The following is a 57671-nucleotide window of genomic DNA, read 5'->3' on the forward strand; positions in this document are numbered from 1 at the left end:
TTCTGCACTGGCCTTATATAAAACGCTACAAAATCCAGAAATTGAAATTGCCAGTTTACTGACCAGTGTGAACCAAGAACATCAGCGTATTTCAATGCATGGCGTCCGAGTAGAATTATTGAAACAACAAGCCGAAAGCATTGGATTGCCTCTTGAAATTATGCAAATTCCTGAAATGCCAACCATGGAGGTGTACGAAAATGTGATGCGGGAAACATTGGCAAAACTAAAAAACCAAGGTGTTACACATTCGATTTTTGGTGATATTTTTCTGGAAGATTTACGTAAATACCGAGAGGAAAAATTAGCCGAAATAGGTTTTGAAGGTATTTTTCCGCTTTGGAAAATCCCAACACATGATTTAATTCAAGAATTTATCAATTTAGGTTTTAAAACAATTGTGGTTTGCGTCAATGAACGCTTTTTAGATAAAAGCTTCGTTGGTCGCGTGATTGATCAAAATTTCATCAATGAATTACCTGAAAATGTAGATGTTTGCGGAGAAAACGGAGAATTTCACACCTTCACTTTTGACGGTCCCATTTTCTCGAAACCTATCAATTTCGAAATTGGCGAAGTTGTTTATAGAAAATACGAAAAACCAGAAAAGGAAGATCCATCTGATACTGCTTGTGACACGAGCGCTTCTGATGCATTTGATTTTGGTTTTTGGTATTGTGATCTGGTTGAAAAATAATCTATTTAATGGCTAATAAATTCAGTACTTTAGGATAGGCTTCATTTTTATAATTAAGGTTTTAAAAAAAAAGTACCAAAAATTTTTCAACTCCTGAGATCTCTTTCGCAAAAATGCTTCATAATCCTAAATTTAACCGCATCAAAATGTTCAATAAGCACTTATTAATTTACTTTTTTAACTAAAAGCGTAAAATAATATTTGACATCGTTTACACAGATATTATTGAGATGATTCTTTTTGTAAAAAGTTACGTCAAATTATAAATATTTTATTTCTAAAATTAAAAATAGATTCTGAAACATCCTTGTTTTGACTCTAAAAAAATACCGCTAATTCGCAAATTTCAAATGGATGATAACATTTGAAAATTAGCGAATTAGCGGTTATACTAGATTTTAAAGTCTTATTATCTTTCCTCGTAAAGTTTCAGTAATTGCGTCACAGTATTCCAATTGCGGATTGTTGCAATAACGTTTAGTTTTTTCTCGATGTATTTTTGATCGAATCGGGTTTTTCCGGCGCCAACAGCATATTTAATAAAAATTCTGCTGCCGTCAATACTGGCTTCATCTGGTTTGAACTGACTTATTCTCAAATCATTCATACTGCTACTTTGTAACGTAGTCGAAATAAAAGCCACATATAACTTCTTAGTATCAATATCTTTTTCCTTCAAGAAAGGATTGTTCTTGAAACATGCTTCTAAATCTGCAGAGCTAATGACTACAACCGGAACTTCATGACCAAAAGCCTTGAAAATTTCCTGTTTTATTTTGAATCCAACAGCAGCTGAACTTTCTTCTTCTGTATCTACAAAAACATTTCCCGATTGAATATACGTTTGTACATTTTGAAAACCAATGGCTTCCAAAGTTGTTTTTAGCGCCTCCATTTTTATCATACTATGACCTGAAACATTGATGCCACGGAGTAATGCGAGATGAGTTGTCATTTTTTAAGCTTTTTTATTTTTGCGAAGGTATTGTGTTTGGAGGGAATTTTTTTTATTTAATTAAATCAGAAATTTTGTCTATTAATCAAAAAAAAACTGAAACTAAAAAACGTTGGATAGATGACCTTATTTTTTATACTTATTTTTCTTTTCATTCGCTCGCAATAAATCTAAAGTATGCTTTAAGGAATATATACTTTTCCAATCATGGTGTCCTGTAATTATAAACTTCGGTTTATTAAATTTAGTTTGAACCCGTTTAATCGTATTTGGCCATTCTGTAACATTTGCTTCCCCTACATATTCTAAATCTTTAGCATCAATGCTTTTTACTAAACAACCACCATAAAGAATTTTCTGTTTCTCAAACCAAATTACAATGTTATCTTTTGTATGTCCTTCTCCAGCATAATAGGTTTCAAATTTAAAGTCTCCCACATTAAAGACGGTATCTTTTTCAATCAAAAATTCGGATCTTGGTCTTTCATATTCTATCGAAATTTCATCCGTTTGCTTAGTTGTGTAAGTTTTTATTCCAAGTTGTTTATAAAAGTCAAGTCCTGAAGTTCTATCTTCATGGGAATGCGTAGCAACTGCTAAAATTATCTTTTTATGATGTTTTGCTTCAATCGTGTCTAGTAGCGACTGAAAAGGAAATGTATCCCATGGAGAATCAAAAAGGATAACACCTTCAGGAGTCACGACATACATGGCATTAGCATCTTGCTTTTTGGTTCCAAACATTTTATACGTAGTGTACACGTAAAAATCACCTGTGATTTGTGTTATTTTTAATTCATTGTTTACTGTTTGTCCAAAAGAAATATTAGAAGAAAATAATAAAAATAAGGTCAATACAAGTGATAAAACAGGTTTCATATTTGATTTTTTTAATTTAATTATTTAAACAGAGAAAATTACATCATATAATTAAATATGTTGCAACAATTCCTCAAATATAACAATTTTCCTATGCTATTTCCAAACATTCTCATTTCCAAATTTCCAAACAAAAAACTATCTTCGCTCCATCAAATTAAAAATCCGTATTGATCTGCGTTTTTGCTTTTGCAAATCCGTTTTATCCGTGTCCAAAAAAAACTAAATGCAAAACCTCCTACTCACTCCCATCGAATACTTGAAAGGTGTTGGTTCCAATCGGGGCGAATTGCTTCGTAAGGAATTGGGAATTTATAAGTACGTGGATTTGGTTAATTTTTTTCCAAATAGATACATAGACAGAACGCGCTATTACAAGATTAACGAACTGCAAAATAATAGTGCCGAAGTTCAAATTATCGGTAAAATCATCAACATCAAAACTGTAGAATTTGGCAAAAACCAAAAACGATTGGTAGCGACTTTTGTAGATGATACAGGACAAATGGAACTCGTTTGGTTTCAAGGTCACAAATGGATTCGGGAGAGTTTAAAGCTCAATGAAATGTGTGTTATTTTTGGGAAATGCACCTCTTTTGGAAATGCGTTCAACATGGCGCATCCCGAAATTGAATTGATGACAGAGCATGAACAAAGTCTGCGTTCAGCGATGCAACCCGTGTATCCTTCGACAGAAACTTTGACTAATCGCGGAATTTCAAACCGGGTGATTAATAAACTGATGCAGCAATTGTTTCTGGAAACACAAGCGTTATTCACGGAAACTTTACCGGATTATTTGATTAACGAATTGAAGCTGATTCCTAAAAAAGCGGCTTTATTCAACATTCATTTTCCAAAAAGTGCTGATGTTTTAGCAAAAGCCAAATTCCGATTAATATTCGAAGAATTGTTCTTTATCCAATTGCAATTAATCACGAAGAATCTCATCCGAAAACATAAAATAAAAGGACATCCGTTTACAACTGTAGGCGAAAACTTCAATGATTTTTATCAGCATCATTTGCCTTTTCAACTGACAAATGCTCAAAAAAGAGTGATAAAGGAAATCCGAACCGATATGGGAAGCAACGCCCAAATGAACCGATTGCTGCAAGGCGATGTAGGTTCCGGAAAAACAATTGTGGCTTTTATGAGCATGCTTTTGGCGCTTGATAATGGCTTCCAAGCCTGCTTGATGGCACCAACAGAAATCCTCGCCAATCAGCATTTTATCGGTTTATCCGAATTGGCCGAAACTTTAAATATAAATATCCGAATCCTAACAGGTTCCACCAAAATAGCTCAACGCCGAATTATCCATGAAGAACTGGAAAACGGAACGTTACATATCCTCATCGGAACGCATGCTTTACTAGAAGATAAAGTAAAATTCAAGAATTTAGGACTGGCTGTAATTGATGAGCAACATCGTTTTGGCGTAGAGCAACGCTCTAAATTATGGAAGAAAAATGTGATTCCGCCACACGTTCTGGTAATGACCGCCACGCCTATTCCCCGCACTTTGGCGATGAGTTTGTATGGCGATTTAGACATTTCAGTAATTGATGAACTGCCTCCGGGACGAAAACCGATTCAGACCGTACATCGTTTTGACAGCAACCGTTTGAAGGTTTGGAAATTCCTTCGGGACGAAATCGCTTTGGGTCGCCAAATCTATATTGTGTATCCGCTCATCCAGGAATCGGAGAAAATGGATTTCAAGGATTTAATGGACGGTTACGAAAGTGTTTCCAGAGATTTCCCATTGCCACAGTATTCGATTTCAATTTTGCACGGAAAGATGAAACCAGCGGAAAAGGATGCAGAAATGAAACGCTTTTCAGAAGGGAAAACTAATATTATGGTCGCAACAACTGTAATTGAAGTTGGCGTGAATGTTCCTAATGCCAGCGTGATGATTATTGAAAGTGCGGAACGTTTTGGATTGTCGCAACTCCATCAGCTTCGAGGTCGCGTGGGGCGTGGTGCGGAGCAAAGTTATTGCATCCTGATGACAAGTCACAAATTGAGTTCTGACAGTAAAACCCGAATGGAAACGATGGTGCAAACAAACGATGGTTTCGAAATTGCGGAAGTCGACTTGAAGCTTCGTGGTCCGGGTGATTTGATGGGAACACAACAAAGCGGCGTACTGAATCTTCAAATTGCCGATTTAGTTCGAGACAGAGATACTTTAGCTTTAGCCAGAAATTATGCTTTAAAACTTCTTAAAGAAGATGCAGGGATGCAAAAACCGGAGCATACCGCTTTGAGAGCCGTTTTTATCGAAATGACAAAAAAGAAAAACATCTGGAATTATATTAGCTAACCTAAATTCTTATTTTGAGAATAATGTTCAACTTTTGTTTTTGATTAAAACTAAAACGGTGAGAAGTTGATATTTTATCTTTCTAACGTAATTTTTGATCGTATGTACTTTTTAATTTAGTTTCGTTAAATACTATTTTTTCTATTATCAATTAAACCATTTCCGTTTTTTGTAGTCCTACAATCTAATGAGTTTCCGAAAACATTTTTTTTAATGCTATATTTCTAAAATATTTATAATTCAGAAACGTATTTTTTACGGACAAGACATTTGTATGTACAAACGTTAAATAAAAATTAACACCTCAATTAATTCATTTCTAAAACCTAAATTTGTCTTTAACTAAAAAACTGAGACCTAATCTTACTTAATAACTATGAAAATTAAATACCTAGTTTATGCCTTGCTAACAATTGGAATCATTGGATTTATTGGTTACCGAATAAAAGAAAACAAAAGTAAAAGTGGCGATTCAAAAGATCAATCAGGAAACATCAAATCAATGAATGTCAGTGGAATTATTGTAGAGCCACAAACGTTTGATAATAATTTATCGCTATCTGGTTCTATTGAAGCCAATGAACAGGTTGAAATCCGGAGTGAAGTTTCAGGAATTGTTGAACGAATTTATTTTGAGGAAGGAAGTAGCGTTAGCAAAGGTCAAGTACTTTTTAAAGTGAATGATTTAGAGTTAAGAGCCCAATTGAGACAAGCATCTACTCGAGAAGGATTAGCTTCAGAAAATGCTAGAAGAGCACAATTATTACTTCAAAAAGAAGCCATTAGCCAGGAAGAATATGATTTAGCCCGAGCGGATCTAAAATCAGCAGAAGCCCAAACTCAGTTGATTCAAGTTCAAATTGCCAAAACATCTGTACGAGCGCCCTTCTCAGGAAAAATTGGTTTGCGTTCTATTTCTCCGGGGATTTATATTACACCTTCCATGTTGATTGCAAATCTTGTGAACACCAGCAAGCTAAAAATAACTTTTTCGATTCCTGAAAAATATGCTACACAAATTAAGAAAAACACCTCTTTACACTTTACAGTAGCCGGATCTAATAAAAAATATAGCGCTATGATTTATGCTATTGAGCCAAGAGTGTCTGTAGCTACCAGAACCATACAAGTACGAGCATTAGCAGAAAACAAAGACGGTAACTTATTACCGGGACTTTTTGCCGATGTAGAAATGCCTTTGGATATTATCAAAGATGCGATCTTAGTCCCAACAGAAGCGATCATTCCGGTTCAAAACGGTAAAAAAGTTTTTATTTCCAGTGGAGGGAAAGCAAAGCAAGTGATGGTCGAAACCGCCACCAGAACGGATGCTTCCATCTTAGTACTTTCAGGACTTAAGGCGGGTGATACGTTATTGACCAGTGGTATTATGTCCTTAAAAAATGATGTTCCTGTAAAAGTAACTGTCGCTAAAAATAATATTTAAGGTCAATACCCTTAAAATTAAATCCCTTTGTTTATTGGGATTAAAAACTAAATTAAAACAATGAGTTTATCAACTTTAAGTATTAAAAGACCTGTATTAACTATAGTAATGAACCTTTCCATTGTGTTATTTGGAATAATTGGATATAGTTTTTTGGGAGTCCGGGAATTTCCTTCTATTGATCCTGCGCAAATTTCGATTCGAACCAATTATGCCGGAGCAAATGCGGATATTATTGAGTCACAAATTACCGAGCCTATAGAAAAAGCAATCAATTCTATTGAAGGAATTAGAAATATTACTTCGTCGAGTACCCAAGGAAACAGCAGCATAACCATTGAATTTAATTTAGGTAAGGATCTTGAAGCTGCCGCCAATGATGTTCGGGATAAAGTATCTCAGGCAGTACGAAATTTGCCAGAAGACATTGATTCCCCTCCTGTTGTCTCTAAAGCAGATGCCGATAGTCGGGCCATTATTTCGATGACAGTTCAAAGTGATTCCAGAAATTCCCTAGAATTAAGTGATTATGCTGAAAATGTTATTGCCCAAAGATTAGAAACAATCCCTGGAGTCAGTGGAGTTCAAATTTGGGGACAACAGAGATTTGCCATGCGTTTATGGATTGATCCTGTCAAATTAGCCGCTTACGGATGTTCCGTAGCCGAAGTTAGAGATGCCTTAAATCAACAAAATGTAGAACTCCCTTCTGGAAAAATAACGGGCAATAATACGGAATTAACAGTAAAAACAGTTGGAAATTTATCTACAGCCGAAGAGTTCAATAATATTATCATTCGTTCCGAAGGAGCAAAAACGGTTCTTTTTAGTGATATAGGTACAGCGGTTTTAGGACCTGAAAATCTGGAAACAAAAATGACGCAATCCGGTTTACCGTTAGTGGGTGTAGCTATAGTTCCGCTTCCTGGTGCAAATTATTTAGATATTTCTAAAGAATTCTACAAAGAATATGATAAATTAAAAAAGGATTTACCCAAAGATATTAAATTAAACATTGTTATTGACAGCACTATTTTTGTAAAAAAATCCGTTATTGAAGTGGCTGAAACCTTGTTAATTTCTATCATTTTGGTAATTCTGATCATTTATTTATTCTTTAGAGATTGGGCTATTGCCATTAGACCCTTAATTGACATACCGGTTTCGCTAATTGCTACGTTCTTCATCATGTATCTTTTTGGTTTCTCGATAAATGTGCTGACTTTATTAGCTATTGTTCTTGCTACAGGGCTGGTCGTTGATGATGGAATTGTTGTCACGGAAAATATTTTTAAGAAGGTCGAAGAAGGGATGTCTCCAATTGAGGCAGCTATAAAAGGCTCTAATGAGATCTTTTTTGCTGTAATCTCGATTTCAATTACTTTAGCAGCCGTATTTTTACCGGTAATTTTTCTGGAAGGATTTGTTGGGCGGCTATTTCGGGAGTTTGGCGTCGTCATAGGAGCCGCAGTATTAATTTCGGCTTTTGTCTCATTAACATTAACACCTATGTTAAATGCCTATTTGATGAAAGGCGGGGAACAAAAAAAATCAAAATTCTATATTTATTCGGAACCATTTTACCAAAGATTGAATAGTGGTTATGCCAGTGCATTAAGTACTTTTATGAAACGAAAATGGATCAGTTTTCCCATTCTTATAGCTTGTTTTGGATTAATATATGTATTTTTTAATTTATTGCAAAAAGAAACTGCACCTTACGATGACCGTAGTGCTCTTGTTATGAGAATGACAACTCCTGAGGGTTCGTCCTACGAATACACGGACCGCTTTATGCAAGAATTATCACAATTAGTAGATGATTCTATTCCGGAAAAAAAGGTTGCTTTAGTAATTACATCACCGGGTTGGGGTTCCTCCTCTGTAAATAGTGGAATGATTCGAATGGCACTCTCAGAAACAGGGGAACGAGAAAAATCTCAAAAGGAAATTGCAGAAAAATTAAACCGATTAACAAAAAAATATCCCGAAATTAAGACTTCAGTTATTGAGGAACCTACTATTGCAGTAAACAGACGTGGAGGTCTACCGATTGAATACATTATTCAGGCACCTAATTTTAAACAATTAGAAAAAAAGATTCCTGAATTTATGGATGAGGCTGCCAAAAACCCTACGTTTTCGGTTACCGATGTAAACCTAAAATTTAACAAACCCGAAATCAATGTTACTATTGATCGGGAAAAAGCGAAAAGTTTAGGTATATCTGTTATGGATATTGCACAAACCTTACAACTTTCTTTGAGCGGACAGCGTTTTGGTTATTTTATGCGCAATGGAAAACAATATCAGGTCATTGGACAATTTGAACAAGAAGATCGATCCAAACCTTTGGATTTAACTTCTATGTATGTAAAAAATAGTAGTGGAGAATTAATCCAAATGGATAATGTTGTTAGTATTCAAGAACAGAGCAATCCGCCACAATTGTACCACAATAACCGATACATGTCAGCCACTGTAACTGCCGGATTAGCACCGGGAAAAAGTATCAGTGATGGAATTGATGCCATGAATGAAATTAAAGCGAAAGTACTTGACGACACTTTTACCACTGATTTAGGGGGCGAATCCAGGGATTATGTAGAGAGTAGTTCTAATACCTCTTTTGCTTTTGGATTGGCTTTACTGTTAATATTTTTGATTCTGGCAGCACAATTTGAGAGTTTTATCGATCCTTTAATTATTATTTTGACAGTTCCAATGGCTGTTGCAGGTGCTTTATTCTCCCTTTGGTTGTTTGATCAGACGTGGAATATTTTCAGCCAAATTGGAACGGTAATGCTTATTGGATTAGTCACGAAGAATGGGATTTTGATAGTTGAGTTTGCCAATAAACTGAGAGAAGAAGGAAAACCAAAACTGGAGGCTATTTTAGAAGCTTCTGAATCCAGACTTCGTCCTATTTTAATGACTAGTTTAGCTATTTCATTGGGAGCTTTGCCTATTGCGCTATCTTTAGGAGAAGCATCTACCAGTAGAATTGGAATGGGAGTTGTCATTGTTGGCGGAACAATTTTCTCTTTAATTCTAACTTTATTTGTAATCCCTGCCATGTACTTAATGTGGTCTAAAGCTCGAAAACATTATCCTGAATTTGATCATATTGAAGAATATGAAAAAGAAGTTCGATAATTTGAACGGAGCTACAAATGACAAGGATTTATCTGTGACAAAAAAAACAATTATGACAAACACTAAAATACTCTTTCGCAGTTTAATTTTAATTTTCTTTTGTATTTTAAATACCCAAGCACAAGAAGTGCTAACATTGGAAAGTGCCATAAAGATAGCATTGGAAAACAATTACGAAATAAAAATTGCAGCCAATAATTTAAAAATAGAAAAAACAAACGTAGCGGTTGGAAATGCAGGAATGCTACCCACCGTAACAGCTTCTGTAGTGGATAATAACAGCGTTCAAAATAGTTCCCAAACCAGGCAAGACGGAGCAGAAACGAAATTAGACAATGCTAAAAATAACAGTTTGAGTTATGGTGTAGGTCTGAACTGGACCATTTTTGACGGATTCCGAATGTTTGCCCGAATGAACCAGCTCAAAGAGTTACAAAAACTTGGGGAAGCCCAATTAAAGCTGACCTTAATTACTAAAATTAGTGACGTAAATGCTGCTTATTATGATTTAGTGCAGCAACAACAACAATTGGCCGCTCTGGATACGACAATTGTTATTTCAAATCAGCGATTAATTTTGGCACAAAACCGATTTACAATCGGAAAAGCATCTAAATTAGAGGTTTTGAATGCTCAGGTAGATTTAAATACTGACCAAGTCGCACTTTTAAGACAAAAAGAACTCTATGCTAACAGCAAAATCCTGCTGAATCAAATTATGGCCAGAGATCTTAAAATTAATTTTAAAGTAATCGATGTACTTGCAGTAGACCGACTGTTATTTCTTCCGGAACTTACTGTGCTGGCCGAAAAGCAAAATCCACAATTAGAAGCTCAGATCATCAATAAAAGAGTAGCTGAATTGCAATTGAAGCAAATCAAAGCAGGACGTTATCCTACAATCAGAGTTAATACGGCCTATAACTTTTCAGAAAGTCAATCCAGTCTTGGTTTCGTCACACAATCGCAATCCAGAGGTTTTAATTATGGCTTTACAGCAACATTAAACCTGTTTGATGGCTTTTCTCAAAATAGAAATGAAAAAATAGCGAAAATTCAAATTGAAAATTCCAAAATATCAATTCAGCAACAAAATTTGATCCTAAATGCTCAATTGGCAACCTCCTATCAAACCTATTTGACCAATTTAGAATTGATAACATTAGAAGAAAAAAATCAAGCAATAGCCCAACAGAATTTGACTATAACTTTAGATAAATTTCGCATTGGAACCATTACCACTCTAGAATTCAGAACCGCACAATTGAATTATGTTAATGCAAAGGTTCGCTATAGTAACGCCCAATTTCAAGGCAAATTATCTGAAATTGCACTTCGAGAATTGGCGGGAAATCTTATTTTTTAATTTGACAATAATTCACAATTTTGTTCTTTTTTCCATGGCTCAATTTTCAAATTTTAAGGACAAAACGAATGGTAGTTTACAGTAAAAATTTTGATTCCTTATTTAGAACCAGAAAGTTCATTTTAGTTTATTTTTGCAAATAAAAAATCTGAATGACTTCGTATAACCCTAAAGATTGGATTAGTTTTATTTTCCATTTAAGCAAAGCCGATACTTTTCGGAAATTGATACCAATGATGCTACTTATTGGTGTTTATTCCGGTATAATAGGGTATTTGGAAATTGAATATTGGCATTTGCCGGATAACAGTCCCGTAAAAAACATTTCAATAATGCACGGAATGTTGGGTTTTGTAATTTCATTATTATTAGCCTACCGAACCAATACAGCTTATGATCGCTGGTGGGAAGGAAGAAAATTATGGGGATCATTGGTAAATAACAGTCGTAATTTATCTATTAAATTGTCTGCAATGTTGCAGGACGAAAAAGATCGTAATTACTTTCGCAAAATAATTCCCGGGTATGCCTCAATTTTACACAAACATTTAAACGACCGTGACACCAGCCTGCAACTTTTTGACGATTTGGATTTAGACATTGATCATCAGAAACACAAGCCTAATCAGGTCGCAAAAATGATGTTTCAAAAAATCAATGATTTGTATGTTTCTAAAAAAATAACAGGCGACCAACTCTTGATTTTAAATACTGAAGTTCATTCGTTTACAGATATTTGTGGTGCTTGTGAACGTATAAAAAACACTCCTATCCCCTATTCATACAGTGCTTTTATCAAAAAATTTATTTTTATTTATGTACTGACTTTGCCTTTTGGATACGTGTTCAGTTTGGGATATTATGTAATTCCGGTTGTGGTATTTATCTTTTATGTTTTAGCAAGTTTAGAGCTGATTGCCGAAGAAATTGAAGATCCTTTTGGCATGGATGCCAATGATCTGCCCACTAAAAAAATGGCGGAAAACATAAAAAAACACGTCGAAGAATTAATTTAAATATTCCATAAATAGCACTAAAATTTAAGTTATTTACTTTAAATTTAGACTTTTCCTTTTTTAAAGTTTAAATTTATGAATAGTAATGGTACCTTCATCAACCCACCGCATTTATCAAACGAGAAATCGTTAAAAACATTAGTGGAGAACCGAACGGTTTACTCTTTGAACCATTGCGAACTAAATCTTTTTGAAACTTATGAATCATCGGCATTAGTTCCTCTAAAATTTAATGATTTTGTAGTGACTAGCATGCTCAGAGGTAAAAAAGTAATGCATCTTTTTGATGATCCGAGCTTTGTGTACTTACCAGGAGAAACAGTAGTGATTCCCTCAAATGTAGAAATGAAAATTGATTTCCCGGAGGCTACAAGAAAAAATCCAACACAGTGTTTGGTTTTGGCCATAGAGCAAACTAAGATTATAGATACCTTACAGTTTTTGAACGAACGGTATCCTAAAGACGGAAACGACCAATTTTGGCAATTAAACTACCAAAATTATTTTTTCTACAACAATGTAGAACTGGCAGCTACCATTAATAAATTAATCAAAGAATGCATGAGTATTTAATTGGTGCAACAAACTTTCCCCCAATATAATTATCATATTTTGCCTTAAATTCTGGTCTTTGTGCCACGTTATCCATATTGTTATCTGTTTATATTTTATCAAAAATAGTTACCTATTTCTCTTTAGAATAGCACAATTCATTCAAGTAATAGCATTAAATTTAAATATGTGTTTTTTTAACCTAATTTTATTGTTTAATTCACATATAATTATATTTAAGATTCCTTTATCTGTATTTTTGGTACATAGTCAATCCATATAAATGAGTTGTAAAAAACCAAAAAAATTGTTTCTTACTCCAAACTGCAATCCTTATATTTGCAGTCTCATTAAAATTAAAAGATGAAAATATCTTACAACTGGTTAAAACAATTTATTAAAATAGACTGGAAATCCGAGGAAACTGCAGCATTACTAACTGATTTAGGGTTAGAAGTAGAAATTGTTGATAAATATCAATCCGTAAAAGGCGGATTAGAAGGCATTGTTGTAGGACACGTGCTTACGTGCATCCAACATCCGGATGCTGACCGATTAAAAATTACCACAGTCGATTTAGGAAATGGCGTTCCTGTACAGATTGTATGTGGTGCCACTAATGTTGCTGCAGGACAAAAAGTGCCGGTTGCTACTATTGGAACCACATTATATGACGCCTCGGGAATTGCTTTTATAATAAAAAAAGGAAAAATTCGCGGACAGGAAAGTCACGGAATGATTTGTGCAGAAGATGAACTAGGACTAGGCGATAGCCATGACGGAATTATGATACTGGACGATGCTTTAGCAGCAGGAACTCCAGCAGCAACCGTTTTTAAAATTGAAAATGACGAAGTTTTCGAAATTGGATTGACACCCAATCGTGCTGATGCCATGAGCCATTTGGGAACTGCTCGGGATTTGAGAGCAGGAATGCTGCAAAGCGGTGTCAATGTAGAACTGATCACCCCTTCGGTAAGTAATTTTAGAGTAGATAAAAGAACCTTAAAAATTGATATTGATGTCAAAGAGTCTAAACTGGCTCCTAGATATTGTGGTGTAACCATTTCTGGTATAGAGGTAAAACCATCACCAGCTTGGTTGCAAAACCGATTGAAAGCTATTGGAATCAATCCTAAAAATAATATTGTAGATGTAACCAATTATGTTTTACATGAGCTGGGTCAACCACTTCATGCCTTTGATACTGCAAAAATTAATGGAAAGATACTCGTACAAACACTTCCTGCCGGAACTAAATTCATTACTCTTGATGATGTAGAAAGAACCTTACACGAAGAAGATTTAATGATTTGTGATGAAAAAGGACCTTTATGTATTGCCGGTGTTTTTGGCGGAAAAAAATCAGGAGTAGGTGAACATACCAATTCTATTTTTTTGGAAAGTGCTTATTTTAATCCCGTAAGTATTCGTAAAACAGCGAAAAGACATCAATTGAATACGGATGCTTCCTTTCGATTTGAAAGAGGAATTGACCCAACCATTACCGCATACGCCCTAAAAAGAGCAGCTCTATTAATACAAGAAGTAGCAGGAGGCGAAATAACATCCGATGTTGTGGATATGTATCCAAAAAAATTGGAAGACTTTTCAGTGTTTTTAAATTTTAGTAAAGTCGCTAAAATAATTGGTCAGGAATTACCAAAAGATACGATCAAACAAATATTAGCATCATTAGAAATTAAAATCAATAGTGTTTCTGACGCAGGTTTAGGTTTAACCATTCCGGCTTATCGGGTTGATGTACAAAGAGAAATTGATGTAATTGAAGAAATATTAAGGGTTTACGGTTACAATAACATTAAATTTTCAAAAAAATTGAATGCTACTGTTTCTAATTCTCCCAGAAACGAAGACTATAAGATACAAAATCTGATTGCCACACAATTAAATTCTCAAGGATTTAATGAGATGATGGCTAATTCGCTGACGACCGCTTCTTATGTAGCGCTAAGTGAAATACTTAAAGAAGAACATAACGTAACAATGCTGAATCCGTTAAGTGCTGATTTATCAACAATGCGACAATCCCTGTTATTCTCCGGATTAGAGGCTGTTTCCTATAATATTAATCGTAAAAATTCCGATTTAAAATTATTTGAATTTGGAAAATCATACCACAACTATCTTGCTGGTTATGAAGAGAAAAAACATTTGACTTTATTTCTTTCCGGAAACAGAAATCAAGAAAATTGGACTAACGCTCAAAAACCCTCTGATTTCTTTTTGTTCAAAGGCTATGTCCATGGGATCCTTTCAAGATTAGGGATTCAAAAAACACAAAATTTACCTGTTACATCTGATATTTTTTCTGAAGGAATTGCAATTGGATGTCACAAAGATACTGTGGTAGAATTTGGGGTGGTAAAAAAATCAATATTGAAGCATTTTGGAATCAAACAAGAAGTATTTTTTGCGGATTTTAATTGGGCTCTAATTTTAAAATTAATTTCTGCGAAGATAAAATATACCGAGATTCCAAAATATCCGGAAGTGCGCAGGGATTTGGCTTTGCTTATAGATCAAAACATAACTTATGAAAGTATTTATAACATTGCACGTCAGACAGAAAAAACACTTTTAAAAGACATTAATTTATTTGATGTATATCAAGGTCAAAATCTTCCTGAAGGGAAAAAATCATACGCTTTAAGTTTCGCTATTCAAGACTGTTCTAAAACACTGACGGATGCGCAAATTGACAGAATTATGAGCAAGTTGCAAAATAATTTTATAACTGAACTCGGAGCCACTTTGAGATAAGTTCAATTTTATCTAAGTAAAATATAATCCCGATGCTAAAAAACTTAGTATCGGGGTTTTTTTATAACAAAAAAGCCCTGCAAATTGCGAGGGCTCTTAAGACTAACAAAATATCAACCTCTAATCAAAAATTATTGTTTAGGTAATACAACTGCATCAATAACGTGAATCACACCATTAGATTGGTTCACATCAGCAATTGTTACTTTAGATTTTCCTCCATTTTCATCCGAGATATATAAATCTTTACCTTTCATCCAAGCAGTTAAGTTTCCGCCACTAACTGTTTTTAAGGTTGCTTTTCCTTTTCCCATTTTAATTGCTTTAGCAATATCTGAAGCATTCATTTTTCCAGCTACAACATGGTACGTAAGTATTGTTTGTAACATCTTTAAGTTTTCTGGTTTTAACAATGTAGTTACAGTTCCTGCTGGTAAATTTTCAAACGCAGCATTTGTTGGGGCAAAAACGGTGAATGGTCCTGTACTTTGTAATGTTTCAACTAAACCAGCTGCTGTTACAGCTGCAACTAAAGTAGTATGGTCTTTAGAGTTTACCGCATTTTCAACAATATTTTTAGTTGGATACATCGCTGCTCCTCCAACCATTACACTTTTTTGAGCGAAAGATGTAGCTCCAAATACTAATGTCATTAATGCAATTGATAAAAATTTTCTAGTTTTCATATTTTTTTTTTAAAAGTTATATAAAAGCATTTACGCACTATTATTACTTTTGGTTTTAAAAAAATAAAAATAATTTTCAAAATATTGATTTTCAAATAATTATATTTTTTTAATAGTGTTATGAAAATGAAACGAAGTAAAATAGCTCAGATGGCAGCAAGTATCCTTTTTATGGTGCTACCCAAAGTTATTTTTTAAAAATTAGTACTGCACAATAAAAAGATACTGCGAACAGCGGGACGATTGTGGATGGTGAACTTATATGTTATGCTCCTTAAAAAGGAAGCAAAAAAAAGCCCCACATTACTGTGGAGCTTTCTATATTCAAAAAAATCAAGAAATTATTTTTTCTCTGATTTTTCCATTTTAGCTTTTAATGCTGCTAATACATCATTACTATCACCTAAAGTTGATGCCGAAGCATTGTTTGTAGATGCTGAAGATGATGTGTTTTCAGTAGCTGTTTTCACATTTTTCTCTTCTTCTTCACGGAAGATAGCAGTGTGAGAGGCAACCACTCTTTTGAATTCTTTGTTGAATTCGATAACTTTGAAATCAGCTGTTTCGCCTTTTTTCAATTTCTTTCCGTCTTCTTTTTCAAGGTGACGTGTAGGAATGAAAGCAACGATATCATCACCAAATTCTACAGTAGCTCCTTTGTCAACAATTTCAGAGATTTCACCGTTATGGATTGTTCCAACTGCAAATGAATCTTCATATTGATCCCAAGGATTAGCAGTAGTTTGTTTGTGACCTAAAGATAATTTACGTCCATCAACATCTAATTCTAATACTACTACATCAAGTTTTTCACCAACATTTACAAATTCAGATGGGTGTTTGATTTTCTTAGTCCAAGATAGGTCTGAGATGTAAATCAATCCATCAATTCCTTCTTCTAGTTCTACGAAAATACCAAAGTTTGTAAAGTTTCTAACGATACCTGAATGTTTAGAACCTACAGGATATTTAGAAGTGATATCAGTCCAAGGATCTTGAGACAATTGTTTGATACCTAATGACATTTTACGGTCATCTCTGTCTAATGTTAAGATAACTGCTTCAACAATATCTCCTACTTTTACGAAATCTTGAGCAGAACGTAAATGAGTAGACCAAGACATTTCAGAAACGTGGATTAAACCTTCAACACCTTCAGCCACTTCAATAAATGCACCGTAATCAGCTATTACAACTACTTTACCTTTTACTTTGTCTCCAATTGCTAATTTAGCATCTAGAGCATCCCAAGGGTGAGCGTTTAATTGTTTCAATCCTAATTGAATTCTTGTTTTTTCGTCATCGAAATCAAGGATTACAACATTTAATTTTTGGTCTAATTCCAATACTTCAGATGGGTGGTTGATTCTTGACCAAGAAAGGTCAGTAATGTGAATCAATCCATCAACTCCACCTAAGTCAATAAAGACACCATAAGAAGTAATGTTTTTAACAACACCTTCTAATACTTGTCCTTTTTGCAATTGACCGATGATTTCTTTTTTCTGGATTTCGATATCCGCTTCAATAAGCGCTTTATGAGAAACAACAACATTTTTGAATTCGTGGTTGATTTTTACCACTTTGAATTCCATCATTTTGTTTACATATACATCGTAGTCTCTAATTGGTTTAACATCAATTTGAGATCCTGGTAAAAACGCTTCAATTCCGAAAACGTCAACGATCATACCACCTTTAGTTCTGCATTTTACAAAACCATTAACGATTTCTCCTGTTTCGTTAGCCGAAATAACTCTATCCCATGATTTGATAGTACGTGCTTTTCTGTGAGACAATACTAATTGACCTGTTTTATCCTCACGGATGTCAATTAATACTTCAACAGTATCACCTACTTTTAAGCTTGGGTTGTAACGGAATTCGTTCAATGAAATAACACCTTCCGATTTTGCGTTGATATCAACAATAACGTCTCTATCTGTAATTCTAACAACTGTTCCATCTACTACTTCTTCTTGATCTGTAGCGATAAATGTTTTTGAAACTAGTTCTTCAAATTCTAATAAGTTTTTTTGATCCACTGCATCAATACCTTCTTCAAAGTTGTGCCAGTTAAAATTTGCTAAAAACTCTTCTTGTGATTTTACTTGTTCAGACATGCTGATTGAAAATTTGTATTCTGTATTCTCTCGAGTTTCTTAATGTGCTAGAAAACAACAGAAGTTGTTTGTATAATTAAGTAATACCTAAAGGAAACTCTTATTCACCAAAAGGACTGCAAAAGTAACACATTTATCTTAATTTGCAAAATAATTTAAATACGATAATGTCTTGGTTTTTAGGAGCAGTAGGTTTTGGGATTTTTATGACGATTACTCCCGCTTTCCGCTATATCTTTTATACAGCATCCAGCCTTTTGAAGGCTGGATGCTGTATAAAAGGATGCCGCTTCACTCGGGGCTAGTTATATAAATATTTGATTCCCAGAATAAAAAAACCGATAGCTATTTTTAGTTATCGGTTTTTTTTATTTTTCTTTCCTTTCTAATGACTTACATTTTCAAAATCTACAGGATTGTGTTTGTGCTTGAATAAAACGGCAAAAGCCAAGGCAATTATCAGTGCATACATAGCAAAAGCCAACCAAATGGTATGCCAGTCTTTCATAAAAATGGCTTTACTAAACAATCCATCAGCCGTAATTGTATTCCCTTGAGCAGTCACAAATTCTAACATCTTTGAATTTGTCGTTTCTGTTTCCAGAAAACCAGCTAAATCTGTAGTATTATTAAATGATTTTGTAAAGTATTTATCAATAGCCCATCCCGAAGTAAAACTTCCTAAAACCGCTCCAAAACCATTGGTCATCATCATAAACAATCCTTGTGCCGAAGAACGATTTTTTGGATCTGTGGTGGTTTCAACAAATAATGATCCTGATATATTAAAGAAATCAAATGCCATTCCGTATACCACACAGGACATAATAATCATCCACAACCCGTCTGTAGGATTGCCGTAAGCAAATAATCCAAAACGCAATACCCAAGCCAGCATACTGATCAACATCACTTGTTTGATACCAAAACGTCTTAGAAAAAAAGGAATCGCAAGAATAAATAAAGTCTCCGATATTTGAGAAATCGACATGATAATAGTTGAATATTCCACTACGAAAGAATCAGCATATTTTGGAAAATGTTTGAATTCATCCAAGAAAACATCTCCGTACGCATTTGTTAATTGTAATGCGCCTCCTAAAAACATGGAGAAAACAAAGAACAAAGCCATTTTATAATCTGCGAATAACTTAAAGGATTCTAATCCTAGTGTTTCCATCACAGAAGCATTCTCTTTAGACAAGCGCTGCGGTTTACATTTGGGTAACGTAAAAGAGTAAATTCCCAAAAGTACCGCTGCTAAACCTGCAATATAAAATTGATATTCCGTTGCTTTATTTCCGGTCAAATTAGTGATCCACATAGCAACAATAAAACCGATTGTTCCCCAAACCCGTATTGGAGGGAAATTTTTGATTACATCTTTATTGTTTAATTTTAGAGCCGTGTAAGAAATTGAGTTACTCAAAGCAATCGTTGGCATATAAAAACACATTGCTAAAAGCATACTATAAATAAAGGTTTCCGGAGTAGTAACTTGTGGGATAAAAAATAATACTGCAGCATACAAAATATGAAGAATTCCATATAATTTCTCAGCATTTACCCATCGATCAGCAATAATTCCGGTTAGTGTCGGCATAAATAAAGAAGCAATTCCCATAGTTCCAAAAACCAATCCAAATTGAGTTCCTTCCCAATTCTTGGTGCCAAACCAATAATTTGCAATGGTAATCAACCAAGCTCCCCAAACAAAAAACTGAAGAAAACTCATTATTACCAATCTATTTTTAATTCCCATGCGATGAATTGTTTTTTTTGTTTTAAAAAATTTACAAGGCGTAAATCTACTATTAAAAATTAAATTTGCAACTAATTATATCGTTTTAGTAATTTCGTTTACTAATTCTAAAACAAGCTCAAATTGCTCTTTACGATTTAAATGTGAATTGTCAATTTCTATCGCATCATCGGCCATTATCAAGGGAGAATCTTCCCGGTGAGTATCAATATAATCCCGCTCTTCTACATTTTTGAGAACTTTTTCATACGTGATACTATCGCCCTTTTGAACTAACTCGTCATAGCGTCTTTTTGCTCTTGTGCTTGCACTGGCGGTCATGAATATTTTAAGCTCGGCATCCGGAAAAACAACGGTACCTATATCTCTGCCGTCCATAACAATTGCTTTGTCTTTTCCCATTTCTTTTTGCTGTTCGACTAATTTACTGCGAACCTCAGAAACTTCGGCTACTTTACTGACAAAACTAGACACTTCAATCGTTCTGATTTCAGTTTCGACATTCACATCATTCAAATACATTTCGGCAAAACCCAAATCAGTATTGAATTTAAACTGCAACTTAATATTTGACAAACTATTAATCAATGCTTGTTTATCAAAAAAAGTGGCGTTAACATATCCTTTTTGCATCGCAAAAAAAGTAACGGCACGATACATTGCTCCGGTATCTACAAATACATATCCAAAATGATTTGCGAGTTGTTTGGCTAAAGTACTTTTTCCGGTTGATGAAAAACCGTCAATCGCAATGGTGATTTTTTTGTTCAAAATGTAAAATTTAAAGTTCAATGTTATATCAAAATCATTCTTGAAAATTAATTGTCAATCCAAAAAGGCTTGTATTTCCTGCTAAGGTATATCTTGAATATGAATAATTAAATTTAAGTTTATTTAATTTAAGTCCAAAACCCAATGAAATTCCTGAAAAATTACGTTGCTCGACAATACGTAATTCTTCGGCTCGTCTAAAATTATATCCCAATCGCAAATTAAGGGCTCTTTTAGGAAAAAGCTCTACTCCCATAATTACATGACGCAAAGCATTATTTACAAATGACACCTTCTCTTCGGTTGATTCTCCATTAAATGAAGATGTAGCTCTAGCTGGATTTGAAAAAGCAATATTCCATTGCTGTAAATTCTCTAAAGTAAGATGCCAGCGAATAGGGACATTTTCTAATTCCTGTGACACTCCTGCGATTATTTCTAGTGGCAGTTTTTCATTTGTACCATTATACGTTGAAAACTGTGTGCCTATATTTCGAATGGCCAAAGCCCAATTGACATCATTTTTTTCATCAATAAAAAGAGCGCCTATATCTAACGCACCACCAAAAGAATTATAAATGTCTAAATTTGAAGAAATCAATTTAGCGCTCGCACCAATATGAATATTCGTATAGGGAATATTATAGGCATACCCGAAAGAAAGCGCTATTTCACTTCCAGTAAATGCTGCCGTAGGCTGGCCATTTTCATCAAATCCTTCAAAATTACCATAATTTACATAATTTATACCCGCCTGAAAGGTCTGTAAATGACGATCGTATGTATACGCGTACGAAGCAGTTCCATAAGTCACTTCATTAAAGTAGCTCCCGTAATTCAAAGCCAAATGGTTGTCCATTTCTGCATTTATAGTAGCCGGATTAAAATGGACCTGATTGACATCCTCATCATAAATTGTAATCACTTTCCCGCCTAAAGCTGCCTGTCTTGGTGAGGTCACTAAATTTAAAAACTGATAGGTGTACTTCCCTCCTATTTGACTGTAAGACACAGCACAAACAAAAATAAAAGAGTACAGATATAGTTTTTTTAGCATGCTTTAAATTGGAGTTTGTATAAGTAAAACGCAACTGCGAAGATAAAATTATAAATACAATAAATGGCAACTTTAAAACTGGTAATTACAAATAAAAAAATCCAAATTCCTTTGCTTGAAAATCAAGTTTTAGAAGTTGGATTTTAAATTTAGAATTTGTTTTTATTACAAATCCTTAGCGTTTTTAACCTTTTGATCAGTTAGAGCATATTTCAATACTTCGCTCATTTCTTTTACATAATGAAAAGAAAGTCCTTCCAGATATTCAGGTTTTATTTCATCAATATCACTCTTATTTTCATGACACAGAATAATTTCTTTAATATTGGCTCTTTTTGCAGCCAAAATCTTTTCTTTGATTCCGCCTACTGGCAATACTTTCCCACGTAAAGTAATTTCTCCTGTCATGGCTAGGTTTTTCTTCACTCGTTTTTGTGTAAATAACGAAACTAAGGACGTCAGCATTGCAATTCCTGCACTTGGTCCGTCTTTTGGAGTGGCTCCTTCCGGAACGTGTAAGTGAATGTTATATTTAGAAAGCAGCTCTGAATCCAATCCTAAAAATGATGCATTGGCCTTAATATATTCTAAAGCAATGGTGGCAGATTCTTTCATTACTGTACCCAAGTTTCCGGTAATTGTCATGGTTCCTTTTCCTGGGGAAAGCAACGATTCTATAAACAAAATATCACCGCCAACAGAGGTCCAGGCCAAACCAGTTACTACTCCGGCAACATCATTATTCTCGTATTTATCTCTTTCTAGCCTTGGAACACCTAGCGTTTTTATGATATCGTCATCCGTTACTTTTTTATTATACGCTTCCTCCATTGCAACGGATTTTGCTGCGTTACGGATTACTTGAGCAATTTTAGCTTCTAGGCCACGAACTCCGGATTCACGTGTGTATCCTTCGACAATTTTTTCTAATTGTTTTTTACCAATAGTTAAATCTTTGGTTGTCAAACCATGTTCTTTCAATTGTCTTGGAAACAAATGCTGACGTGCAATTTCTACCTTTTCTTCAATCGTATAGCCTGACATTTTGATGATTTCCATTCTGTCTTTCAACGCAGGTTGAATCGCAGCCATATTATTCGATGTAGCAATAAACATCACTTTAGACAAATCATATCCCATTTCAAGGAAATTATCATAAAAAGAATTGTTTTGTTCCGGATCTAAAACTTCCAATAATGCTGATGACGGATCACCTTGGTTGCTGTTTGATAATTTATCGATTTCATCCAAAACAAAAACAGGATTTGATGTTCCGGCTTTTTTCAAGCTTTGGATAATTCGTCCAGGCATGGCACCTATATACGTTTTTCTATGTCCGCGAATTTCCGCTTCATCACGCAACCCACCAAGAGAAATTCTAACATATTTTCGGCCTAAAGCTTCTGCAATAGAGCGTCCAATAGATGTTTTTCCAACTCCGGGAGGTCCTGTCAAGCAAATAATTGGGGATTTCATATCATTTCGCAATTTTAAAACTGCCAAATGTTCTATCATTCTTTTCTTAACATCTTCAAGACCAAAATGATCTCTATCTAATATTTTCTGTGCTCTTTTTAAATCGAATTTATCTTTAGAATATTCGTTCCAAGGCAATTCCAGAAACAACTCCAGATAGTTTCTTTGAATACCAAAATCAGGCGCTTGGGGATTCATGCGACGCATTTTAGACAATTCCTTATCAAAATGTTTTTTGGTTTTCTCGTCCCATTTTTTGGTCAAGGACTTCTGTAACATTTCGTCCATTTCCTCTTCCTGAGAAACGCCACCTAATTCTTCCTGAATGGTTTTCATTTGCTGGTGCAGGAAATATTCACGCTGTTGTTGGTCTAAATCAAACCGAACTTTAGACTGAATATCATTTTTTAATTCGAGTTTTTGCAACTCAATATTCATGTAGCGAAGTGTTTCTAAAGCCCTTTCTTTCAATTCATTAATCGCCAATAAATCTTGTTTTTCTTTAACTGTCAAATTCATATTCGAAGTCACAAAGTTGACTAAAAACGATTGGCTTTCAATATTCTTGATGGCAAAAGTAGCTTCACTGGGAATGTTTGGACTTTCTTTTATAATCTGAATCGCTAATTCTTTGATTGAATCCAGAATGGCAACAAATTCAGTATCGTTTTTCTTAGGTCTTTTCTCTGGAACTTCCTTGATTTTTGCAGTAATATAAGATGTTTCATCAATAACAGTCTCAATCTCAAAACGTTTTTTACCTTGAAGAATTACCGTTATATTCCCGTCAGGCATTTTCAGTACACGTAAAATACGGGCTACCGTACCTATTTTATGAATATCTGCTTTGGTTGGGTCTTCATCTTCCTCATTGATTTGAGCAACAACTCCAATAGTTTTCCCTGCAGCGTTAGCGTCATTGATCAATTTAATCGATTTATCGCGTCCCGCAGTAATTGGTATTACAACTCCTGGAAATAAAACCATATTCCGCAAGGGCAATATAGCCAATAATTCAGGTAAAGCCTCATTGTTCATTTCCTCCTCGTCTTCGGGAGTCAAAAGTGGAATTAAATCTGCTTCCGAATCAAATTCCTGAAGTGACAGATTGTCAATAGTAAGTATTTTATGATTTGACATATATTTATTTAAGTCTTTTTGTCATTAAAAATTTTCATTTGCCAAGTAAATATATGTTATCATAGTATTAATTTAAATAAAATCGTTGTATGACACTAATAATTTGTACAACCCTAAAAGAGACAATCATTATGCCAAAGTAAAAGCAAATTAATTTTATCTTCCTACAAATAATTCGAAAGATATATCTTTCTTTTTTTTTAGCTTTTTTCAACACTTGATTCGCATGGGTAAATATTACCTATGAAATGTCTTTGATAAATAGGAGGAAGTGTTAGTTTTTGATTCAGTCAGACTGCTAAAAAATTTTTCAAATAAAAAAAGGACAAAGAAGAATTTTTCTTCCTTGTCCTTTATGGTGGGCAATGAGGGGTTCGAACCCCCGACCCCCTCGGTGTAAACGAGGTGCTCTGAACCAGCTGAGCTAATTGCCCTAAACAATGCAGATATTTTCATATCCTTATTGCGAGTGCAAATATACAGCTAGAAATCGTATCTGCAAGCAAAAAAGTAAAAAAAATCAATAAAATAGTGACTCAGTTTTCTTTCGTGCTCTATAATAGCACTTTATCTTTGTAATGAAAAACTAGTATTTTTTTGTATTCATTCGCTATAGTCTTACATTTGCGACATAAACAATAGATAATGGCCAGGTTCAAAGAAAACGATTTACCAAAATCAAAAATTACTGCAAGTTCACTCCAAAAAGCAACTGTAATATTTCAATATGCAGGAAATCACCGATGGAAATTTTATGTAGGATTAGTTTTTTTATTATTCACTGGAGCGACTGCTCTTGCTTTTCCTAAGTTGATGGGAATGCTAATTGATTGTGTGAAAAACAAAGACAATACTCAAGCTAACATGATTGCGGGTGGTTTAATTGTAATCTTATTTCTTCAGTCCATTTTTTCGTTTTTTAGATTGTATTTATTTGTCAATTTTACGGAGAATACTTTAGCTAATCTACGATTATCACTGTACAGCAATTTGGTAAAACTACCTATGTCTTTCTTCTCGCAAAAGCGTGTTGGCGAATTAAACAGTAGAATCAGTTCAGATATTACCCAGATACAAGATACTTTAACATCTACTATAGCCGAATTCTTAAGACAATTCATTTTAATTATTGGTGGCGTTCTTTTATTGGCCAATGAAAGCATCAAATTGACATTATTGATGTTGTCCGTAGTGCCACTAGTGGCCGTTGCTGCGGTTATTTTTGGGCGATTCATCAGGAAGTATTCAAAAAATGTTCAAGATAAAGTGGCCGAAAGTCAAGTAATTGTTGAAGAAACCATGCAAGGCATCAGTATTGTTAAGGCTTTTGCCAATGAGTGGTACGAAATTGCCCGTTACAACGGAAAAATAAAAGAAGTGGTTGCAATTGCCATCAAAGGCGGGAAATACCGAGGGTATTTTGCTTCATTCATTATTTTCTGTCTTTTTGGAGCTATTGTTGCCGTAGTTTGGTTTGGTGTTCGATTGAGTATTAGCGGAGAAATGAGCGTTGGCCAATTGATTTCGTTTGTGTTGTATTCTACATTTGTAGGTGCTTCTTTTGGCGGAATTGCGGAACTATATGCCCAAATCCAAAAAGCGATTGGCGCAACCGAACGTGTTTTTGAATTATTAGATGAAACTCCTGAAAAAATTAATTCGGTGCGTGATCCGGCTGCAATTGAAAAAATAAAAGGCAATGTCACTTTCAAGAATGTAGCGTTCAGTTACCATTCCAGAAAAGAAATTAAAGTATTAAAAGACGTTAGTTTTACCGCTAATTTTGGTCAAAAAATTGCTATTGTCGGACCAAGCGGAACCGGAAAATCTACTATTGCTTCCCTATTATTGCGTTTTTATACTATTGACGAAGGAGAAATATTGGTTGACGGAAAAAATATTTATGATTTTGATTTAGAAAGTCTTCGTGGAAACATGAGTATTGTACCGCAAGACGTAATATTATTTGGCGGAACCATCAGAGAGAATATTGCTTATGGAAATCCCAATGCTACCGAAGAAGAAATTGTTACTGCTTCAAAACAAGCCAATGCCTATAATTTTATCGAAAGTTTCCCTGAAAAATTTGAAACAATTGTGGGAGAAAGAGGTATTAAACTTTCCGGCGGACAACGACAACGTATTGCCATAGCCCGAGCATTATTGAAAAATCCAAGTATTTTAATTCTGGATGAAGCCACATCATCATTAGATAGTGAAAGTGAAAAACTAGTTCAGGAAGCCTTAGAGATTTTAATGCAAGGAAGAACTAGTATTATAATAGCGCACCGCCTATCGACGATTCGCAGTGCGGATCAAATTTTGGTCTTGGATAAAGGAAAAATCACAGAACAAGGAACACATCAGGAATTAATCGCTCTAGAAAATGGGATTTATAAAAATTTAAGTAATCTGCAGTTTAGCAATTTTTAGATTTCATAAATTTGACATTAAAAAACTCCATTCAATAAGCTGAATGGAGTTTTTTATTAAAACTTTTTATAAATTCTAATATAACTGAATACTAAAATCTGATCACTGACCACTTTCCTACTTCCCTTTTCTTCGATTGCGTTCTGCTTTTATCATTTCTAATTCACGACTCGTTTGTCCCGCTACGGAAGTATTTTCTTCCGCACGACGAATTAAGTACGGCATCACATCTTTTACTGGACCAAAAGGCAAATATTTAGCAACATTATAGCCATTAGCGGCCATATTGTAGCTGATGTTATCGCTCATACCATACAATTGTCCAAACCAGATTCTGTCATCATTAGTTTTTATTCCTTTCTCCGTCATTAATTCCATTAGCGTATAAGTACTGGACTCATTATGGGTACCTGCAAAAACAGACATTACCTCTAAATGATCCGTCATATAGCGCACAGCACCATCATAATTTTCATCCGTAGCTTCTTTTGAAGCGCAAATTGGTGATGGATATCCTTTTTCAGCAGCCCGAACAATTTCCTTTTCCATGTACGCACCACGAACCAATTTCATTCCGATAAAAAAACCTTCTTTTATAGCCTGTTCATGTAATTTTTTCAAGTAATCCAAACGATCCCAACGGTACATTTGCAACGTATTGAAAACAATGGTTTTTTCTTTATTGTATTTGCGCATCATTTCGGTCACTAAATCATCAGCCGCATCTTGCATCCAACTTTCTTCACCGTCTATCAAAAGAGCAACATTTTTAGAATGAGCATCTTTACAAACTAAATCAAAACGAGCCATCACTCTATTCCATTCTGCCTGTTCTTCTGGAGTCAATGTTTGTTTTTCGCCCAATTTCTCATATAATTCAAAACGTCCAAAACCGGTTGGTTTAAAAACGGCAAAAGGAATGGCTTGGCGTTCTCTGGCAAATTCAATAGTTTTCAAGGTCATTTCAAGCGCGGCATCAAATTGATCTTCGGCTTCTTTTCCTTCTACAGAATAATCCAAAACAGAGGAAACTCCTTTGGTATACATTTTATCTACCACCGAAAGACAGTCCACTTCATTTATCCCACCACAAAAATGGTCAAAAACCGTAGCGCGAATCAAACCTTCAACAGGAAGATTGGCTTTAAGGGCAAAATTTGTAACTGCAGTTCCAATACGTACCAGAGGCTGATTAGCAATCATTTTGAAAAGAAAATAAGCTCTGTCAAGTTCCGTATCACTTTTTAATGAAAAGGCAACTTGAGTATTATTGAATATTTTTTCCATTATTTGTTAAATTTTTGTACAAATATAGACAGAGTTTTGAATATTATTTAGCAAAAAATGCCTTATTTTGCGGTTCCAATTAATCCATACAGATGCAATCAATTCAAGCCAACAGTTACCCGATACATTTTAACGAAAAAGGATATGAAGCAATAAATCTTCATTTAAAAGAAAATAAATACTCCAACCTATTTATTATTGTTGACAGCAATACTAATGAGTTTTGTCTGCCCCATTTTCTTCCTGTTCTGGAAACTGATCTTATAATTGAAATCATTGAATTTGATTGTGGCGAAGAAAATAAAAATATTGAGACTTGCGTCCAAATATGGAAAGTACTCACGGAACTTGGGGCTGACAGAAAAAGCCTTATCATTAACTTAGGCGGTGGCGTTGTCACTGATTTAGGTGGTTTTGTAGCATCAACCTTCAAACGCGGTGTTGATTTTATTCACGTTCCAACCACTTTACTCGCAATGGTCGATGCTTCTGTAGGTGGCAAAAACGGGGTGGATTTAGGAAATTTAAAAAACCAAATCGGTGTTATTAATGTGCCTAAAATGGTGCTTATTGATACTCAATATTTAGAAACAGTGCCACAAAACGAAATGCGTTCCGGTCTTGCCGAAATGCTGAAACACGGTTTGATTTATGATAAAGAATATTGGGAGCAATTTTTAGATTTAAAGACTATAGATTTTGCTGATTTTGATGTATTAATTTACCGTTCAGTCGAGATAAAAAATGAAATTGTGCTGCAAGATCCAACCGAAAAAAATATCCGAAAAGCGTTGAATTTTGGTCACACACTGGGTCATGCCATTGAAAGTTATTTTTTGGAAAATGATAACAAAACAACTTTATTGCACGGTGAAGCCATAGCCGTTGGGATGATATTAGAGAGTTACCTTTCACTACATAAAAAACTGATCAATATAGAAGAATATTCTCAGATAAAATCCAGTATAAAGGCTATCTATACCGACATCGTTTTTGAAGAAAATGATATCAAACCAATCTTAGAATTACTGATTCACGACAAAAAAAACGAATATGGAAACATCCAGTTCGCATTGATAGAAGGTATCGGAAAAATAAAAATCAATCAAATGGTTGAAAATGAATTAATTCTTAAAGCCTTTCAGGATTATAAATCTTAATTATTTTTTATAAAAAGGATTGCATTACGTATATAATATTTTTTACATTTGCAGTAATGAAAAAAAGTCAAAACAAACAAAATTATAGTTGTAATAAAACCCGAAACAATATCTCTTTTCTAAGAATATTGAAACGTTTTTATTCTATCAAAGGAAACTTTAGTTTTGATGTTTTTCAATACATGAAAGCAGATCACGAAAAACTTCAGATTATCTATGCAAATATTCGGGTTTGAATTATGGGTTTCTTTATTTTACAATATTTTAATCTATAAATTTATGACATCTAATGAATACAAAATATTCTGATTTAATCAATCAAACCTACTATTTTCCACAGGAAGAATTTACTTTAAACAAAGACAACCTTCAGTTTCATAATATCGATTTAATGAAATTGGTAGAACAATATGGCACTCCATTAAAATTCACCTACTTACCTCAAATTTCCAACAACATTAACAAAGCCAAAAGCTGGTTTCGTAAATCGATGGAGAAAAACAAATACGAGGCAAAATATTACTACTGCTATTGTACTAAAAGTTCTCATTTTGAATTTGTAATGAATGAAGCCTTTAAAAATAACATTCATATTGAAACGTCATCTGCTTTTGATATCAATATTGTTGAGAACTTACTGGCAAACGGAAAAATTAATAAAAGCACCTATGTGATATGCAATGGCTTTAAGAGAGATCAGTATATTGAAAATATAGCCCGAATAATAAATAATGGACATAAAAATGCAATTCCAATTATTGATAATTATGAAGAGCTTGATCTTTTACAAGAACAAATAAAAGGGAAATTCAAAATTGGAATTCGTATTGCTGCTGAGGAAGAACCTAAATTTGAGTTTTACACGTCAAGATTAGGAATAGGGTATAAAAACATTGTCAATTTTTACAAAAAACAAATTCAGGAAAATAAAAAATTGGAACTAAAAATGTTGCACTTTTTTATCAATACAGGAATAAATGATAATGCCTATTACTGGAATGAATTAGTAAAATGTATCAAAGTTTATATTGCATTAAAAAAAGAGTGCCCTACACTTGATGGACTGAATATTGGCGGTGGTTTTCCGATCAAAAATTCATTAGCATTCGAGTACGATTATCAATATATGATTGACGAAATTATCAATCAAATCAAAATTGCCTGCGATGAAGCCGAGGTTGAGGTTCCAAATATTTTCACTGAATTCGGGTCCTTCACAGTAGGAGAAAGTGGCGGTGCAATATACCAGATATTGTATCAAAAACAACAAAATGACAGAGAAAAGTGGAACATGATTGATTCCTCTTTCATCACAACGCTACCGGACACTTGGGCTATAAACAAACGTTTTATCATGCTGGCTGTGAATCGCTGGAATGAAACTTACGAAAGAGTTTTATTAGGAGGAATGACATGCGACAGCGATGATTATTACAACTCTGAGCAAAATATGAACGCAATCTATCTCCCCAAATACAACAAAGAAAAACCGTTATACATAGGATTTTTCAATACTGGGGCTTATCAGGAAACGATTGGCGGATACGGTGGCTTGCATCACTGTTTGATTCCGCAACCCAAACACATATTAATAGACAGAGACGAAAATGGTATTTTAGCTACTGAGGTTTTCTCCGAACAACAAACTTCCGACGATGTTTTGAAAATATTAGGGTACGACAAAAAATAAATAACAATTATTCAATATAAAAATTCGTTAAATTTGAAATACTAATTTTAACGAATTGATTTCTAAGTATTTAAATAAATAAAAATGAGCAAAGGACCAATCAGTCAGTTTATAGAAAAGCATTATTTGCATTTCAACTCTGCATCTTTAGTTGACGCCGCTAAGGCATATGAAGAACAATTAGCCAATGGTGCAAAAATGATGGTGAGCATGGCTGGAGCTATGAGTACTGCCGAGATTGGTAAGATTTTTTCTGAAATTATTCGTCAGGACAAAGTGCATATTATTTCGTGTACTGGTGCAAATCTCGAAGAAGACGTGATGAATCTAGTCGCTCATTCTCATTATGAAAGAGTTCCTAATTACCGTGATTTGACTCCACAGGACGAATGGGATTTATTAGAAAGAGGATTAAATCGTGTAACTGATACTTGTATCCCGGAGCATGAAGCTTTCCGTCGTTTGCAAAAACACATTTACAAAATATGGAAAGATGCAGATGATAAAGGCGAAAGATATTTTCCGCATGAGTTTATGTACAAAATGTTGCTTTCAGGTGTTCTTGAAGAATATTATGAAATTGACCTAAAAGACAGCTGGATGTATGCAGCCGCTGAGAAAAATTTGCCTATCATTGTACCGGGATGGGAAGATAGTACCATGGGAAATATATTTGCATCCTATGTAATAAAAGGAGATTTAAAAGCTTCAACAATGAAATCCGGTATCGAATATATGGTCTTCTTGTCTGATTGGTATCCTAAAAACAGTACAAATGGTGTAGGTTTCTTTCAAATTGGTGGTGGTATTGCTGGAGACTTTCCAATATGTGTAGTACCAATGTTATACCAAGATATGGAAATGCATGACATTCCTTTTTGGAGTTATTTCTGTCAGATTTCAGATTCAACAACCAGTTACGGTTCGTATTCTGGAGCGGTGCCAAATGAAAAAATTACGTGGGGTAAATTAGACATTAAAACCCCTAAGTTCATTATTGAGTCCGATGCTACCATTGTAGCTCCTTTAATTTTCGCTTATTTATTAGATTTATAGAATATTTTATGAAAAGAGTAATTGTAGATTACGCCAAACTTACCAATGAAATTTTAAACCTATTGGTTGATAAATTTCCAGATGGTTATGATGATTCAAATATTATTAGTTTTAGAAACGCTAAAAATGAATTAGTTGAAGCAGTTGAAGTACGAACTGAAGATACCATTTATTTAGTAAAAGTGAGCACAAAACTGGCTGATAGAATTGAAAATTATGATGAAGATGATGAAATAATCATCGATGAAGTTGTTGAACCAATTAAAGGGCTTGATTTAGAGGACGATATGGATGATGATGACGAGGATGATGCTAATGATAAACCAGATACTGATTCAGGAGATGATGATGAAGATGCAGACGAAAAAGATTTTTCAGATGATGACGATGACGATGAAGAGGATTAATTAATCCCTTCTCAAATATATTTATTAAAAGGAACTCATTCACGAGTTCCTTTTTTTATAACTTTAGACTTCTAAATATACGCCAAAATGACTAATCAAATTTTATATGCCAAACTCAAAGAAAACTTTGGTTTTGAAAAATTTCGCCCAAACCAGGAAGAGATAATAAATTGTGTACTTTCCGGACAGGATACATTGGCAATTATGCCTACAGGTGGAGGAAAATCAATTTGTTTTCAATTGCCCGCATTGGTTTTTCCGGGAATTACAATCGTAATTTCTCCACTGATTGCTTTGATGAAAGATCAAGTAGATAGTCTGAAAGCAAATGGTATTGAAGCCTGTTTCATCAACAGTAGCCAAACTGAAAATGAACGTCAGTTTTATATCGAAAGGTTAAAATCGAATGTGATTAAATTAGTGTATATCGCTCCGGAAAGCCTGTCGTTTCTGGATAATCTTTTCAATAGTTTGACCATAAGTTTAATTGCTATTGATGAAGCACATTGCATTTCAGCTTGGGGACATGATTTTCGTCCTGCATATACTAATTTAGGATACCTCAAAAAGCGCTTCCCTTCTACTCCAATATTAGCTTTAACTGCAACGGCTGATAAGGCTACACGTAAAGATATTAGCCAACAATTAAATTTGATAAATCCAAAAATATTTGTTGCTTCTTTTGATCGAAAAAATTTAAGTTTAGAAGTGCGTCCCGCTTTGGACAGAGTCAAACAAATTATAGATTTCATCCTAGAAAAGCCCAATGAATCGGGAATTATCTACTGTTTAAGCAGAAAAACAACAGAAGAATTGGCTGAAAAACTACAAAAAACAGGCGTGAATGCCAAAGCGTATCACGCAGGTTTAGACACGAAAATTCGTTCTAAAACACAGGATGAATTTATCAATGATGATTGCCAGGTGATTTGTGCTACCATTGCTTTTGGAATGGGAATTGACAAATCCAATGTACGCTGGGTCATTCATTATAACTTACCTAAAAATATTGAAGGCTATTATCAGGAAATTGGTCGTGCCGGTCGCGATGGATTACCATCAGAAACGGTATTATTCGAAAGTTATGGCGATCTGATTCAGTTGCAAAAATTTGCCTCTCAAGGTTTGAATGCTGAAGTGCAACTGGCCAAATTAGAACGAATGAAACAATATGCCGATGCGTTGAGTTGTCGCAGAAAAATATTGCTTTCCTATTTTGGCGAACTTGTCACAGAGAATTGTGGAAACTGTGATATTTGTAAAAATCCACCACTTTTTTTTGACGGAACGGTGATCGCTCAAAAAGCTTTATCGGCAATTATTCGGTTGAAGGAAATAGAACCATTACCAGTAATCATTGACTTTTTACGCGGTTCAAAAAATGCATATATTTATGAAAAAGAATACCAAAACCTGAAAACATACAGTGTTGGTGCTAATTTATCATGGTATGACTGGAATCAATATTTGATACAATTGATCAATTTGGGCTATTGTGAAATTGCTTTTCACCAGCAAAACAAAATCAAATTGACAGCCTTTGCAAAAAAAGTATTATTTGAAGGTGAGAAAGTACAACTGACCACAGTTCAAAAAATCAATATCGACAAGCAAGAAATTAAACAAACCAAATCCGTTGCAAATTCACTTTTTGAAACTTTACGTAAACTACGGTACGAAATTTCTAAGGAAGAATCTGTACCGGCTTATGTGATTTTCAGTGATGCGGCTTTACGCCAAATGGAAATTGAAAGACCGATGAGCGAAACAGAATTATTGGCAATTGACGGCGTTGGTAAAGCAAAACTAGAAAAATATGGCGATGCTTTTATAAAAGTTATCCAAGATTTCCAGAAAGCAAAAGGTGCTAAAAAGAAAAAAGAAGCCACAACCTACAAAGAAACATTAGAACTTTATACTACCGGATTCTCTGTAGAGGAAATTGCCCAAAAAAGAAAATTAGGTTTAAGTACAATTATGTCTCATTTAGCAAAACTGTATGTTGATGGAGCTAATATAGATTTGGATTCGCTTATCTCAAAAGAAGAAGTTTCTCAAATTGCTGAAGCGCAAATAAAACTGGAATCACCAAATGCCTTAAAACCTTATTTTGATTATTTTGAAGAAAAAATAGACTACGGAAAAATCCGGTTAGCATTAGCCATACTCGAAAAAGAAAAAGCAGTACTTTAAAACCTACTATGATACATTCCTTTCCGCCTTTTGTAAATTCTGAAACTGAAATATTCCCATCAAAAACCAAGAAGAAACTGATTTTGAAACATTGTTTAAAGAATTTCCCGGCATCACAAAAATTATTTTTAACGGAAAAGAAAGTCATAAATACTTTCTAAAAAAATTTGGTCAAATAAAAGGCATCACGTATTATATGATGCCTTCCACAAGTCCTGCCAATACCATGTCTTTTGAAAACAAATTAAAAATTTGGTCAACTTGTTTTCAATAATTTACAAGTACCTTTCTTGAAAAACTTTTTGATGGTGTTTTTGATGTCCAATCATAATAAAACCTATGGCTCGAACTGAAACAGCAGTATTTGAGGCAGTTCCAATTCTCTTTAATTGCTCTTCAGATAAACTTTTGAAAAGAAATAAATTCGAATGTCGCACCGCTGAAAATTCAGTTAGTAAATCTTGAATACTTCTATTGGCAGCTTCAGTATTATTTACATAATCATTTTCATCAAAACCAGGCAAAGCTGTTTGGTCATTTCTGGAAATTCGCAACGCACGATAGGCAAATATGCGCTCCGTATCAATTACATGCTGAATAATTTCCTTGATATTCCACTTCCCTTGCGCATATCTATAATCAAATTTATCCATTGGAATGTTTTGAATAAAATGGATAAAATCATGTAATGAAATTTCTAATTCTTCCATCAAATTTACGTCTCCCAAAGCATTTATATACGGAGTATAAAAAGAGGCATATTCGTTTTCGGGTAATTGAGTTGACTTCATATTTTATCGTTTAAGCGGAGTTTCTACTGGCATTAGTATTTCCAAAAAGGGAACGGGTTACAATTTTTTCGTATACTTGTATCAAAGCTTCGTCAGAGGTATTTTCTTTGTTTAATTCATTTATACGCAATAAAGCATATTGTTGTATTGTTAATAATGGCAGTACTATACGTTCTCTTATTTGAATTGATGCTTTACCATCTGGATAATTTTCCATAAGCTCTTTATGACCTGCAATTTTCAAAAGTAATCTTTTTGTTTCTAAAAATTCATCATAAATAATTTGCCAAAATGTTCCAAATTCAGGATCTTTTCTCATGTAAGCAGTCAATGGGAAAAATGATTTGGCCAATGACATCATACTGTTTTCTAATAAGGTTTTAACAAACAACGAATTATCGTATAAATCCTGAACTTTATCCCACTGATTTGTATCTTCAAAATGTTTTAAAGCTGTACCTACACCAAAAAACCCGGGTACATTTTGCTTCAATTGGCTCCAAGAACCTACAAAAGGAATCGCTCGTAAATCAGCAAAATCTAAATGTTCTGATTTACTTCTTTTAGAAGGACGACTTCCTATGTTTGTTTTAGCATAATACTTCAACGTACTCATCTGCTCTAAATAAGGAATAAATTTTGGATGATTTTTAAAGCTTAAATATTTCTCATATCCTAAACCAGCTAATTGATCCATTATGTTTTTTTCGTCCAAAGTCAATTCATTTTGACCTTTGCAGAAAACCTGATTGGTTACTCCGGCACTCAATAAATTTTCTAAATTGTAGCGACAGGAATCCAAAGTCCCAAAATTAGAACTAATCGTTTGACCTTGTACAGTAACCTGAATTTCGTTATTTTCAATATTAGGCCCCAATGAAGCATAGAACTTATGTGTTTTCCCTCCGCCACGCGCTGGTGGACCGCCTCGACCATCAAAGAAAATTACTTTTACACCATATTTTCTGGAAATTGTAGTAAGTTCTTCTTTGGCCTTGTAAATACTCCAATTCGCCATCAAATATCCTCCGTCTTTTGTACCGTCAGAAAAACCAAGCATGATGGTTTGCTTATTATCTCTGTTCGTTAAATGTTTTGCATAACCAGGATTAGTATATAATTTTTCCATGATAGCATGTGCATTTTGCAAATCATTAACCGATTCAAAAAGCGGAATAATATCAACGGGAGGATTTTCCCAATTGCTCAAACGAAATAACGCAAAGGTCTCCATCACATTAAGTGCACTTTCATTATTACTGATAATGTAACGGTTAGCGCCAAATTCTCCATTTTTTTCCTGAATTGTTTTTATCGTTTGAATGGATTCGATTGTCAAACGCGACATTTCATTTGAAAATACAGTAGCATCAAGATTCCCACTTACATTTGATAAAATCGTAAACTTTTCTTTTTCTGTTAATTCAAAATAATTTTTCGGAAAAACAGAGGGATTTGTTTTTAAATAAAAATCCACTATATCTTTGAACACAGCATCATGAATTTTACTGTTCTGACGTATGTCTAATGACGCAAAATGAAATCCAAATAAATTCACTTTTATTAAAAGTGCGTCCAATTCATCCAAATATAACGATTGATGCTGGTCGATAATTATTTGTTTAATTTTATTTAATTGTGATTTGAATTCATCTAAAGTAATGAAAATTTCTCCTGTAGAATAAAATACAGACCTATAAAGTTTTTGTTCTAATTCAGTCACTAAAGTATCTACACCAGAGAAGGTTAGTTTTCTTTTTAAATTTCTAATTTCGATATAATAACACTTCAATATAGAAGTTCGCAAACGTTCCGCTACTTTCAGCGTTATTTCAGTAGTCACAAATGGATTTCCATCACGGTCGCCGCCTGGCCAAAATCCAAGTTTAATCAAAGGATTCTTTATGGAGTTGCCGTTAAAAATGTTTTTTTGCAAATACTGCACGATCTCGCCTGAAGTTTGATAAAAAACATTTTCAAGATACCAGATCAAACTTACTGCTTCGTCAAAAGGATTTGGTTTTTCGTTTTGAATAAAAGGCGTTTTTCCTAATTGAGCCAGTAACTGTTTGATTTCAAGCAAGTTATTTTTCCGAATCGCTTCGGTCAAATCAGTAATTATCCCAAGAACTGCTCCCGGATAAAATTGCGTAGGATGCGCCGTCAAAACTGTCCTTACATTGAAATCTTCCAGAAAATCAATCAATTCCTCTTCCTTGTCTTTTGCATCTGATTTTTCTTTGATATCTCTTAAAGATCCTCGTCCTTCCATATTATTAACAACTGGAAAAGCAGCATCTTCAATAGCATCAAACAAAACAATTTGGCGTTCGATATATTGAATAAAACGAAACATAATATCGATTTTTTCTGTTTCTGAAGGATCATGTAAATACCTTTTGGCAAAAAAATCAAAAATTTCTTTTGGAGTTTCTTGCTTTTTAAATCCTGTATCACAAATATCTGCAAACAAAGGAAGTAAAGCACCCGTATTATCTATGGAGTGAAATGGCAATGTTATAAAAACACTATTATAAATGTGATATTTAGAGAGGACATCTTGATTAAAACGTTCAAGTTTGGGTAGTGTGTACATAATTTTGTTGTAGTTGGTTGTTGGTTTAGTTAATTTTTCATAAAAAAACCTCAAGAACTAACTTGAGGTTATATTTATAATATAGTGCATTCAAGAGTAATTACATATTTTTGAAAATAGTATGCATCAAACGCTTCTTATCATTTATACTTTCCTCAAGGGAAATCATTGTTTCGGTTCTATAAACACCATCAATATCATCAATCATAAAGATCACATCTTTAGCATGCTTGGTATCTTTTGCTCTAATTTTACAAAAAATATTAAATTTTCCAGTGGTGACTGAAGCTACTGTTACAAAAGGAATTTCGTTGATACGCTCCAAAACAAACTTCGTTTGAGACGTATTATTTAGAAAAACACCAACATAAGCAATAAAAGAATAGCCTAATTTATCATAATCAAGCACTAATGAGGATCCCATGATAATACCGGCATCTTCCATTTTTTTCACTCTAACATGCACAGTTCCTGCTGAAATCAATAATTTTTTTGCAATATCCGTAAATGGAACTCTTGTGTTGTCTATCAACATATCTAAAATCTGGTGATCTACTTCATCTAAACGAAACTTACTCATAATTCTTTAATTAATATTATTAATTACTATAACAAAGTATAAAAATATACATAAAAACAACAAAAAGACGTAAATATTATATTTTTATCATTCCGTTAACAAATTTCACGTTATTATCTAAATAAAAATCAGCTTTTTGATTTAATTTAGGAATATCATTATAACCATCTTTGTATAAAGCTCCTTTAGCATCATATTCGAAATGACCAAAATAATCCTCTAAATCGCCTATTTGTGAAACATAGGCATTAAAACAGACCTGATTTTCAATTAACTCTTCTTTGTATTGTGCTGCAAAATTGGTGATAATTTCGATACCATCATAATTTATTTTGATGTTTTTATACATAAAATCATAAAAAACGACTTTATTCTGAGAAATACTCAAATATTTGTCAATTCCATTATCAACTATAACGTTTTCGGAGAGTATCCTAAAACTTGAAATTAAACTCATAAAAACGTATTTTCGTGTTTCTTCCCTTTGATAATCATTCTCAAAATGACCCGCTTCAAACAATAAAGTGGGCACTCCTAAAAACTGAAACGTGTCTCCAATGCAATTTATATTAAACGAATCATCAAAACGCCCAATCTGATTGGGAAGATAACGCTGTAGATCCTCATTTATTCCGGCAATCAAGTTGATCGCTTTCAACCTAGATTCATTTATATCTCGATTTTCATTATAGGAAGGTGCTAAAAAAGATACTGTTGCAGGTTTCCCGGTATCATCTACACCAAAAATAGTACGCTGATCATGCAAGTTAAAACAATAATCAGGCTCAAAGGAATCAAAAGCTGCCCTTAACAGCTTGCTTTCTGGTTGTGTCAGCGCTTGCGAATCGCGATTTAAATCAACTTTATTGGCGTTTTCTCTTGTGTATAATGTTGCACCGTCAGGATTCAACATCGGAATGGTGTAAAAAGTAAAGAAGTCTAATAATTGGTGTGCTAATGCAGAACCACTATGCAGTACATTAAAAAAATCGAATAGCGCTTTTGTAGTTGTACTTTCATTTCCGTGCATTTGGGACCACAGAAAAATTCTCGTTTTTCCTTTTCCAATTTCATACGAATAAATAGATTTTCCAAGAACTGATTTTCCTATAATTTGAAGTTGATTGTTCGTGTTTAATTTTTGCAACAAAGGCTCGATTGATGTTAAAGTGACGTACCGTCCACGAACGGATTCTTCCTTAAACTGATCGAATAATTCTTCTAAATTCATACCATTTTATTTGATTTACAAAAGTAAACATCTTTGCATTTACATTTGTAAACATTTAAAACAAAGAATATTTCAATACTGTAAACACTTTTCGCCAGTTAAACCAGGTCGAAAATCCGGCAAATGTTAACAATTGTTATAAATTTATTTTATAATAATTAGAATTTTGTTTATCAATTAATTATGTGTATTTATTAAAAGTACAACTTTAGTTTGTTAGACTTTTAAAATACTATTTATACCTTTAATTTTGATACTGAAGCTTCTTTTGATTACATTTGTAACTAGTTAATTTTTACATTAATTTACAATGGTAAACATAGAAGACTTTATAAAAAGATTAGAGATTATACTGGACTACTACAATTTGAATGCCTCTTCTTTTGCAGATAAAATTGGTGTGCAACGCTCCAGCCTGTCTCACCTGCTTTCTGGGAGAAACAAACCAAGCTTGGATTTTATACTTAAAATTTTAGATGTTTTTCCTGATGTTGATTTGTATTGGATTCTGAATGGAAAAGGAACCTTTCCAAAAAATGCGGAAGAGTTTAACACTAGAGAAAGAATTATTAATCAGGTCTCTGAACAAAATATCCCTGCTCTGGCCAGTGATCAAATAATCTCTGAAAATTTATTTTCTGAACTAAAAAATACTGTTTTGATTCCTGCATTGGAAACTAAAAAAAGTGATCCAATAAATAGTCCTGGTGAAGCGGTTGCTTCTGAAATTGACACCATTGTTATCTTTTATAAAAATGGCTCTTTCAAGAGTTATGTTCCAAATTAAATAAATAACCCCAATTCTGATTTTAGAATTGGGGTTATCGATTAAAAAAGCATTTTTGAAAACAAAAATCTATTTTCTTAAGACAAAAATTGACGTTACACCCGCTTCCGCTCTCGCATTTACGGGAGCAAAATCACCCGAACCAACAGGAAAACTATACGTTAGTACTTGTCCTCCTGCATTTAATCTTTCAGCAACATATATGTTTTTTGTAACACTGTCATAAGCCACAGCCACAGGATTGCCTAAAAGTGAATTAGAACCATAAATCCGTACTTGATTCGTTACTGCAATTGTTCCCGCAGCAGCAGTTGAAGCGAAAACAGTTGAGAAATTTTTAATTATAATTAATCCACCATCAGTGGCTGAAGCAGCACTGGCAAATAATTTGACTATTGGTGTTGTAGTTAATAAATTGGTAAGCGTAATTTTCCCGGAGGTATTACTGGATGTCATCAAATTTAATTCTGCCGGGCTAGTATCAGAATCATTATTATTGTATCAAGCGAAAAATAAAACTAAAAATGCGGTACTAATAACCAAATGTTTCATGTTGTATATTTTAGAGTTTTAATACACTTACGAGAAATCAATTATATGGTTTTAACATTTTTTAAGTTTTTTTAAGAGTTATTCAAATGAGTATCCCTGTTCTGGAATTTTACCCTTGACTCCTATAAAATGTTTTTTCAAAACGGTTATATCGGCCTCAATATCTCCCGAAGGAAAAATAGGATTTCCTAAATTAATTTCTTTTTTTCCAAAATCAAATGCAATAGGAATTACAGGAACCTTTGCTTTTAAAGCAATGTAATAAAATCCTGTTTTAAGTTTGCTAATCTTTTTACGGGTTCCTTCCGGAGCTACTGCCAGACGAAAAACCTTTTTTCTTTGAAAAATAGCTGCAATAGAATCCACTTTATTCAACCCTCCTGTCCTATCAAGCGGTTCTCCACCCATGTATCTAAAATAAAATCCCAAAGGAAAACGAAACAATTCCTTTTTGCCTACCCAATTCATTTGTAAACCGGTTATTGCTCGGATAAAAACCCCTAAATAAAAATCATGAGCGCTGGTATGTGGCATTATCATCATGACACATTTCGTGATATTTGGATCAATACTACCCACTACTTTCCAACCCATTAGTCTGGAAAATATCCATTTGTATAATTGTTTCTTCATTCTTGCTTTCTTTCGTACAAAATAAATAATTAATATCTTATTTTTGGGTAAATCTATCATTAATGCTAAAAAAAATATTCAGCTACGTAATTCCTTTAACTATTTATCAAACTAAATCGGCTTTGAGCAAATCGATTGAGGTGACTTGGGCAAATGGGGAACTGGTCATGGATTCGCAAAACACAAATTATTCCTATGGCAGTTTGCAACGGATTCTGAGGTTAGGCTTAAAAAACATTGGATACAAAAAAATTGTGCCCATGGAGCATATTTTAGTTTTAGGTGTTGCTGGTGGAAGTGTCATCAAAACATTGGTAGAAGAAATAAAATACAAAGGAAAAATTACCGGTGTTGAAATTGATCCTGAAATAATTACAATAGCCAATGCCTATTTTGACTTGGATAAAACAAAAAATCTTACAATTGTAATTGAGGATGCTTTTGCATTTGTGTTAAAAACCCCTACTAAATACGATTTGATTATCATTGATATTTTCCAGGACACTACAATGCCTAATTTTTTATTTGAACCTTTTTTTACCAATAGGGTTTGCTCGCTTTTAAAAAGTCATGGTTTTATTCTTTTTAATACGATGTTATTAGATGAAAATCAAAATCAAAGAAATAAAAAATATGTAACTGAGTTTTACAAAAATCAATTTAAAATTAGAACTATTCCAAGAGTTGAAGTTCATAACGAACTTATTGTCATCGAGAAAATTGCCTAATCAAAACGGTTTTTCAGCTCTGAATTTTTAACATTTCCCTAGCTTTTTCTAGATCTTCTGGGGTATCAATACCAATACCAATGTGAGTAGTTTCGATCATTTTAATGCGTTTCCCAAATTCAAGATAACGCAATTGCTCTAGTTTTTCAGATGCTTCTAATGATTGCATGGGCAAACTATAAAAATCCAATAATGCTTGTTTTCTAAACGCATAAACACCAATATGTTGCAGGTACCGTACGCCTACATTTTTCGCTCTTGGATACGGAATAACCGATCGGGAGAAGTACAAGGCAAATCCGTTTTGATCCACCACAACTTTTACATTATTGGGATTATTAATCTCTGCTTCATTCGTGATTTCGCGCATCAACGACGCTAAATCTACTTTTTTATCCAAATCATTTCTAAAAATTTCAATCACTTTAGCTAAAGGTTCCGCATCAATAAAAGGCTCATCTCCTTGTACATTGACTACAATATCAACATCCAGATTTTCTATTGCTTCTGCAATTCGATCACTTCCGGATTCGTGTTCTTTGATGCTTCGAATAACGTTTCCTCCGTGAGTACGTATTTCGTCATAAATTAAATCGGAATCAGTTACTACAAAAACAGCATCAAATAATTTAGTATTTACAGCTGCTTCATACGTTCTTAAAATTACCGTTTTATCGCCTAAATCCTGCATTAGTTTGGCAGGAAATCGTGTCGAAGCGTATCGTGCGGGAATGACTGCTATTATTTTCATTTTTATTTTTTTATTTGCGTTTAAGAGTTTTATAGCCGTTACAGCTAGACTCTTTAAAGTATAAAATTACTTCATTATCCTAATCCACTCTTGCTAGCAGGCTACTAAGTTAGTCTGTTTTTATGAATTAGAAAAACGGCACTACATTCTCAGTGCTTAATTGTAGTGTTTTACATTAGTATGAGTTTTATTTTAAGAGTTATTCTTTTTTTTTATCCCATCACACAAGCCTCCTTTACTTGGATTGATACGCTACACTTATTTATATTTGGATTTTTATCTGATTTTTGTTTTTGTTTTGGTCAGTGACTTTTTGTGGCTCTATCATATTTTCATCTCCAATACAAAATACCGAAACAAATCAGGTTCTGGTTATTTTCCTTTGTCATCTTTCTATATGTGGTTTAATTTTACAAAATAGAATCAGTGAATACCTTTTTCGGAATGAATTTGGGGTCAAATACAATTTTATCGCAGTAAATTATCTGGTGTATACTAATGAAGTGATAGGTAATATTATGCAATCCTATCCTGTTATTCCCTTATTTTCTGCACTATTTATTTGTACAGGATTGGTCACTTATTTTAAAAGTAAAGAAATCAAAAAACTATCTTGAAAGCATTCCCGCTTTTGTACAAAAAATCAAAATTCCAGGAATTTACCTGCTTCTCTTCACATTATCGTTATTGGCAATTCCTGCTTTATCCGTTAAATAAAATTCTCAAAATATGTTTGTCAATTAATTAAAAAACCAGCCTATTATATAAATTTTATATGGCATTTATGAAAAGTGAACTTGAAGCCATTACTTTATGTTTTCTTCCTACTCCCGGCGAAAGTGTTATAAAAAGGAAAGACAATAAAAATAAATTCCCTACCGGAATGCTCTTTAAACAAAAAGGCTATACTGTAAAATTCATGTATGGCGGCGATTCCTTTTTTGACAATATGGGCGATTTCTTTTCAGGAAATGGATATGAAATTGTAGACAGAAAAACATTTGAACCCAACGAAATCACTTTTGCTAATATTTGGGACGTTTGCGATGAAGATATGTACAATAAAGCAATCACGGAAATAAACAAAGAAGCAGCGGCAAATAAGCCGTTTTTTAATCACATTATGACCGTGAGCAATCACAGACCATTCACGTATCCAAATGGAAAAATTGACATTCCCGGAGATGTAAAATCTCTTGATGGCGGGGTAAAATGTATTGACTATTATTCCCCTCAAACAAACCGTCAAACAATTTCAATTGACTTTGAAACCCAATCAAAAAGCAGCTACTGATTTTTAAATATTTTATGATCAAATACCGCTCACAAAAGAAAGAACGGATTTAGTAAATGAAATGATTTCGTATCATCAAACAGCCTCAGATATGTTAAAGAAAAAAAATATCAAAAAATTTATTAGCATAAAAAAACGGGTAAAATTGAAGTTTCACCCGTTATTTAATTGGAAATATATCGTTATTCTTTTTCGTTTGTTAAACCAAAAAGAGTTCCTTTTTCAAAAGTTTTCAAATCCTTTTTTAAAGTTTTACTATTGCGCTTTGTAAGTTCGGCAGTATCAAGAGTACTTAAATCTGGTTTTCCAGCATTAACCCAAGCCGTGTACCAAAAACTTGCTGTTGCGGTAATGGCTTTTTTCATTTGTTGTTCAACCATTCCGTTCAACTCCGTGTGCAATTTAGCAGCATACTCATCCGAATATAACATTCCTCCGTACTTGTTTTTGACAACATTTCCATCGGCATCCGTTACGTACATTTTGTTTTCAGCAGTTGCAGTTCTTAATTTTTTATCGGCAGCCAACAAAGGTTCCACTAAACTGTGCGTGTCAAAAACGATATCCCAAGTAGCTTTCTCCACATTGTCTAAATATATTCCTTCAGGTACATTTAATTTATACCCTTTGGCAAACAATTCCGGCAAACGGCTTTCCCATAAGGAATGAATTCCTTTTTGATTCGTGTTTTGTCCATCGTGATTGTCTGATGTATGCAACGGCATGTGTGCATCGGCAATATAATGGCCTAAATCCCCCGCAATAAATAAAATTTCATTTTTTCTTTTGTCCTTGAACGCTTTAGTCAATTTGACCATCATATCCTGAATATACCACGGTAAAATTCCGTTTTTAGTCAAAAACTTTTCATCGTACTTCAGCTTCGCTTCTTCCATAGTTTTAGGAATCGTTTCCACAGCTCCAAAATTCTCCATGTCAAAATAATGACGGGGCGGCTCTGCTTTATCATTCAAAACATTTCTTCTCAAATCCGGAACAGTAGATTCTTGGGTAATGAAATCGATATGATTGTAAAAAAAGGTCTGCAATGGTTTTGGAAGTGCCATTACCGCCGCTCTATTGATTCGTTCATGACCAATAACGCCCCATGACAAAAGAAAAAGTGCAACTCCAAGAGCAGATAAAGTGATAAGTGTAGGTCTAATTTTAAAATTTTTCATTAAATTTATTTTTTTGAAGTACAAATGTATTTCTTTAAATCGTTATTAGAAAAAATTGGGTTTAAGATTCTGTTAATTAAAACAAGAAAACTACAACTATGTTTCGACATCAAGGAAAAAACAGAACTTTTATTCATAACCTGCGTTTAGCCACTTTACTATCTTTTGTTGCCGGAATTGTAAATGTTACTGGAGTTTTATCCGTACACACATTGACCACAAATGTTACGGGACATTTTGCCTATTTTGCCGAAGAAATAATGAAACAGAATTATATAGCAGCCATTACCTTTTTTGTATTTACTATTTTCTTCTTGTTGGGCGCTTTTACCTCTAATTTTTTAGCAGAATTAATTTCTAAAAAACATCCTGATTTATCCCACGTCATTCCTATTTCACTGGAAATGATTGTTTTGATTGGAATTGGTATTTTTGGACTAGCGTCTGAATTATCCAGCATTGAAGGAAAGTGGATTGCTTTTTCGATGCTTTTTGCCATGGGAATACAAAACTCTTTGGTAACAAAAATCTCTCAGTCTACAGTTAGAACAACCCATTTAACGGGGCTTTTTACTGATTTGGGAATCGAACTGTCACAATTGTTTTTTTATAAAAAACCCGAAGAAAATAAAAAACTTAAAACAAGTATTTATCTCCGATTATCGATTATTATCTTCTTTTTCATGGGCTGTATTCTAGGTGGTTTTTTGTATAATTTACTAGAAATGAAAACACTTTTTGTTGCCGCAACCTTTTTATTGTTTGCGCTTTTGTATGATTATATCAGATTACAATTTCATGTGATCAAACGAAAAACCTTCCGTCATAAAACTATTTTAAATAAATAATTAAAATTAAAGTCGAAACTGCAATGAATGTCCAAAGCAAAACTCCCTGCACAAGCGGTTTTAATCCCACTGATTTCACTACATTCCTATTTAATCCGGCACCAATTAAAAACAAAGTTACCGTCAGGCCTATTTTGGCAACTGAAACTAAATGTGGTCCTGCACTCTTCATTTCTGGCAGATAGGTATTGGCAATCATTGCCAAAATAAACAATCCTATAAAATAAGGAATTTTTATTTTTCCAGATTTATTTTTGAAAATAAATGCGGTAATCAATGCTACAGGAATAATCCACAACGCACGGGCTAATTTTACTGTTGTGGCTATTTGCATGGCTTCAGGACCAAATTTACTCGCTGCTCCTACTACAGAACTCGTATCATGAATAGCAATAGCGCACCATAATCCAAACTCTTTTTGCGATAAATCCAGCCAATGACCTACTGCAGGAAATAAAAACAGCGCTACCGAATTCAGAATAAATATCACTCCCAAAGCAACTGAGGTTTGTTTTTCATTCGATTGGATTACGGGAGCAATAGCAGCGATTGCACTTCCTCCGCAAATTGCAGTGCCACAAGAAATTAAATGTGATGTTTTTGTATCCGTTTTAAACCATTTTCCAAGGAAAGTTCCTAAAACTAAAGTGCTTACAATAGAAACAATTGTAAAATAAAAACCCTCTTTTCCTGCAGATACCGCACTGTGAACATTCATTCCAAATGCTAAACCAACTACCGAAAACTGCAACAGATAATTAGTGGCTTTATGATTCAATTCTAAAAAAGGATGTCCAAAAAGGTTGGCAACAATCAATCCTAGTACCAAAGCAATTGGTGGAGAAATAAAAATTGTGGTGCAAAACAAAAGCAATGCAACGAAAATGAGTTGCTGCAATGTGGCATTTACTTTAAAAAAAATAAAAGATTCCTTCTGAATTGCTTTTTGATTCGTTTCCAATGTAAAGTTGTTGAATTAGTACAGTACAAAGGTGGAACGATAAAACTATTTATGCCAATCGAAAATTATAATCTGCTATAACTTTAAATTATAATGATTGGAAATATTCTGAATAAACAAATCGGATAATGAATCTGTTTTTCCTTGAAGCGTAATAATATAAAAGTATCGTTCTATAATCAGGTCTTCAATATCTAATATAGCCAATTCATTGTTTTGAAGTTCTTTTTTTATGGCATGAATCGATATAAAAGCCACACAATCCGAGTGCATTAAATAGGATTTTATACTTTCTGTACTTCCCAATTGCATTTCAATTTGTAGTTCGGATACTTTAATTTTAAATGGTTTCAACGCATGTTCAATAACTTCAAGTGTTCCTGAACCTTGTTCTCGCATTAAAAAACGCATCTTTTTAAGATCATCCTGAGTCACTTCATCACGACTTACTAACGGATTGGAACTCTTACAGACCAAAACCAATTCGTCTTTCAAAAACTCGGTATATTTAATAGATTTATTTTTGGATTGCCCTTCAACAATTCCTATTTCAATTTCTTTTTTTAATAGAGCGTTTTCTATTTGTTCCGTGTTTCCGTTGAGTAAACTTACTTTTACATCTTGCAATTTTTGATGGAAACGAGCTAAAAGTGGCGGAATTATATACTGAGAAATTGTAGTACTGGCTCCTAATTGCAACAATCCGGAACGTTGATTAATCAGTGTACTCATGTCAAAATTAATTTCGCGGTATACTTCAAAAATGTTTTTGGTGTGTTTCAATAATACCTCACCAGCAATTGTCAATGCTATTTTAGAACCATTTCTGTCAAACAGTTTGATTTTATAGTCCTCTTCTAATTCCTGAATGTGTTTGGAAATAGCAGGTTGCGTAATAAACAATTCGGTTGCCGCTTTTGTAAAACTCAAACGATTGGCAACAGTATAAAATACTTTCAGTCTAAAATCCATGTTGTTTAATTGTATTTTATTAAAGTAATCCGTTGTGTTTTCGAACAAACCATTCGGTTGTCAGTAAAATTGAAATTAAAACCAATAACCACATCCAATTTATCAAAGGAGTTTTGGTAACACTACTCTTTTGTATCGTCTTGTATTCCTCATTTTCTAAAAGCGTTTTAATCAATACGTCTACTTGATCTGAAAAATACGCTTTTCCTTGTGTTTGCCCAGCTAATTGCGTCAATTTCTCCACGTCGGGATTAACAAATTGTTTTTCAATATCAAAATCAAGAATTTCAAAACTACTGGAATACGTCGTTTTAGAATTTAATTCTTTTACCGTAAAAGTATGAGAACCGGCTTTCAATCCGTCAAGATTGACTTTATAGGAATTATTCCCTTTTAATAAATCGTAATTTTTCGTTTGCTTGGTTTCGGTATTTTTTACCGTTATAGTCAAACGGGCTTTTTCATCAAACTCATAATTTTTATTGAAATACTGTGCCGTTATTTCAATGGCTTCACCGGAATTATAAAAACTTTCATGTTCAACAACCAATGATTTTTTAGAATTATTAGAAGCCAGAAATTGAATAATCTTATCCATGAAAACGTCATATTTTTCAAAAGATTGATTATTTACATGTGTTTGCAAGCGCCATTTCCAACTATTTTCACCCAAAAGATAAGTGGCTCGCCTGCCTTGATTTTCTGCAAAAACCAGTAAAGGCGCATTCGTATCTATTGTTCTGATTTTAGATGAAAGCAAAACTGACACAACTCCTTTTGTAGTTACGGTTCCAAAAGCGTTTTGCAAAGGCGGTAAATCTTCAAACCCAATATTGTCCGCAGCAAACAAATTAAACTGTTTATTAAAAACCGACAAATACTCTTCTTTTTGTCCACTCATTTTAAAGCTCAAATTCTCCTGTTGCTGATTCAAAAAATTGAAATCGGTGTTGTTTCCAGTAATAATAAATGTATTAATTCCGGCAACTTTATTACTTTCAAAAATAGTTTTAAATTCAATCGTTGGTTGGTATAAAATCAAAACATTATAATCTTGTAATGTTTTGATTTCATTTGGTTTAACAATTATTACTTTACGCTGTACATTCGATTCAATAGCTCTTTTCATAGCCCCTAAATCGGGATGATTTATAGCTGAAATTATGGCAATATTTGTTTTTTGATCAATAACTTCAACTGCAAAATTCTTGGTGTTGTTATATGTGTTTTTTTCTTTTTCTTTTGATGAAATCGTAACTTTAAAAACCTGTAATCCTATTTTGTCAGCCGGCAAAAGTACGGGTACAGTTGCTGTCTTCTTGGATGGTGATAAGGTAATGGATTGTGTACTGAATACCGAATTCCCTTGTGAAATAACAAAATCAGCTGTTACACTTTTGGTTCCTGAATACTGCAAAAAAACTTCTACAGGAAATTTATTCTTATGAAAAGCATATTTATTAACGTTCAGTTGATTGATTTTTAAGTCAAATAATTTTGTTGTGTCGCCTAATATTACCGGATAAACTTTATTTAAGGGGTCAAAACTATAGACGTAATCATTCCCTGAAGTTTGGTTTCCATCTGTGATTAAAACTGTTGGATATACTGTGTTTTTATAAATGCTTTTTAGATTTTTGGCAACAACATCGATATTGGTTTGAGTTCCCTTAAAATTAAAAATTTCCGTAGGTTCAAAATCATCTGAAAACTGATACGTTTGCACATCGAATTTATCTTTCAAATCTGAGTTTAATTGTATTCTTTTATACAATTCTAATGCTTTTTCATTGGCATTCAAAAAAGAAATAGAACTGGAATTATCAACAACAATCGGTAAGGGTGTTTTTACCGTTTCGAAGGTATTTTTGGTTAGTATTGGATTAATCAACAACATTAAAATTCCAAAAATGGATAAAAAACGCAAAAAAGCCAAAAACCAACCGACTTTCGATTTGTTTTTGGCTTTGTAAATATATTGAAAAAATGACAAACCACCAGCTATTAGTAACGAAAGCAGTAATAATAGTAGCGTGTTTGTTGTCATTTATTCTTTATTAAAAGATTGAAGAATTTAATGATTAAAAATTAATTACGTAGTTCAAAAATCTTTAAATCTTTGAGTTTTACAATCTTATAATTAAATTTTAGGTAAGCATTCCTCCGCAAACATTCATAACCTGTCCCGTTACATACGCACTCATATCCGAAGCAAAGAAAAGACACGCATTAGCAACATCTTCAGTAGTTCCGCCACGTTTCAAAGGAATTCCATCTCTCCATCCTTTTACAACATCTTCATTTAACTTAGCGGTCATTTCCGTTTCTATAAATCCCGGAGCAATTACATTACAACGAATGTTACGAGATCCTAATTCCAATGCTACAGATTTAGAAAAACCAATAACTCCCGCTTTAGAAGCCGCATAATTCGTTTGTCCTGCATTTCCTTTCACTCCTACTACTGAACTCATATTGATAATTGAACCTGAACGTTGTTTCAAGAAAGTACGTTGAATGGCTTTAGTCATATTAAAAACCGATTTCAAGTTAACATCAATAACTTGATCAAAATCGCCTTCAGACATTCGCATCAATAGGTTGTCTTTAGTAATTCCAGCGTTATTTATCAGAATATCAACAGTTCCGAATTCAGCTAAAACCGCGTCTACAAGAGTTTGTGCTTCATTAAAATCGGCTGCATTTGATTGATATCCTTTGGCTTTAATCCCTAAAGCGTTCAATTCATTTTCAAGAGCCAAAGCTGATTCAACAGATGAACTATACGTAAAAGCAACATTTGCCCCATTTTTAGCAAAAACTTCTGCAATTCCTTTACCAATTCCACGGCTTGCGCCAGTAATTATAACAACCTTTCCTTCTAGTAATTTCATGTTCTAAAATTAATTTAATATTTATTTGAAGCTATTCCTGCTATCCGTTTCAATCTTTTTCTCTTGTTCTCCTCCTCGCTTTTCAAACGAAATCGAACTGACAAGAAAAAGGATTTCCACTTCTATCAGGGCTAATTTACACATGTCAAATATAGCAATAATTGTGGGTTGAAAAAAAAATACATCTTCAATTAAACCTTTTATAAAAAAAATTGTCCTAAAACTAAGTAAAACTGTTTGACATGATTAAAGCTTCAAAATATTTAGATGTAATCATAATAAAATTACTAGATTTGAAATTGACTCTAATTATAAAAAAAAGTAAAAAAACAATCTAAAATACAAGAAACCCAAATAGAATCAACGACTTCATTTTTTAACTTAACCAATTGATATGAACAAGATCTCTTCCTTATTATTTTTTGTAGGATTACTCGTTTTTACAGCTTGTAGCAAAAATGAAAGCAATGAAACAACTGTGATTGCCGATTCCTATCCCAATGTGACTGCTACTTTTCCTGGTAAAATTGATTTAAATAATTTGAGTAATTATGCTAACCAAATTATCCCTTCTTACATAACTAAAGATAACACTGCAGGAAATCAAGTAACTGACAAAGGAGCTACATTAGGTCGGGTTCTATTTTATGATAAAAACTTATCCTCAAATAACACAATTTCCTGTTCTTCCTGCCACATTCAAGCAAATGCTTTTGGAGATGTGGCTATTGCCAGCGACGGAATAAACGGAAAGACCACCAGACATTCTATGAGATTGGTGAATTCTAGATTTTCAAGAGAAAACAAGTTTTTTTGGGACGAACGGGCAGCCACATTAGAGTTACAAACGACACAACCTATTCAAAATCACATTGAAATGGGTTTTAGCGGAACCTTAGGTGATGCAAACTTGACAGTACTAATTTCAAAATTGCAAAACATTGGGTATTACAAAGAATTGTTTAAATATACGTATGGCTCTGAAATCATTACTGAAAGCAAGATTCAGCTGGCTTTGGCGCAATTTATTAGAAGTATCCAATCCTTTGATTCTAAATATGATGCTGGAAGGGTATTAGTTGCAAACGACGGCCAACCCTTCACCAACTTTACGACACAAGAAAATCAAGGTAAAAATTTGTTCCTGGCGCCTCCGGTTTTTGACGCAACCGGAAACAGAACTTCTGGAGGAGTAGGATGTGCAGTTTGCCATGCCGCACCTGAATTTGACATTGATCCCAATACAAAAAACAATGGTATTATAGGTATTTTAAACGCCACGGGAATTGACATCACAAACACAAGAGCACCTTCATTGAGAGATCTGGTAAAACCAAACGGAAGTTCTAATGGTTTATTTATGCATACGGGAAATTTAACAACACTACAAAATGTTATTGGGCATTATGGAAGTATCAATTTAGCTCCCGGAAATACAAATTTGGATCCAAGATTAGCGCCAAATGGTTTTGGGCAAAAATTAAATCTTACTGCTCCCGAAGTTAATGCTCTTGTCGCTTTTATTCAAACATTATCAGGAACTAATGTATATGTAGATACAAAATGGTCGACACCATTTAAATAAAAAAAGCCCCAAATAGGAGCTTTTAAATTATTTAAAAAAACGGATTGTATTAAAAAGCTACATTCCATTTTGGTAATCTTCCATTTTCGTCTAGAAAGTTTTGTAAAACTTGTCCTTCTACGAATGTTGGAATCACTTTAGTTTTATCGTTGAATGTCTCATACCAAACCACTTCTAGCGTGCTGATCTCTTCAATTTTCATTTGCGCTGGCCAAGAATATTTTCTTCCTGTTTTAGCAAATTGGTGTCCTTCAACAATTTTTTCTTTTAGACCACCGTTTTTAATTTTCAAAGTTCCGTTATTTTGGACAGTTCCGGTAGAACCCACCATAATCAACTCTTTCTCTTCTGCTACGGCATATACTAAAAATATTCCAGATCCTTCTGAAGCATTACAAACTTCGGCTAAACTATCTTCTGTAGTGAATGAAAACTGATTGGTAACTTTGAATTTTTTTAACTCTTTATACATTTTTTTTATTTTAATTTGAATTGGCTTTAGCAAAAAAATACCCCACAAAATCGTGAAGTCCATTAGAAACCATTCGTTTATGTTTACTTTTATTAGGATTACATCTGAAAAACAGATTTATTTAATAAAGTGCAAAGATATTTCTTTAATTGAATTTATAATAAAAAAGCCCCACAAAATGTGAGGCTTTTAAAATATTTAATTAGAGTTTAGATTAACCTAAAACTTCTTTTACTTTTTTACCAATTTCCGCTGGAGAATCTACTACGTGAATACCACATTCTCGCATGATTTGCTTTTTTGCTTCAGCAGTATCGTCAGATCCACCTACGATTGCACCTGCATGTCCCATTGTGCGTCCTACTGGAGCGGTAACTCCTGCAATGAATCCTACAACTGGTTTACGGTTACCATCAGCTTTGATCCAGTGAGCTGCATCCGCTTCTAATTGCCCGCCAATTTCACCTATCATTACAATACATTCTGTTTCTGGATCGTTCATTAATAATTCAACAGCTTCTTTTGTTGTAGTTCCAATGATTGGGTCTCCACCAATACCAATAGCGGTAGTGATTCCTAATCCTTGTTTAACTACTTGATCCGCTGCCTCATAGGTTAATGTTCCCGATTTAGAAACAATACCAACAGTTCCTTTTTTGAAAACGAAACCTGGCATAATACCAACTTTAGCTTCACCCGGAGTAATTATTCCTGGGCAGTTAGGTCCTATTAGACGAGCATTTCTTTCTTTTACGTAACTATTTGCTTTTATCATGTCAGCCACAGGTATTCCTTCAGTAATTGCAATAATTACTTTTATACCTGCATCTGCAGCTTCCATTATTGCATCAGCAGCAAAAGCCGGTGGAACAAAAATGATAGTTGTATCAGCTCCTGCTTGTTCTACAGCATCTTTTACAGTATTGAAAACGGGTCTGTCTAAGTGAGTTGTTCCTCCTTTTCCTGGAGTTACGCCACCAACAACGTTAGTACCGTACTCAATCATTTGAGAAGCATGGAAAGTTCCTTCACTTCCTGTAAAACCTTGAACAATTATTTTGGAATCTTTATTAACTAAAACACTCATGATATATTTTTTATGTAGTTTTTAAAATTGTTATGCAAAAGTATAAAATAGTAAGCAGTAATCAGTGTTCAGTGTTCAGTTTTTTGACACTAAATTAGGATAATTGACTCATTTGATACCCTCTGTATAATTTATTGTCTTTTATTTCCCAAATAGCTATAAAATGTGCTAATAACATCTCTTCTCTAGGATTTTCAATTGTTTTGACAAAATGAGAATAGCGCACGGAAATTAAATTATTTTCACCAATAATATGGCTTATTCGAACTTTAGAACGAACATACGCTTTGCTTAAATCATTAGATAAATTTAATAAAGAATTATAATCCAACTGAATGAATCCTTTGCTGCTATTCCATTCTACTATTACTTCCGGGTGCAAATAATCTTTGATGACTTCGCTGTCGATTAAAGCATCTGATTTATAAAATTGTTGAACGATTTCTTTTGCAGACATATTATTTTAGTTTAGTAAGAATTTCTGGTATCTTTTTAATATTGGCCAGTTGCTTCAATTTTTCTCTTGATTCCTCAATTGGCGTTCCAAAATAGGATTTACCTCCTTCTACTGATTTTGTAACTCCGGTTTGTCCTAGAATAACAGCCTTTGCTCCTATTGTGATTCCGCTGGTAGTTCCTACTTGTCCCCATATTGTAACTTCATCTTCTATAATAACGCATCCGGCAATTCCGGTTTGTGAAGCAATTAAACATTTTTTCCCAATCACGGTGTCATGACCTACATGCACCTGATTGTCAATTTTTGTGCCTTCACCAATAATAGTATCGCCAGTAACACCTTTGTCAATTGTACAAAGCGCTCCAATTCCCACATTGTCTTTGATAACCACTCTTCCACCGGAAAGTAATTGATCGTATCCTTCGGGACGTTTTTTATAATAAAAAGCATCGGCACCCAAAATTGTTCCTGCGTGAATGATTACATTATCACCAATTACGGTATAATCATAAATAGAAACATTAGAATGTATCACACAATTTTCTCCAATGACAACATGATTTCCAATAAATGTATTGGGCTGTATTACAGTTCCTTCACCTATTGAAGCTGAAGCAGCTATTGAAACATTTGAATACTGAAAAGGTTTAAAGTGTTTTGTTAATGTGTTGAAATCCCTAAACGGATCATTAGAAATAAGTAATGCTTTTCCATCAGGACAAGCTACATTTTTATTGATTAAAACTATAGTTGCCGCTGAGTTTAACGCTTTATCATAATACTTAGGATGATCTACAAAAACAATATCACCAGATTCGACAACATGAATTTCATTCATTCCCAAAACAGGAAAATTAGCATCACCAACATATTCACAGTCGATGATAGTTGCAATTTCTTCTAAAGTATATACTTTTTGGAATTTCATTTTTTCATTTCTTTAGTCTCAGTTTTCAGTACCAGTTTTAATTCTTTACAACTCGAATTATCTACTGATACTGAAAACCTATAAAAACTACTCCTTTACACGTTCCATATAAGAACCTGATGCAGTATCTATTTTAATTTTATCTCCTTCATTGATAAACAAAGGTACATTTACAGTGGCTCCTGTTTCAACAGTTGCTGATTTTGTTGCATTTGTAGCAGTATTTCCTTTGATACCTGGTTCCGCATAAGTCACTTCAAGAATTACAGATGCCGGCATATCTACAGAAAGAGGTAAATCAGTCTCTGTATTGATACTTACCATTACATTTTCGCCTTCTTTTAATAATCCTGGGGAATCCAAAATATTTTTATTCAAGGAAATTTGCTCAAAGGTTTCTGTATTCATAAAATGGAATTCATCACCTTCCGGATACAAATATTGAAATTTATGATTTTCAACTCGAACTTCCTCAATTTTATGACCCGCAGAAAAAGTGTTATCCAATACTTTTCCGTTTGTTAAACTTCTTAATTTAGTTCTAACGAAAGCTGGTCCTTTTCCTGGTTTTACATGAAGAAATTCAATTATTTTGTAGATATCGTTGTTGTATTTAATACACAATCCGTTTTTAATGTCTGATGTAGATGCCATTTTTATTTTTATTTGTTGATTTGTTGATTCTTAATAATTTCCTGAATAGCCTTTCATTACACCTCTTGAGGAGTTTCGAATAAAATCAATGATTTCATCTCTTTCCGGCGTGGCCTCCATTTCAGCTTCAATAATACCCAAAGCTTGCGTGGTATTATAATTTTTTTGGTACAGAATTCTGTAAATATCTTGAATTTCTCTGATTTTTTCTGTTGTAAAACCACGTCTTCTTAATCCCACAGAATTAATACCTACATACGACAAAGGTTCTTTTGCGGCTTTGGTAAACGGGGGAACATCTTTTCTTACTAAGGATCCACCAGAAATCATGGCATGATCTCCAATATGGATAAATTGATGAATGGCAGCCAATCCTCCAATAACGGCATATTTACCAACGGTTACATGACCAGCCAGAGCGACTCCGTTTACAATAATAGCATTATCACCTATGTGACAATCGTGGGCAATATGCGCCGTTGCCATTACCAAACAATTATTACCTAAGGTAGTCTGTCCGGAGGCTATTGTTCCCCTATTGATGGTCACACATTCTCTTATGGTACAATTATCTCCAATAATTGCTAAAGAATCTTCTCCGCCAAATTTTAAATCCTGTGGAACTGCTGAAATTACTGCACCAGGGAATATATTACAATTTTTTCCTATTCTTGCGCCTTCCATTATGGTAACGTTAGATCCTATCCAAGTGCCATCCCCAATAACTACATTATTATGGATGGTTGTAAACGGTTCAATGACAACATTCTTGGCGATTTTAGCGCCGGGATGAACATATGCTAGTGGTTGATTCATATTCTTTGTTTAATCGTTTAACTGTTTAATCGATTAACCGAATACACGATTAACCAAATCAACAAAAAAATTACTGTTTCTTAGCAATTTGGGCCATCAATTCTGCTTCAGCAACCAGTTTTCCATTTGCATACGCATTTGCTTGCATATGACAAATACCTCGTCGGATTGGCGTAATTAAATCGCATTTAAAAATCAAAGTATCGCCTGGTAATACTTTGTGTTTAAATTTAACATTATCTATTTTCATAAAATAAGTCAAATAGTTCTCCGGATCCGGAACCGTGCTTAAAACAAGAATCCCTCCTGTTTGCGCCATGGCCTCCACAATTAAAACACCTGGCATAACCGGAGCTTCAGGAAAATGACCTACAAAAAAGTTTTCGTTCATGGTTACATTTTTCATTCCAACCACATGAGTTTCTGACATTTCGATAATTCTGTC

48 protein-coding genes and 1 tRNA gene (2 of these 49 cut by a window edge) are annotated in these 57671 nt (G+C 33.8%); 20 read left to right on the top strand and 29 right to left on the bottom strand.

The window, feature by feature from the left end; all coding sequences use genetic code 11:
- Positions 1-697 carry the 3' portion of a diphthine--ammonia ligase gene (locus tag EKM05_RS02490; RefSeq protein WP_126553290.1) on the top strand. The gene continues 41 nt to the left of window position 1, outside the view, so only the last 697 of its 738 coding nucleotides appear in the window; its start codon lies off the left edge, out of view; its stop codon occupies positions 695-697.
- A 409-nt stretch (positions 698-1106) separates the two neighbouring features.
- On the opposite strand, the gene EKM05_RS02495 is transcribed toward EKM05_RS02490, so the two are convergent.
- Positions 1107-1652: a DUF1697 domain-containing protein gene (locus tag EKM05_RS02495; RefSeq protein WP_126459600.1), complete on the bottom strand. Its 546-nt coding sequence runs from the start codon at positions 1650-1652 to the stop codon at positions 1107-1109.
- Between the two features lie 126 nt (positions 1653-1778).
- The gene (bla, locus tag EKM05_RS02500; RefSeq protein WP_126553292.1) at positions 1779-2531 is read right to left on the bottom strand and encodes a BlaB/IND/MUS family subclass B1 metallo-beta-lactamase; all 753 of its coding nucleotides are present in this window, start codon (positions 2529-2531) and stop codon (positions 1779-1781) included.
- A 226-nt stretch (positions 2532-2757) separates the two neighbouring features.
- Between bla and recG the strand changes: the two genes are divergently transcribed.
- From recG to pheT, 7 genes are all read left to right on the top strand, one after another.
- A complete protein-coding gene (gene recG, locus EKM05_RS02505) occupies positions 2758-4863 on the top strand; it encodes an ATP-dependent DNA helicase RecG (RefSeq protein WP_126553294.1) in 2106 nt (701 codons plus the stop codon).
- 376 nt (positions 4864-5239) lie between these two features.
- The gene (locus EKM05_RS02510; RefSeq protein ID WP_126451460.1) at positions 5240-6310 is read left to right on the top strand and encodes an efflux RND transporter periplasmic adaptor subunit; all 1071 of its coding nucleotides are present in this window, start codon (positions 5240-5242) and stop codon (positions 6308-6310) included.
- A 60-nt stretch (positions 6311-6370) separates the two neighbouring features.
- A complete protein-coding gene (locus EKM05_RS02515) occupies positions 6371-9466 on the top strand; it encodes an efflux RND transporter permease subunit (RefSeq protein WP_126553296.1) in 3096 nt (1031 codons plus the stop codon).
- 52 nt (positions 9467-9518) lie between these two features.
- Positions 9519-10832: a TolC family protein gene (locus EKM05_RS02520; protein WP_126460124.1), complete on the top strand. Its 1314-nt coding sequence runs from the start codon at positions 9519-9521 to the stop codon at positions 10830-10832.
- A gap of 152 nt (positions 10833-10984) precedes the next feature.
- A complete protein-coding gene (locus EKM05_RS02525; protein WP_126553298.1) occupies positions 10985-11848 on the top strand; it encodes a bestrophin family protein in 864 nt (287 codons plus the stop codon).
- 75 nt (positions 11849-11923) lie between these two features.
- The gene (locus tag EKM05_RS02530) at positions 11924-12421 is read left to right on the top strand and encodes an AraC family transcriptional regulator (protein ID WP_231507348.1); all 498 of its coding nucleotides are present in this window, start codon (positions 11924-11926) and stop codon (positions 12419-12421) included.
- Positions 12422-12763: 342 nt separating this feature from the next.
- Positions 12764-15184 carry a phenylalanine--tRNA ligase subunit beta gene (pheT, locus tag EKM05_RS02535; RefSeq protein WP_126553300.1) on the top strand — a complete coding sequence of 807 codons (2421 nt, stop codon included), beginning with the start codon at positions 12764-12766 and terminating at the stop codon, positions 15182-15184.
- Between the two features lie 131 nt (positions 15185-15315).
- Here the strand turns inward: pheT and EKM05_RS02540 are convergent, their stop codons facing one another.
- From EKM05_RS02540 to EKM05_RS02570, 7 genes are all read right to left on the bottom strand, one after another.
- On the bottom strand, positions 15316-15870 hold the full coding sequence (locus EKM05_RS02540; RefSeq protein ID WP_126553302.1) for a fasciclin domain-containing protein: 555 nt from the start codon (positions 15868-15870) through the stop codon (positions 15316-15318).
- A gap of 341 nt (positions 15871-16211) precedes the next feature.
- Positions 16212-17993 (bottom strand): 30S ribosomal protein S1, encoded by a 1782-nt coding sequence (gene rpsA / locus EKM05_RS02545; protein WP_126459583.1) that lies wholly within the window; start codon positions 17991-17993, stop codon positions 16212-16214.
- A gap of 385 nt (positions 17994-18378) precedes the next feature.
- Positions 18379-19755 (bottom strand): nucleoside permease, encoded by a 1377-nt coding sequence (locus EKM05_RS02550; protein ID WP_126459580.1) that lies wholly within the window; start codon positions 19753-19755, stop codon positions 18379-18381.
- Positions 19756-19830: 75 nt separating this feature from the next.
- On the bottom strand, positions 19831-20526 hold the full coding sequence (gene cmk / locus EKM05_RS02555) for a (d)CMP kinase (protein ID WP_126459577.1): 696 nt from the start codon (positions 20524-20526) through the stop codon (positions 19831-19833).
- A gap of 34 nt (positions 20527-20560) precedes the next feature.
- Positions 20561-21583, bottom strand: coding sequence for a type IX secretion system protein PorQ (porQ, locus tag EKM05_RS02560; protein WP_126553304.1), 1023 nt, complete (start codon positions 21581-21583; stop codon positions 20561-20563).
- Between the two features lie 165 nt (positions 21584-21748).
- Positions 21749-24199: an endopeptidase La gene (gene lon, locus EKM05_RS02565; RefSeq protein ID WP_126459571.1), complete on the bottom strand. Its 2451-nt coding sequence runs from the start codon at positions 24197-24199 to the stop codon at positions 21749-21751.
- Positions 24200-24555: 356 nt separating this feature from the next.
- Positions 24556-24633 (bottom strand) — tRNA-Val (locus EKM05_RS02570).
- A 211-nt stretch (positions 24634-24844) separates the two neighbouring features.
- Between EKM05_RS02570 and EKM05_RS02575 the strand changes: the two genes are divergently transcribed.
- A complete protein-coding gene (locus tag EKM05_RS02575) occupies positions 24845-26632 on the top strand; it encodes an ABC transporter ATP-binding protein (protein ID WP_126553307.1) in 1788 nt (595 codons plus the stop codon).
- Positions 26633-26749: 117 nt separating this feature from the next.
- Here EKM05_RS02575 and EKM05_RS02580 read toward each other — a convergent pair whose 3' ends face one another.
- The gene (locus EKM05_RS02580; RefSeq protein ID WP_126459563.1) at positions 26750-27919 is read right to left on the bottom strand and encodes a proline dehydrogenase family protein; all 1170 of its coding nucleotides are present in this window, start codon (positions 27917-27919) and stop codon (positions 26750-26752) included.
- 92 nt (positions 27920-28011) lie between these two features.
- Here EKM05_RS02580 and aroB point away from each other — a divergent pair, with 92 nt between their 5' ends.
- From aroB to recQ, 6 genes are all read left to right on the top strand, one after another.
- The gene (aroB, locus tag EKM05_RS02585; protein WP_126553309.1) at positions 28012-29079 is read left to right on the top strand and encodes a 3-dehydroquinate synthase; all 1068 of its coding nucleotides are present in this window, start codon (positions 28012-28014) and stop codon (positions 29077-29079) included.
- A gap of 56 nt (positions 29080-29135) precedes the next feature.
- The gene (locus EKM05_RS02590) at positions 29136-29315 is read left to right on the top strand and encodes a hypothetical protein (RefSeq protein ID WP_126459556.1); all 180 of its coding nucleotides are present in this window, start codon (positions 29136-29138) and stop codon (positions 29313-29315) included.
- 53 nt (positions 29316-29368) lie between these two features.
- Entirely contained in the window at positions 29369-30769 is a 1401-nt protein-coding gene (locus tag EKM05_RS02595; protein ID WP_126459553.1) for an arginine decarboxylase, read from the top strand.
- Between the two features lie 84 nt (positions 30770-30853).
- Positions 30854-31825 carry a deoxyhypusine synthase family protein gene (locus tag EKM05_RS02600; protein WP_126459548.1) on the top strand — a complete coding sequence of 324 codons (972 nt, stop codon included), beginning with the start codon at positions 30854-30856 and terminating at the stop codon, positions 31823-31825.
- A gap of 8 nt (positions 31826-31833) precedes the next feature.
- A complete protein-coding gene (locus EKM05_RS02605) occupies positions 31834-32232 on the top strand; it encodes a DNA primase (protein WP_126459544.1) in 399 nt (132 codons plus the stop codon).
- A gap of 87 nt (positions 32233-32319) precedes the next feature.
- Entirely contained in the window at positions 32320-34425 is a 2106-nt protein-coding gene (recQ, locus tag EKM05_RS02610; protein ID WP_126553311.1) for a DNA helicase RecQ, read from the top strand.
- 275 nt (positions 34426-34700) lie between these two features.
- Here the strand turns inward: recQ and EKM05_RS02620 are convergent, their stop codons facing one another.
- The 4 genes from EKM05_RS02620 to EKM05_RS02635 all read right to left on the bottom strand — a co-directional run bounded on the left by EKM05_RS02620 (position 34701) and on the right by EKM05_RS02635 (position 39623).
- Complete coding sequence (locus tag EKM05_RS02620) at positions 34701-35216, bottom strand: DinB family protein (protein ID WP_126553313.1); 516 nt, start codon at positions 35214-35216, stop codon at positions 34701-34703.
- Positions 35217-35226: 10 nt separating this feature from the next.
- Entirely contained in the window at positions 35227-37812 is a 2586-nt protein-coding gene (locus EKM05_RS02625; RefSeq protein ID WP_126553315.1) for a phosphoenolpyruvate carboxylase, read from the bottom strand.
- 100 nt (positions 37813-37912) lie between these two features.
- A complete protein-coding gene (locus EKM05_RS02630; RefSeq protein WP_072943262.1) occupies positions 37913-38392 on the bottom strand; it encodes an Lrp/AsnC family transcriptional regulator in 480 nt (159 codons plus the stop codon).
- A gap of 76 nt (positions 38393-38468) precedes the next feature.
- Positions 38469-39623, bottom strand: a complete 1155-nt coding sequence (locus tag EKM05_RS02635) for a M14 metallopeptidase family protein (RefSeq protein WP_126553317.1) — start codon at positions 39621-39623, stop codon at positions 38469-38471.
- A 310-nt stretch (positions 39624-39933) separates the two neighbouring features.
- Here EKM05_RS02635 and EKM05_RS02640 point away from each other — a divergent pair, with 310 nt between their 5' ends.
- On the top strand, positions 39934-40410 hold the full coding sequence (locus EKM05_RS02640; RefSeq protein ID WP_126459528.1) for a helix-turn-helix transcriptional regulator: 477 nt from the start codon (positions 39934-39936) through the stop codon (positions 40408-40410).
- A 69-nt stretch (positions 40411-40479) separates the two neighbouring features.
- Here the strand turns inward: EKM05_RS02640 and EKM05_RS02645 are convergent, their stop codons facing one another.
- Together EKM05_RS02645 and EKM05_RS02650 are read right to left on the bottom strand one after the other, a co-directional pair.
- On the bottom strand, positions 40480-40866 hold the full coding sequence (locus tag EKM05_RS02645) for a hypothetical protein (protein ID WP_126459525.1): 387 nt from the start codon (positions 40864-40866) through the stop codon (positions 40480-40482).
- Between the two features lie 174 nt (positions 40867-41040).
- On the bottom strand, positions 41041-41595 hold the full coding sequence (locus tag EKM05_RS02650; protein WP_126553319.1) for a 1-acyl-sn-glycerol-3-phosphate acyltransferase: 555 nt from the start codon (positions 41593-41595) through the stop codon (positions 41041-41043).
- Between the two features lie 62 nt (positions 41596-41657).
- Here EKM05_RS02650 and EKM05_RS02655 point away from each other — a divergent pair, with 62 nt between their 5' ends.
- Entirely contained in the window at positions 41658-42323 is a 666-nt protein-coding gene (locus tag EKM05_RS02655; RefSeq protein WP_126553321.1) for a spermidine synthase, read from the top strand.
- A 13-nt stretch (positions 42324-42336) separates the two neighbouring features.
- Here EKM05_RS02655 and kdsB read toward each other — a convergent pair whose 3' ends face one another.
- Entirely contained in the window at positions 42337-43074 is a 738-nt protein-coding gene (gene kdsB / locus EKM05_RS02660; RefSeq protein WP_126553322.1) for a 3-deoxy-manno-octulosonate cytidylyltransferase, read from the bottom strand.
- A gap of 784 nt (positions 43075-43858) precedes the next feature.
- On the opposite strand from kdsB, the gene EKM05_RS02665 reads away from it, so the two are divergent.
- Positions 43859-44368 (top strand): LTA synthase family protein, encoded by a 510-nt coding sequence (locus tag EKM05_RS02665; RefSeq protein WP_233590864.1) that lies wholly within the window; start codon positions 43859-43861, stop codon positions 44366-44368.
- A 182-nt stretch (positions 44369-44550) separates the two neighbouring features.
- Here the strand turns inward: EKM05_RS02665 and EKM05_RS02670 are convergent, their stop codons facing one another.
- A complete protein-coding gene (locus EKM05_RS02670) occupies positions 44551-45549 on the bottom strand; it encodes a zinc dependent phospholipase C family protein (protein ID WP_126553326.1) in 999 nt (332 codons plus the stop codon).
- 98 nt (positions 45550-45647) lie between these two features.
- Here EKM05_RS02670 and EKM05_RS02675 point away from each other — a divergent pair, with 98 nt between their 5' ends.
- Positions 45648-46397, top strand: a complete 750-nt coding sequence (locus EKM05_RS02675; protein WP_126553328.1) for a YoaK family protein — start codon at positions 45648-45650, stop codon at positions 46395-46397.
- On the opposite strand, the gene EKM05_RS02680 is transcribed toward EKM05_RS02675, so the two are convergent.
- From EKM05_RS02680 to fabG, 4 genes are all read right to left on the bottom strand, one after another.
- Positions 46381-47358, bottom strand: coding sequence for a YeiH family protein (locus tag EKM05_RS02680; RefSeq protein WP_126553330.1), 978 nt, complete (start codon positions 47356-47358; stop codon positions 46381-46383). The genes EKM05_RS02675 and EKM05_RS02680 overlap by 17 nt on opposite strands.
- Before the next feature lie 75 nt (positions 47359-47433).
- The gene (locus EKM05_RS02685) at positions 47434-48330 is read right to left on the bottom strand and encodes a LysR family transcriptional regulator (RefSeq protein ID WP_126553332.1); all 897 of its coding nucleotides are present in this window, start codon (positions 48328-48330) and stop codon (positions 47434-47436) included.
- Positions 48331-48349: 19 nt separating this feature from the next.
- Positions 48350-50377 (bottom strand): hypothetical protein, encoded by a 2028-nt coding sequence (locus EKM05_RS02690; protein ID WP_126553334.1) that lies wholly within the window; start codon positions 50375-50377, stop codon positions 48350-48352.
- A 100-nt stretch (positions 50378-50477) separates the two neighbouring features.
- Complete coding sequence (gene fabG, locus EKM05_RS02695; protein WP_126459494.1) at positions 50478-51224, bottom strand: 3-oxoacyl-[acyl-carrier-protein] reductase; 747 nt, start codon at positions 51222-51224, stop codon at positions 50478-50480.
- A 394-nt stretch (positions 51225-51618) separates the two neighbouring features.
- Between fabG and EKM05_RS02700 the strand changes: the two genes are divergently transcribed.
- Positions 51619-52809: a cytochrome-c peroxidase gene (locus EKM05_RS02700; RefSeq protein WP_126553336.1), complete on the top strand. Its 1191-nt coding sequence runs from the start codon at positions 51619-51621 to the stop codon at positions 52807-52809.
- 49 nt (positions 52810-52858) lie between these two features.
- Here the strand turns inward: EKM05_RS02700 and EKM05_RS02705 are convergent, their stop codons facing one another.
- From EKM05_RS02705 to EKM05_RS02735, 7 genes are all read right to left on the bottom strand, one after another.
- Entirely contained in the window at positions 52859-53281 is a 423-nt protein-coding gene (locus EKM05_RS02705; RefSeq protein ID WP_126459488.1) for a hypothetical protein, read from the bottom strand.
- 214 nt (positions 53282-53495) lie between these two features.
- The gene (gene sucD / locus EKM05_RS02710) at positions 53496-54368 is read right to left on the bottom strand and encodes a succinate--CoA ligase subunit alpha (RefSeq protein ID WP_126451553.1); all 873 of its coding nucleotides are present in this window, start codon (positions 54366-54368) and stop codon (positions 53496-53498) included.
- Positions 54369-54462: 94 nt separating this feature from the next.
- Positions 54463-54825, bottom strand: a complete 363-nt coding sequence (locus tag EKM05_RS02715; RefSeq protein ID WP_126451552.1) for a nuclear transport factor 2 family protein — start codon at positions 54823-54825, stop codon at positions 54463-54465.
- A 1-nt stretch (position 54826) separates the two neighbouring features.
- Positions 54827-55756 (bottom strand): UDP-3-O-(3-hydroxymyristoyl)glucosamine N-acyltransferase, encoded by a 930-nt coding sequence (locus tag EKM05_RS02720; protein ID WP_126459485.1) that lies wholly within the window; start codon positions 55754-55756, stop codon positions 54827-54829.
- A gap of 87 nt (positions 55757-55843) precedes the next feature.
- Positions 55844-56410, bottom strand: coding sequence for an elongation factor P (efp, locus tag EKM05_RS02725; protein WP_126459482.1), 567 nt, complete (start codon positions 56408-56410; stop codon positions 55844-55846).
- A 30-nt stretch (positions 56411-56440) separates the two neighbouring features.
- Entirely contained in the window at positions 56441-57226 is a 786-nt protein-coding gene (lpxA, locus tag EKM05_RS02730; protein ID WP_126451549.1) for an acyl-ACP--UDP-N-acetylglucosamine O-acyltransferase, read from the bottom strand.
- A 70-nt stretch (positions 57227-57296) separates the two neighbouring features.
- On the bottom strand, positions 57297-57671 hold the end of the coding sequence (locus tag EKM05_RS02735; protein WP_126460118.1) for a bifunctional UDP-3-O-[3-hydroxymyristoyl] N-acetylglucosamine deacetylase/3-hydroxyacyl-ACP dehydratase. The gene runs 1014 nt beyond the window's last position; 375 of the gene's 1389 nt are visible here — the last part of the coding sequence; its start codon lies off the right edge, out of view; its stop codon occupies positions 57297-57299.

Origin of the sequence: Flavobacterium sp. GSP27, from assembly GCF_003970395.1 — a bacterium.
Lineage (GTDB): Bacteria > Bacteroidota > Bacteroidia > Flavobacteriales > Flavobacteriaceae > Flavobacterium.

Bases quoted from the DNA above. Each gene is read 5' to 3' on its own strand.
- fabG (WP_126459494.1), bottom strand. From the start codon at position 51,224: ATGAAATTACTAGAAGGAAAGGTTGTTATAATTACTGGCGCAAGCCGT.
- EKM05_RS02510 (WP_126451460.1), top strand. From the start codon at position 5,240: ATGAAAATTAAATACCTAGTTTATGCCTTGCTAACAATTGGAATCATT.
- EKM05_RS02675 (WP_126553328.1), top strand. From the start codon at position 45,648: ATGTTTCGACATCAAGGAAAAAACAGAACTTTTATTCATAACCTGCGT.
- EKM05_RS02495 (WP_126459600.1), bottom strand. From the start codon at position 1,652: ATGACAACTCATCTCGCATTACTCCGTGGCATCAATGTTTCAGGTCAT.
- EKM05_RS02520 (WP_126460124.1), top strand. From the start codon at position 9,519: ATGACAAACACTAAAATACTCTTTCGCAGTTTAATTTTAATTTTCTTT.
- EKM05_RS02690 (WP_126553334.1), bottom strand. From the start codon at position 50,377: ATGACAACAAACACGCTACTATTATTACTGCTTTCGTTACTAATAGCT.
- EKM05_RS02670 (WP_126553326.1), bottom strand. From the start codon at position 45,549: ATGAAAAATTTTAAAATTAGACCTACACTTATCACTTTATCTGCTCTT.
- EKM05_RS02605 (WP_126459544.1), top strand. From the start codon at position 31,834: ATGAAAAGAGTAATTGTAGATTACGCCAAACTTACCAATGAAATTTTA.
- lon (WP_126459571.1), bottom strand. From the start codon at position 24,199: ATGTCAAATCATAAAATACTTACTATTGACAATCTGTCACTTCAGGAA.
- pheT (WP_126553300.1), top strand. From the start codon at position 12,764: ATGAAAATATCTTACAACTGGTTAAAACAATTTATTAAAATAGACTGG.
- EKM05_RS02640 (WP_126459528.1), top strand. From the start codon at position 39,934: ATGGTAAACATAGAAGACTTTATAAAAAGATTAGAGATTATACTGGAC.
- EKM05_RS02635 (WP_126553317.1), bottom strand. From the start codon at position 39,623: ATGAATTTAGAAGAATTATTCGATCAGTTTAAGGAAGAATCCGTTCGT.
- EKM05_RS02530 (WP_231507348.1), top strand. From the start codon at position 11,924: ATGAATAGTAATGGTACCTTCATCAACCCACCGCATTTATCAAACGAG.
- EKM05_RS02595 (WP_126459553.1), top strand. From the start codon at position 29,369: ATGAATACAAAATATTCTGATTTAATCAATCAAACCTACTATTTTCCA.
- EKM05_RS02515 (WP_126553296.1), top strand. From the start codon at position 6,371: ATGAGTTTATCAACTTTAAGTATTAAAAGACCTGTATTAACTATAGTA.
- EKM05_RS02655 (WP_126553321.1), top strand. From the start codon at position 41,658: ATGCTAAAAAAAATATTCAGCTACGTAATTCCTTTAACTATTTATCAA.
- EKM05_RS02650 (WP_126553319.1), bottom strand. From the start codon at position 41,595: ATGAAGAAACAATTATACAAATGGATATTTTCCAGACTAATGGGTTGG.
- EKM05_RS02630 (WP_072943262.1), bottom strand. From the start codon at position 38,392: ATGAGTAAGTTTCGTTTAGATGAAGTAGATCACCAGATTTTAGATATG.
- EKM05_RS02715 (WP_126451552.1), bottom strand. From the start codon at position 54,825: ATGTCTGCAAAAGAAATCGTTCAACAATTTTATAAATCAGATGCTTTA.
- EKM05_RS02665 (WP_233590864.1), top strand. From the start codon at position 43,859: ATGAAAAGTGAACTTGAAGCCATTACTTTATGTTTTCTTCCTACTCCC.
- lpxA (WP_126451549.1), bottom strand. From the start codon at position 57,226: ATGAATCAACCACTAGCATATGTTCATCCCGGCGCTAAAATCGCCAAG.
- EKM05_RS02590 (WP_126459556.1), top strand. From the start codon at position 29,136: ATGAAAAAAAGTCAAAACAAACAAAATTATAGTTGTAATAAAACCCGA.
- kdsB (WP_126553322.1), bottom strand. From the start codon at position 43,074: ATGAAAATAATAGCAGTCATTCCCGCACGATACGCTTCGACACGATTT.
- EKM05_RS02550 (WP_126459580.1), bottom strand. From the start codon at position 19,755: ATGGGAATTAAAAATAGATTGGTAATAATGAGTTTTCTTCAGTTTTTT.
- EKM05_RS02700 (WP_126553336.1), top strand. From the start codon at position 51,619: ATGAACAAGATCTCTTCCTTATTATTTTTTGTAGGATTACTCGTTTTT.
- EKM05_RS02625 (WP_126553315.1), bottom strand. From the start codon at position 37,812: ATGTACACACTACCCAAACTTGAACGTTTTAATCAAGATGTCCTCTCT.
- EKM05_RS02685 (WP_126553332.1), bottom strand. From the start codon at position 48,330: ATGGATTTTAGACTGAAAGTATTTTATACTGTTGCCAATCGTTTGAGT.
- bla (WP_126553292.1), bottom strand. From the start codon at position 2,531: ATGAAACCTGTTTTATCACTTGTATTGACCTTATTTTTATTATTTTCT.
- EKM05_RS02620 (WP_126553313.1), bottom strand. From the start codon at position 35,216: ATGAAGTCAACTCAATTACCCGAAAACGAATATGCCTCTTTTTATACT.
- EKM05_RS02580 (WP_126459563.1), bottom strand. From the start codon at position 27,919: ATGGAAAAAATATTCAATAATACTCAAGTTGCCTTTTCATTAAAAAGT.
- sucD (WP_126451553.1), bottom strand. From the start codon at position 54,368: ATGAGTGTTTTAGTTAATAAAGATTCCAAAATAATTGTTCAAGGTTTT.
- EKM05_RS02540 (WP_126553302.1), bottom strand. From the start codon at position 15,870: ATGAAAACTAGAAAATTTTTATCAATTGCATTAATGACATTAGTATTT.
- rpsA (WP_126459583.1), bottom strand. From the start codon at position 17,993: ATGTCTGAACAAGTAAAATCACAAGAAGAGTTTTTAGCAAATTTTAAC.
- recQ (WP_126553311.1), top strand. From the start codon at position 32,320: ATGACTAATCAAATTTTATATGCCAAACTCAAAGAAAACTTTGGTTTT.
- EKM05_RS02600 (WP_126459548.1), top strand. From the start codon at position 30,854: ATGAGCAAAGGACCAATCAGTCAGTTTATAGAAAAGCATTATTTGCAT.
- EKM05_RS02525 (WP_126553298.1), top strand. From the start codon at position 10,985: ATGACTTCGTATAACCCTAAAGATTGGATTAGTTTTATTTTCCATTTA.
- efp (WP_126459482.1), bottom strand. From the start codon at position 56,410: ATGGCATCTACATCAGACATTAAAAACGGATTGTGTATTAAATACAAC.
- EKM05_RS02720 (WP_126459485.1), bottom strand. From the start codon at position 55,756: ATGAAATTCCAAAAAGTATATACTTTAGAAGAAATTGCAACTATCATC.
- EKM05_RS02705 (WP_126459488.1), bottom strand. From the start codon at position 53,281: ATGTATAAAGAGTTAAAAAAATTCAAAGTTACCAATCAGTTTTCATTC.
- EKM05_RS02575 (WP_126553307.1), top strand. From the start codon at position 24,845: ATGGCCAGGTTCAAAGAAAACGATTTACCAAAATCAAAAATTACTGCA.
- aroB (WP_126553309.1), top strand. From the start codon at position 28,012: ATGCAATCAATTCAAGCCAACAGTTACCCGATACATTTTAACGAAAAA.
- porQ (WP_126553304.1), bottom strand. From the start codon at position 21,583: ATGCTAAAAAAACTATATCTGTACTCTTTTATTTTTGTTTGTGCTGTG.
- EKM05_RS02645 (WP_126459525.1), bottom strand. From the start codon at position 40,866: ATGACATCCAGTAATACCTCCGGGAAAATTACGCTTACCAATTTATTA.
- recG (WP_126553294.1), top strand. From the start codon at position 2,758: ATGCAAAACCTCCTACTCACTCCCATCGAATACTTGAAAGGTGTTGGT.